This window comes from Ferruginibacter paludis, assembly GCF_030409685.1.
GTDB classification, from domain to species: domain Bacteria; phylum Bacteroidota; class Bacteroidia; order Chitinophagales; family Chitinophagaceae; genus Ferruginibacter; species Ferruginibacter paludis.
The window spans coordinates 172,400-230,070 of the sequence record NZ_JAUFQJ010000007.1 but is presented as its reverse complement, the minus strand read 5'-3'; the positions used below and the strand labels follow the sequence as shown (position 1 = coordinate 230,070).

The window sequence follows — 57,671 nt, the reverse complement described above, 5'->3', positions numbered from 1 at the left end:
ATCAACTTAAAGACTGTACTTTTTTAACCGTGCATTATCGGCCACACGTTTACCTGTAAAGCAATGGACTCATCTCCACAATTACTTTGTTTATTGCCTGTTTAGCGAAACCCTGGCGAATTGACCGGTACCAAAAAACGCCTTCAAAGCTTGCTGTAACCGAAAACTGTTAACAAATGCCCATTTTTGGTAAGATAATTGTAAAAGAAAGCAGTGTATACCATTCACCTCCCCAAAATTATTAAAATGAAAAGTAAAGTATGTTTGCTATTGCTGACTGTGGTTGCCTTTGCGGCGTGTAAAAAAAACTCCGATATTATGGCTCCGGTCGTGACTAAAATTGATACCCTTTCTAACAGCATTACAACCGACATGACACTGGATGCAAATACCAGTTATGTGATCAACGGCCAGTTATATGTTACCAATAACGCTACGCTTACCATACCCGCCGGCGTTACGGTATCCTTTGTTAAAATGGATGAAAAAGAAAAAAAGGGCGTGCTGGTAATTACCCAGGGTGCTAAATTGATTGCCAACGGCACTGCTGATAAACCGATTGTTTTTACATCTGCAGCTGGGACAAAAGCCCCGGGCGATTGGGGAGCTGTTATTTTATTGGGTAAAGCACCAACCAATACCGTTACAGGCAATGTGGAAGGACTGCCCCTATCTGACAATACCCGTTACGGCGGTACAACAGCAGATGACAATTCAGGTTCACTTAAATATGTACGCCTTGAATATTGCGGGGGCATTAACCCCGATGAAGAAGGAGAATGGCAGGTGGATAAAGCCAGCGGACTTTGCATGGCGAGTGTTGGTAGTGGTACCACTGTAGATAATGTGATGACCGTGCACTCCAATGATGATGCTTTTCAGTTTGTTGGCGGAACAGTTAACGCCACGCATTTAATCGGCTTTAACAATGGAGATGATGATTTTGATTTTGATCTTGGTTACCAGGGAAAATTACAATTCCTGATCTCTTACCGCAGCGGGCTTTCCTCTTCACATTCGCAAAGAGCAAATGGCTTTGAAAGTTATAATGATGAATTTCCCACCACCAATGCGCCCCTCACACGCCCGGTGGTAGCTAACATGACCATTATCGGCCCTGCGGGTACCGAGACTGCAAAAACATCATTAAACCAGGGCGTGTATATTCGCAAGGGCACACGCTTCGTGGTAGAAAATTCTATCATAGCGGAATATCCGCAGGGTGGACTGATGGTTTGCAACAGAACAAGGCCTGTGCTGTTAACAGGTATAGAATCATTTTTTAAATATAACCTCGTGAACAGCGACACCGCCAGCCGCACTTTTAGCTGGGATAAGGATTTTGCTGTAGTGGGCGATCCCGAACTCCAGCAGTTTGCTTTAAACAGTGTTAATAACAATGTTTTAATTACCAACTCGGCCGATCTTAAATTAAAAACCATGTATGGGGGAGTACCGGATTTAACTCCGGACGCCGGGTCACCCGCGTTAACCGGAGCTAATTTTAACGATGCAGATTTTAGCAGCTTTTTTACCAAGGTAGCTTACCGCGGTGCTATTGGGGCCGATAACTGGGCAGCTGCAAATAACTGGGCTGTGTGGAAATAACTGTAAAATAATTTAATAATTATTTACGGGCGAGGATGTAAAAGATGTTGGGTAGCTGCAGGTTTAAACGCAATACTGAACATTTTTCGCACCCCGCTTTTAGTTTTTCATAATGCTTAGATTTAGAGAACAGGATGTTATTTCACCTTATCTCTTTTTACTTTTAATTCCCGCCAGGTAGTTAGAATGATACCTTCGTCCTGCAATGCTTTTTTAAATACCGGGTCCATCATTGCAAGCATGTCTCCACGCCTTACCGCACCACTGCCTGAGATATGCGGAAACATGTCTGTGGTTGCCGTGGAGTGCATGATCATCATGGTTACGCCGGGTTGCAACGATTTAATAGCTTCGATATATTTGGCAGTTTTAAATGCCTGTAATTTTTTGTCGTCGCCTGAAATAGCTTCGGGGATTTTCCAATCATAACTCACATTGTGGAGATCATCCAATACCGGCAGGCCTGCAGCCCAGGTCATCTTACCCAATGCCCGCAATTGCTCTATTTGTTCAGCTGGTGCATTCATTTCTGCCTGTATTAAAACATCAGCACCACCAGGCAACATTACCGGGATATGATTTTCGATTCCCAGCCCAATATATCGTTTTAAAAATTCAGGCGAAGCAAACAAGGTACCCATGTGCGAATCCAGGTGGGTTGGTTCAAAACCCATTATCCTGGCCCTTTCCAGCTGGGCCCTTATTTCCTTATCCACTTCATCGGCTGAAGCATGCGCTACCACGTCTGCTACGTTGCTCCACATGGCACCTTCTGTATCTACCAGGCCCGGCACATTTGTTTTGCCGGCTAATGGTCCCCAGCGGTAGTCGCCCCATTCCGAGGTAAGGGTTAAATGAAGGCCGGCATCCATACCGGGATGGGCTTTCATGTAATGAATAAAACCGGGCACCCAAGGGCAGGGCATCATTACGCTTACAGATGTGGCCACACCTTTTGTGATGGAGTTAATAGCGCCTTCATTGGAGTCGTAGCTCATTCCGGCATCATCCACATGCAGAATCAGAACTCTTGCACCTTTTGGATAGCCGAGTTTTTCGGCATACGTGCTATCAACTTTTTGAGCGGCTGCAAACTGCCACATGCTGGCAGCAAAAAACAGGGCGATAGTGTTATTAAAAGTCATAAGATAAATGTAAGACTAAAAATTACTTAAAAGCGGTCAGGATAAAAAAGAGTTTCCGCAGCTAGTCAACGAATTATCCTCCTGATTTTGTAGTTTGCCGGATGGCTTTTTAAAAGATGTAGCAACGCTTAATTTGGTAAAAGCACTTTCTGCTAACCAGGATTGTATTGAAGGCTATTGTATAAGCGGTTACCTGTTGCAGTAAACTTTATCTATTTTTAACAAATAAATACATCGAATGGCACTTCGTTTTATAACAATGATAACAGGTGAACCCTGTTTGGTGGATGTACATAGCTATTAAACAACACCTGCCTGTATATTGACCTGAATGTCCAATTTTTTACACAACTATAACCATTACTATCATGCGATTCAACCTCATCAAATCAATAACGTTATTGCTATTTTCTTTTTCAGCAACGGCAACAATCGCTGCCCAGTCTATACCCGACTCTGTCGTAAAAAAAATTGACAGCCTGTTTACAAAATGGAACACGACCGGCAGCCCCGGATGTACTATTGGCATTGTACGCAATGATTCGCTGATCTATGCCAAAGGCTACGGCCAGGCCAATCTTGAATATGACATTGCCAACACACCGGAAACCATTTTTCACATGGCTTCCATCTCCAAACAATTTACTGCCACCGCCATTCTTTTACTGGCAAAGCAGGGCAAGCTTTCACTGGAAGATGATGTGCGAAAATACCTTCCCTGGTTTCCGGATATGAAAAAAAAGATCACCATCCGCAACCTGTTAAATCATACCAGCGGCATTCGGGATCAATGGCAACTGCTCGCCATTTCCGGCACCCGGCTGGATGATGTAATTACACAGGAACACATCGTTAAAATTCTTGGTAAACAACAAGCGCTGAACTTTAATCCGGGAGATCAATACAGTTATTCAAACAGCGGGTTTACTATGCTGGCTGAAATCGTGAAGTCGGTAAGCGGTAAGTCGCTCCGCAGGTTTACTGACTCTGCCATTTTTAAACCGTTGCAGATGAACAGCACGCATTTTCATGATGATTATACAGAGATTGAAAAAAACCGCTCCTATTCATATGAGCGTAAGGACAGCGCTCATTTTACCAACAGCATTTTAACTTATTCCAATTCGGGGGCTACCAGTTTATTTACCAATATTACTGACATGAGCAAGTGGGTTATGCATTTTGATGACGCTTCATCCGCCAACCAGGATTTAATCAGGCTCCTGACACAAAAGGGTAAACTGAACAACGGAAAAGAAATATCCTATGCCTGTGGAATTGTGGCTGATACTTATAAAGGCTGGAAACAATACTCGCATGGGGGCGCCGATGCAGGATACCGGACCTACCTGTCTGTTTTGCCCGATCTTAAAATGGGTTTTATTGTGTTTAGCAATTTAGGTGATTTTGATGCCGGCGGAAAAGCTTATGCTATCGCCGATCTTTTTGTAAAAGATACGACGCAGAAAAAAGAGGTTGAAAAAAAGACACCACGGGACAGTGCGGCATCCATCTTAAAAAACGAGCCAAAATGGAAAAAATTTGCCGGCTTTTATATTGGCGACGATGGGCTCCCTTTTAGTTTTGACATTAAAAACCACCAATTATTTTATCACATTTTTAATGAAAGTAATTTTTTGATCAATGACCGGAAGGACTCTTTTTCCATTCCTTCGGCTCCGGAAATAAAATTTGTATTTTCTGTAAAAGCAAAAGATACCATTTGCGATATTACTACCACCGACCAGGCTTATCACCTGAAAAAATACGTAAAAGACACGGTACAAACGGACGCCATTTTACGACCTTATACCGGCAGTTATTTTTGTGCTGAACTGGATTGCAAATATGGAATCATTTTAAAAGATCATCGCCTTGTTTTGACGAATGCCAAATACAACGATGCCATGCTTGCATTCGTAAACAGGGATCATTTGACGAACGATAACTGGTGGATCAATCATTTGAAAATAATAAGAAACACCGGTGGTATCATAACCGGGTTTGAGGTCAACTCTGGCAGAATTATGCATTTAAAATTTGCAAAAATTGAATAGCTGAATACTGTGTATGTTGAATTGTGTATTTTTTTACACAAAGATTTATTAAGTACAAACGATCAACATAAGAAACGCTGCAATCGCAACCTCATTTTTACTGGCATGATTTATTCATGCTTAAATAAAATTTTAGCAAATGAATAATTTCTTTAGGACATTGATAGCCGGTTACGGCGCAAAAAAATTAGGCGGTGGCTGCTTTAGCACTATTTTAATTTTTATAGTTATTTACTGGGCGCTGGGCACCTGCAACCGCAGGGCAACCCCGGCGAGGGCTTCAACAGGCAGCCATGCGCCGGCACCCGAGGCGAAGCACATTGCTTATGCACGGTACTGATATCTTCCAACGGCAAATTTGCCCGGAAAAATAAAAGTAGACCAAAGTACCTCACGAAGCAGCGTTGCGGAGTTTAGTTGTGTGCTACTATATCCCGGTTGACCCGACAGACATTAAGGATAACACATCAACTGTTATCCTGCCATAATAGAAAACAGGCTGATTGTCCAGCCTGTTTTTTTATGTGCAGATTTATTTAGTTAACCTGGTTATATCCTCATTACAACGGTTAGCCTTTACGCACCCAGGGCATTTTTTGCAAACAACAAACAATTTTTTGTTTCCTTTACTGCATCAGAGCCTGCTGGTATTTCATATTCCAGTTCGATTGTAGCGGGAATGTCATACTTTTTTGCTTTCAGTAAATTCAGAATTTCTTTCAGCGGCGTATCGCCCTGGCCCCATGGCTTGTTGTTACCACCGTTTATTTTTGTTTGCCTGTCTTTAATGTGCATCGTTGTAATGCGGTCGTGTTTTGCCTCAATCAATGCCAGTAAAGTTTCCTTTGTGTTGTTGCCGCCGGCGGCGATATAATGGCCGCAATCCAGGTTCATGGAATTATAGGGAGACTGGCTTAACGCAGTATCCCATGCCGTATCTGTAGCTTGTGTATGCGCGTGATAGCCGATATACACTTTGTGTTTTTCTCCCAGTTCGCCCAGGCGTTTTGACTGTGCCGGATCCGTTGGTAATTCAACCGTTACAGATGTGGCGCCCAATGTTTTGGCAGCCTTCAACGCATATTCAATCTCAGCATCTGTGTTGTTTGCGCCGAGTGCATTGGGCTTAAACGCATAAATTGATACACCGGCTTTATTGTATATTTTCCTGATTTCTGCAAATTTATCCATCGAAACAGCCGCCCTCCAGTCTGCCACTTGTTTTGCATAGGCAGACATCTGAGCTTTCTGTTCATCTGTCAATTTGGGTGGTTGCCCTGCAACCCGGGGTGGCATTTGCACCTGGTTAACCGGTTTGCCCGCGTACTCTTCCACCGCATCACCCATCAGCTCAATAGCGCTGATTCCACTGTTTGTAATGTATTGTAAAATTTGTTCCGCAGAGCCGGGCATACTGCGGAAGGAATAAGTGATGACACCGATCTGAACACCAAAAAATTTTGAGCCTGGATCATTTGAAACCAGGTAAGGCCTGGAAAAAACAGCAGGGCCGCCGAGCAGGAGCCCTATGGATGCAATTGAACCTTTGAGAAGAAACTGGCGCCGTGATTGATTGCGGGCCTGGTTATTGTTTAACAGCATATGGCAATGTTTTAAATATGAATGTAGTAATTAAATGTACGCTTTCAGAACTATAATGAAAACACTTTATGCGATAATTTTGGCATTATCTTAAGGCGCTGATGGAGTTATATAATCAGGGCATATGGATTTTATTTACTAAATTTAAAGATCGGTTTACATTTTAAACCTATTTTTCACCTCAAAAATTTTACACTATGATACAGCCTCAAAAATTTATCTACGACCCGGGCGGAGCTGATGAAAGTGGTAATGTTGCGCCTGACAGCAGCGACAATCAAAAAACAGCTGATGTACAACATCCTGAAAAAAAAGAGGAAGGCAAGGAGCACAAAACGGTGATACAAAAAATTAAGGATGCCCTGCAGGATTGGTCAGATAAGGATGAACAGGACCAGGAGTTTGATGATACAAGGGTATAAAGCGAAAGCTTTGTATATGGGCAGGTTTAAGTATTTACCTCCGCCCGGCCTGGTGTTAATGGCTTTTCAGTAAAGCTCCATCCGACTTAAAATAAGTAAAAAGTAAAACCCCGTACTTCATTTGGTACGGGGTTTATTTTTAATTTTCTTTTTTAATTAACGGCTGCGAATGTTCGGTTTTAAGTTTGGTAGTTTTTTTATTACCATTGGCATATTCCCGTTTTACTTTCACACCGTGCGCCCTTTTATGTTTTGGATGCAACACATTGTGAACTTTATCTCCCGCTGTAGTAACGGGTTCTACTTTGGTTGTTGTTTGGGCGTAAGAAGCGGTAATGCCTGACACAAGCATCACAGCAAGAGACATAAATAGCTTTTTCATTTTTATATAATTTTTGTAAAAGCATAGTGATAATTTAATGCCAATTTTTAAATTTTTGGTTGCCGGTTTCTCGGCGCTTTATGAAGCGGATCAATTACGGTTTGAACAGTTACAGCAGACGACTGAGGAATTTTATAGTTATCAATATTTTTCCCGTTGCGAGGAAATAATGGTACAAATTCAGTATTTACATGACAGATAAGAGCTGCTATAGATAAGCAGGAATGACAATAGTCGCTTATTGCGAACAAAAATCATCGTAAACGCTTCCCAAACAAATCTACCCTGCAATTAATAAAGCCTTTGGCATAATACATCAGCAGCACAGCCAATTCCCTGCGGGTGATAAATCTTTGTTCATTATAATTGGTAAGATGAAGCTTATCCTTCCAGGTAACTTCATTTATATTTTTATGATTAGCCAAATAAAAGATTGAGCCGGGATATGCCGCATGTTGACCGATCATTTTTTTTGCCTGTTGAATCGTTAGCCAATCGTTGCTTAAACGCTGATTATCTTTTACGCTTTTACCTGAAGAGCCATTTAAATTATTTTCAAGTTCGGCATTCTTGATAGTGCTGTCCGGGTAAAAAAAAGTTTTATTCTCCCAGTCTATACTTTTCCCCACGCCACGAATTAAACCCAATGCACCAGCCTGCTGTATTGGATTCCAGGAAGCTTCGTTGGGATCAACATCACAAAACGGTAACAGGTAACATTTCATTTTCAGCAGCTCATTCTGCACGGCTCTTACGTCGATTTTTCCAGGTTGGATTTTCTTTGCAATACATTGTGCCGCCAGTACGCCAGCTGCCTGGCCCGTTAATAAAACAACCGGCTGTAAACGCGTAGTGCCGTTGGCAATATTGCTTACCGAAATTCCTTTTTCACATATAATTAATCCTTCCATTTTTGAGGGTATTAAAGCCCCCAGTGGAATAGTAAAGGAAGGCACTTTTGGAAATTGGATAGCTGGTACTTTGCCCGGATATTGCCCGTGGTGATGGTCAACCGGGTAATCTCCTACAGCGATGCCCGTCTTATATAAGTCATACTGGTAAGGCTTCTTAATGTGATTGATGTTCAGTCTTACTACGCCCTTTACTCTCCTGCCTTCCCTGTTATACGGCAACCATGCCATGCCGTTGTTAACTTCATCATCTGCAAGGCCGATATTTTTGAACCCTAACTGGTGTTGCAAAAAATAAATAAATCCAAGCGTCTGATTTGTAGCAGTTGAATAAGCAATTTCCCTTTCAACAGGTTTTCGCTCCACCACATTTAAATAAGCATCATTTCCATGAACGGGCCAGTTTAGCATGAATTTGGAATGTAGTGTATCTGTTACCGTGAGTTTTCCATAGTTTAATACCTTACGGGTATCCAGTTGATAGGGTTTATCAGTACAGGGCGCATCACTGGTGCTGCAATAATATTTTGATGCGTCATAACCAGCGGGTTGTTTAATTGTTTTATCTGCGCCTTTACCGTAATCCTTTAAAATAGCCGACCAGGTTAAATCCTGAATGATATTATTTTTTTCGATGGCTTCTTTTTCACCGCTGTAGCCGGGCGCTTCCATTCCCAAATCATAGCCGGCTCCAGCCGATGCAAATACATCACCGAGGTCAGTACCATCCACTACAATGCTGGCATGTACCATTAAGTGCTCCCCTTTTTGATTAATAAATGCAGCACCCGTTATCTTATTTCCTTTCATCAATGCCTTATCAAAATACCAGTTATATACAACCGTTAGCTTTTTTTCAACGCCTGCCCAGGCTTTAAAAATACTATCGCCCACGTGCGGCTCAAAACAAGTGTTGCTTACCCAGCCACTGGCCAAGTTTGTTGTTCCGTAATGTTTATACAATGCCTCCCGCAACTGTTGCCACATGCCGCTTTTAAGCCCGTCGTTACCATCGGTACAACTGACGGCTGCGGCGGTTAACATACCTCCGAGCATGGTTGTTTGCTCTACAATCAGCGTTGTTGCACCGCTGCGTGCGCTCTGTATGCCTGCTGCCGTTCCGCCGGTGCTTCCGCCAACAACCAGCACCTGTGTATTCATAACAGTTACCTGTGCACACAGCTGAAGTACAAAAAATAAAAATAAAGTGCAAAAAATAAGACTTCGTTTCATCCTGCAAATATAGAATGGAGAAACAGTTGCCACCGAAAATAAAATAAGCTGGTGCCGCTATTAAAAGGGAGGATAACGAGTCCGCTGGTATTCGAAACCAATGGCCGAATCGCCGGAATTGTTGATATTTTTATCAAACCGGAAATAGATATCAAAGCCGTGTTTCACTTTATTAAAATAGATCCGGTTGCCGTACAATTTGTGCAGCATATAATCCGTGCAGGTATCCTTCTTATTACCCGGCTTTTCAAAAATAATTGTAAAGCTGTTTTGATGAATAAATCCCAGTGGTTCTTCCAGTGCTTTATTTATTAAGATCACGTTCTCCACCATATCCTTTCGTTGTATGGCAATTTCTCTTACAAATATTTTAGGAGGATATACCCCATTTATAAAAGGCCTGATATCCCAGGTTACCAGTTTTATTTTATTCCCTGAAAGAAAGGAAATGCTTTCACCATCATCATCAATCTTGCCAAAATGAAACGTGCTGAAATCGTATGCGTTTAATAAAGTATCCGCAAAACGGTTAATGGCATAGTAGCGCTGGTATTTATCCGGTATGGTAGAAATGTAGAGGGCATTTTTATGTGTCCATGAAATCAACAGGTACTCCACTTCAATCCTTATTTTATTGATTGTATCCGATTTTTCTACATTGGTTTTTAACACATTTTCATTCAGATAGTTTTTATCCTTATACACTTCCCGCAGGTACAAATGATAGGTTGAATCCAGTTCCTGTACCTGCATACCGGCGGTATTTCCCTTACTGAAAATATTGGTACTAAAATATTTCCCCCTGTTGCACGCATAACTGCAAATGATGAGTGTTAACAGGTATATACATGCTTTCTTTTTCATCGCAATCCTATATTGGTATAATTATGAAAATAATTTCCTGACACAGAAAAGTAAGCCGGGTAAGGCACGAGGTGGTAGGAATTAAAAATGGAAAAGTGAATCAGGTGCTGTATATCCCAATCTGTGTAATTGTACCGGTTGATGCTTACGCCAAATCCTTTTCCGGGGTTGGCAATGTGCAACGACCAGAGACTCTTATTGTAATATTTTTCTTCGGGATTATTGTAACTCACAAAAGCCAGGTCCATTTTATTGGATACCTCAAAAGCGTTTTTTGTATACCCAGTAAATTTTTGAAAAGACAATTCCACCAGGTTAACATCCTGTTTCGTGTCGCCCTGGTAACTGATTACTGAACCACCGGTATAAAACCTGTCCCTGCTGTCGCCCAGGTAAGCTTCATCGAAAGGTGTGCCACCATCGTTGTAATAAGATACCTGCATCCTGTTTACATGTAAGTTCATAAAGCCTACCCGTTGGCTCATTCTTAATTTATCAGTAGATAAAATAAAATTAGTACCTAACGAAAACGAGTAATTGTAAGGATTTTGAAGTGCCGAAACAGTTGAATTGGAAAAATAATACAGCGGGATATTTCTTTTGATTACGTGGGGCAAACTGTCCTTATTAAAATAATTATTTAAACCGGTGGTAAGCGTAAAAGCATTGATAAAATCAATCGTAAAAGTTGGTTTTTTATTACCGGCTCTTCGCCTGCTGCCAAAGCCGCCATTGTACAGTTGTACTTCTTCATTAAAAGAAAAATACAATGACCTCGCCAGCAAGTTGGAGCCAAACCCAAAATCAGCACACAACCGGAACACCGTTGGCTGCGTTTTGCTGAAGCTCAACTCCACCAAACCTTTAAGCGACAGTCCATATTGAAAGCTTAGTTCATTGTTGGAATAAATACGCCGGGATTGGGCCACTGCTGACTGGCACAAACAGACGCACAAGGCGCAGAGTAAAGAAATATAGGAGCATTTCTTTTTCATCCGGACTGGTTAAGGTTTTAATAGAAGGTAATAGCAACTGATAATTTTATCTGGCATGCTTTGCGAAACAAAATCCAGTTCGTCAAACATATTTCAAATACCTGCTATTACTTTTTATCCATACTCCCCCTATCCTTTCCTGGTAACAGCAAGAATTACTTCCCGTAAAAATTTATTTTCATCCAGCGTATGTAAACCCAATCTTACCACCACAAGGTGCTTTGATGGAATGATATAAATATCCTGGCCACCGTATCCATCTGCAAAGTACATATCCGCAGGTACATCGGGATACCATCTTCGCGACAGCACTTTTGCTTCATAGCCATTTAACCAAAACTGGTACCCGTAGTGTTTTCGTGCATCCGCAATTGAAGGTTGTACTGTTTCTTTTACCCAGTTTACCGGCAGAATCTGTTCACCATTCCAAACGCCGTTATTGTAATACAATAAACCAAAACGGGCAAAATCTCTTGCCGTCGCGTAGCTGTATGAAGAGCCGATATAAGTACCCGAAGCATCCGGCTCAAGCAACATGCTGTACATATTTATTTTATGAAACAAAGCCTGGTAGGGAAAAGATGGATATAATTTTTCACCCACCGTATGACGTATAATCCGGCTGAGGATATTGGTATTGCCGCTGGAATAATTAAACGCTGTTCCCGGCGAATCTTTCAACGGCAATGCCGCCGTGAACGCAGCCATATCGCCCTTATTAAATAACATGTTGGTTACTTCACTTGGGTTGGCGTAATCTTCCTTAAACTTCAAGCCGGTAGTTTGTTGCAGCAATTGCCTGATAGTGATTTGTTCTTTGGAAGTGTGCTTCCATTCTGGTACCGGTGCCGTATCTTCAACAGCTAATCTGCCTTCTTTAACCAAAACACCAATTAAAGCGCCAATAAGACTTTTAGACATTGACCATCCCAGTTGCACCGTATTTTTATTAAAGCCCGGTGCATATTGTTCGCCCACTATGGCCCCTTTATACAGCACCACAATACTCCTTGTTTCAGATGCATTTTTTTTGTAGGTGGAATGCATGGCATTGTCGATCGCCTGTTGCAGGAGGGCTTTATTGACATCTGCAGAAATAGTATCGGGTATGCGATCTCCCTGCGGCCATGGCAAGCTGTCCTGGTTTACTGCAACGGGCGGTGGCAATAAAAAAGATTGAGACCGAACCTGCTCTTCTGTAAAATCATTGATGAGGGTGCAGCCAAGTCCCTTTCTGTAAATGGCTTTGCGCTTTGCAAATCCCCATACCGAGCCGGTAACAGATGAATCTGTTTTGTTGACGATAAAGGAGCCGAGTGACAAAGGAAATTCAGCAAGATCATCTTTGATCACTTCTCCGGCATCGCGGTGTTGCAGGTAAACAGCAGAGCAAAGATTTTTAGCGCCATAGCCGCTGATAGCAGGAAATGCAAGCCAGGCAAACCACGTAACCGCAGTTGCAATCAATAGCAGTAAAACAGCTACCGCACGTTTGATAAATTTACCTGGCCGCATAAATGCATTTAATATTATGATGAATGCAAGAAACCGGATACTAGATACTGGATGTTGGATACTGGACGCTGGATACTGGACATTCAGAAAAAAATGATGGGGTGGTGATAGCATGATCCTCACCATTCACCACTCACTATTCAATATTCACTATTCACCACTCACCACTCACTATTTCTTACTAATCCTGAACAACAAGCCTCCATCCGTTACTGCGTACAGCTTGCCGTCCATTTGTGCTACGTCACGAAAGCGTTCCTTTTTATCCAGCAACAACATCTCTTCGCCCACCACTTTATTGTTTTCAATTACCAGCCGGTCGATGTGCATACTGCTGAGGCAGGCGATGAACAGATTGTTCTTCCATTCAGGAATGGCATCCCCTGTATAAAAAACAATACCACTTGGTGAGGCAACCGGATCCCAATAATATACTGGCTGCTCCATGCCTTCTTTTTGCTGAATACCATCACCAATTTTTGGTCCATCGTATTCTATCCCATAGGTAATTACAGGCCACCCATAATTTTTTCCTGGTTTAATCAAATTCACTTCATCGCCACCACGCGGACCAAACTCTACTTCCCACAAATCGCCTGTTACAGGGTTAATGTCCAGCCCCTGCGGATTGCGGTGACCATAAGAATAAATTTCCGGCTTTACATTTGGTTGATTCAAAAATGGATTGCCGGGTGCAGGTTTGCCCTCTTTGGTTATTTTAAATATTTTACCTAAACCGGAGCTCAGTAATTGTGCCTGCGCCCTGCCTGGCAAAATAGATCTTTCACCAGCACTTACAAATAAATTACCATCCTTATCAAATACCAGCCTGGAGCCAAAATGATATTCACTTTTCAGCGCTGGTGTCGCCTGGAAAATAACGGTTGGATTGTGCACAGAAGAATCGGCTTCACTCAGCTCGCCTTTCGCTACTGCCGTTAAATTAGCCGTATCAACCTTTTCAGAAAAAGACCAGTAAATTATTTTGTTCTTTGCAAAATCCGGATCCAGCGCCACATCCAGCAGGCCGCCCTGTCCGCCGTCGTCTACGGGTGGAAGCCCGGTAATCTTTTTTTGCAATGCACCATCGGCAGAACGGATCGTTATAAAACCAGATTTTTCGGTGATCATCAACCTGCCATCCGGCAAAGGTATAATCGCCCAGGGCCGGCCTAAATTTTCTGCAATTTTTTCTACTGTATAAGGCGTTGTGGTGGTAACGGCTTTGATTCTTGTCTGACCGGCAAAAGCTGGTTTGTAATCCGTGTTGGCCTTTGTATTGTCTGCTCCGGTTGCTGCCTGCTTATCCGGCGTTTTAGTATTACAGCTAAAAACAGCTGCCACTCCTGCTATCATTAAAATTTTCGGTAGCGATGTGCATTGCATAAAATAAAATTTAGTTGTTGTAAAAATAAACAAGTTAATGCTTTGTTTTTGCACACTCAATCACTCTTTTCAAGTAAGAATATTGCTTCAACTGGTTTATTAAACACTTTAGCAATTTTTAAAGCTAAAACAGTAGATGGTACATATTTGTTCGCCTCCATTGCATTAATAGTCTGCCTGCTGACTGATACTTTATTTGCCAATTCTTCCTGCGTCAGATTTTTAATGGCCCGTTCCACTCTTATATTATTTTTCATCAGTTGCGGCTTGCGAATTTTTATACATGAGATAGTTAAACCGAACAATAAAAATGATTAGCACAGTAAACATGTTATACACCATTACATCTAAAAAAGGCGTTCCATACACAAGGACAAAGGCAATTAACAACAAAAGGTAACTCACACAAACAGCCCATAGCAAGGACGACAAACGCAGCTCCGCAATAAACTCATCTTCATTTTTCTCTTTTGAAAAGCTTACCAGCATAGCGCCGATAATAAAAATTGAACCAATAACGGTATTGGTAATATTGGTGTATCTGAAACTAAAATACAGATAATGCGATTCAGTGCCTTCATTGGCTATTGAAAACACGTTACACCAAAGCCACGCAGCTGCAAATTCGTGATAGGCTAATACGAGGCCAAAAATAGTAGCTGGAATCAATATCACCCAGCCGATTTTTTTATACCGGTTCGACAATAATAATTTGGTTGACATAACTTCAAAATTTCTACTAATGTAATACATCTTTTACTTAATGTCAAGTATTTTTTACATTTTGTATAAAATACCCGACATCAGGGGATACCTTAGATAATATTACAGGTCTTTAAAAGCTACCATTTTCAGCAGTCAATGGCAATTACCCGGAAACCACATTTAATTTTATCTTTGCCTCCCGTCAAAAAACAAAAACACCTTAACCAAAATGATCAGAAGAAAATTTTTAACCTCCGCAGCAGCATTAACGGCCGGTACAGCCGTAGCTGCCATGCCAATGAGTATAGCAGCCGATAAAAAGCAATTGGTGCACCATGTATTTTTCTGGCTAAAAAACCCGGATTCCGTTGAAGACCGGGATAAACTGGTGGAAGGTGTAAAAACACTTTCCAAAATTGAAACCATCCGCAAAATACATGTAGGCGTGCTGGCCAGTACCGAAAAAAGAGACGTAGTTGATACCAGCTGGCAGGTATCCGAACTGATGTTTTTTGACGATCCCGCAGGGCAGAAAACTTACCAGGATCATCCCATACACCAGGCTTTTATAAAAAATTACAGTCACCTGTGGGCTAAAGTGGTGGTGTATGATGTGGCTGAAGTGTAAGGATAATTTATACCCGTTCATTTCCAGTTCACGGCTTCCATTGCAGCAATTAAAAGCTTGTTTATCTTTGCCCTCATTATGCCTGTTACTATTTTAGCAATTGAATCTTCCTGCGATGAAACCGCGGCTTCGGTATGTGTGGATGGCCGCATCTTATCCAACTATATCGCTACCCAAAAAGTACACGAAAAATATGGCGGTGTAGTGCCGGAACTCGCCAGCAGGGCGCATTTACAAAACATTGTTCCGGTGGTTGACCTTGCTTTGAAAGAAAGCGGTTGTTCCATGCAATCCCTGGACGCCATTGCGTTTACGCAGGCTCCCGGGCTGATCGGTTCTTTACTTGTAGGGGCCCAATTCGCCAAATCGATGGCGCTGGCGCTGGATAAACCGCTGATTGCCGTACATCATATGCAGGCGCATGTGCTGGCCAATTTAATACCTGACGATAAACCGGATTTTCCTTTTTTATGTCTTACCGTAAGTGGCGGCCATACACAAATTGTGCTGTGCACTTCGCCCACGACAATGAAAGTAATTGGCGAAACCATTGATGATGCAGCCGGTGAAGCATTTGATAAAACAGCCAAATTGTTAGGACTGCCATACCCCGGCGGACCGTTGATTGACAAGTACGCAGCCAATGGAAATCCCAACCGTTTTGCATTTCCCGAACCACAAATTGCCGGATTGAATTTCAGTTTTAGTGGATTAAAAACCTCTATTTTATATTTTTTACAAAACGCCGGCAGCAGCAATGTTTTTAAGGAAGCATTCACTGCTACCGCGGAAGAGAAGCAACGCTTTATTGATGAGAACCTGGCAGACATCTGCGCTTCGGTTCAGCACCGCATCATCAGTATTTTGATCAATAAGGTAAAGAAGGCGGCAAAGGAAACCGGCATCAAAGATATTTGTATTGCCGGCGGCGTGAGTGCCAACAGCGGCTTGCGGAAAGCATTGAAAGAAACGGGTGACAAAATGGGTTGGCGAACATTTATCCCGGCTTTTGAATACTGCACAGACAATGCGGCCATGATCGCCATTACTGCCTACTACAAGTTTTTGCAAAACGATTTCGTTTCATTGAACATCAGTCCTTCACCGAGGGCTGCATTTGATATGTAACAAAACTTCTTTTTATTTTACTGTCACGCACCACCATCAAATTTGTATCAACCCTTCTAACCTGTGGCTAATAACTTTTTTCAGTTTAAACAATTCATCGTTTACCAGCAGCATTGTGCCATGAAGGTGAGTACCGACTCCTGTATTTTTGGAGCGGTCACCGCTTCTTTTTTTGGTGATGTTCCCGAAAAGGCTGACACAGGTAAATGCTATCTCGATATTGGTACGGGCACCGGTGTACTCAGCATGATGCTGGCGCAGCAAACAACGGCCGCCATTGACGCAGTAGAAATTGACAACGCAGCTTTTGAGCAAGCCACCCAAAATTTTTCCGCTTCGCCTTTTTGGAAACAATTGACAGCCCACCATACTGATGTGCTCAAATTTGAACCGGGTAAAAAATACAATGGTATCCTGTGCAACCCGCCTTTTTTCGAGGGTGATTTGCAATCGGACAATGCTATGAAGAATGCGGCTAAGCACAGTACTACTTTTACCCTGCAGCAATTGCTAACTACTGCGGACCGCCTTTTAACTGTTGATGGCATCCTTGCTGTGTTGTTGCCCTATCACCGGGTAGATGCATTTATACAATCGGCCAATGACCTGCAATTTTTTTTACAGGAACAGATACTGGTGCGCCATACAACTACACATCCTTATTTCAGGGGTATTTTATTTTTATCCCGTCAGCAATCTACTGCGCACACAAAAGAATTGGTTATCAAGAATGAAGGGAATGTGTATACGGATGCATTTATTGATTTATTGAAGGATTACTATTTGTAACATTGATTGCGGTATAACGCTACCCGAACGGCGGCTTTCAGCCCCTCGGCGGTTGGATAAAGTTTTTCCAAAATAATGCCGCAGTCTATGTCAACCGCCGTCAGGGTTTATAACCGCTGACGGGGTTGTTTGCAGCGTATAATTAATGGAGAGTCTATATTGCCCACTCCGCCGCAATCCGAACAGTTGTCTACTGGAGGATTCGCCTCTGCCGCCGGCGGGGCTGCGTAACTGCGACGCTGCTGCTTTCGTCTCTTGCAAAAAAATATTGCTGCGCATTTTTTTGAATCCCGCCCCGGGCGGGACAGAAGCGAAAGAGGCATCTTATCCAGTTACTGTGTTCAACTTGAAGGATTGTTCGAAGCGTCTTAAATTTTCGCAATTCTTTTAAGCCCGCAAATTTCATGTGCCCGCTCCACGCATCCTGTACTCTTCAAACGGCCTCGAATAAAAAGTGCTAGAAATTTTCAGCATAGACCGTTAAGAAATCAACGTTGTTTGAGCCAGCACAGACTGGGAAGTATTAAACTTTTCCGGCGAGTTCGTTGATTTTAGGGCTATGCTGAAAATTTCAGCCTTTTTATTCGCAGCCTTGATTTTTTTGTTTCTTTTTGTATCAAGACAAAAAGAAAGCAAACCCTTCGGCAAAAGAATTGTGTAGGGAGATGTTACGATAACAGAATACTAATACAAATCGAACAAGCGTTGCCAAAAGATTAAAACGCACAAGAGGGCGATGCAACAATGCCCCACGTAGCTCCTTAGCCCGGACCAACATTTTTATTTACTGATACTGATATAACGCACTTCATCAATCCCGATACCAGTACCCCTTCCACCGTTGCCGGCCTCGGTTAAAAAATAGCGAAAGGCAAACCGGCCATTTATTGGTTGGGTAAGGCCCGTGATTTTAGTTTCAAATTTTGTCCACCCGGTCGGAAAGGCTTGTGCGATTGTTTCCGCCGTACTTTGCGGACCACCATCAATTGGATAGGTGCCGGGCGAATTGTGCCACTCGTATTGGTTGGGGTTGATGTCAATGACCGGGTCGGTTACCTGGGTGAAGCTGCCGGTGCTTTCTCCATTGCCCACCAGTTCGGCACTGTCGTTTTGGGTGTTGACCCACACCTGGAGCCGGTTGGCAAAATCCGAACTGTCGAGCGGATTGTCATCTACATAACCAGGCACTTTGTGCGATCGGGTGTAAAAAATAATCTGGTCGCCATTTTGCATCAGCACCGACGGCGATACCAGCCACTGGCTGATGATACCCTTCGGCGCACTGGTGGATAAAAAATCAACGCCGATAAAACCGGCATTGCTGCCCTTGTTGCTGTAGGCAGAAAACAACGCAGGAATGGTGCCGCCATCCCGCCAAACCGATGGACCCAGCGGAACGCTTTTATTGATGATATGCCAACCTCTTGCAATGGCCGCATCTACCGTATCAAAAGATTCTGTAAAAGAAGAATGATCCACTATGGGTGGCGGCGTTGCCAGGTAACGGTCGTCTTTACAGGAAGACAATGCCAGCGTTCCGGCTATGCTGGCAACTATTATTTTATGCAACAGATATAATTTCATAAATGTTTGTTATGGTTAAAGCGGCCATTTACAACGGCATGAAAATAACAATTTTTGCGCTAGCGGTATATAAAAAATAGCGCCTTACACCTGGAAGACACCTGTTTTAAATTCAGCAATATGGTTGTTTTGATTCGCAGCAGCAATGCCCTCCGCAATCACCAGCCGGGTATCGGCCGGGTCTATGATAGCATCAATCCATAGCCTTGCCGCGGCATAATAGGGCGTTGTTTGTTGTTGGTAGCGTTGCATGATTTCATCCAGCAAATCTGCTTCGTCTTTTGGTAAAATGGTTTTGCCTTTTGCCTTCAGCGATGCTACCTGAATCTGCAGCAGGGTTTTACCCGCCTGCTCCCCACCCATCACGGCAATTTTAGCGCTGGGCCAGGCATAAATAAAGCGGGGATCGTAGGCCTTGCCACACATGGCATAATTGCCGGCGCCATAACTGTTGCCGATGATAATGGTAATTTTTGGCACCACCGAATTGGCTACCGCATTCACCATTTTAGCACCGTCTTTTATAATACCCGATTGCTCGCTGCGACTGCCTACCATAAAGCCCGTGACATCCTGCAAAAACACGAGGGGTATTTTTTTCTGGTTGCAGTTCATGATAAAGCGGGCGGCTTTATCGGCGCTGTCGTTGTAAATAACACCACCCAGTTGCATCTCGCCCTTTTTATTTTTTACAATCAGCCGCTGGTTGGCCACAATGCCCACGGCCCAGCCTTCAATGCGGGCATAGCCACACACAATCGTTTTGCCATAGTCTTCTTTAAACTGATCGAAGCTGCCGGCATCGGTGAGGCTGTTGATGAGCTGCACCATGTCATAAGGTTTGGTATTGCCTTCGCTCAGCACACCGTAAACGTTGGACGCCTGTGCCGGTGCATGCGGTGCAATCCTGTCGAACCCTGCATCGGCGGGCCTTGCCAGCTTGCCCATGATTTTTTTGATGTGATCCAGGCATTCGTGTTCTGTTTCAAATTTATAATCGGCTATGCCGCTGATTTCGGTGTGCGTTACGGCGCCGCCCAATGTTTCAGCGTCTACCGTTTCGCCAATGGCCGCCTTTACCAGGTACGGACCGGCCAGGTAAATAGAACCGTTGCCTTCCACCATCAATGTTTCATCGCTCATGATGGGCAGGTAGGCGCCACCAGCAACACAGGCACCCAACACGGCTGCAATCTGCGTAATACCCATAGCACTCATCTGGGCGTTGTTGCGGAACACGCGGCCGAAATGTTCCTTGTCAGGAAAAATATCGTCCTGCAGCGGAAGGTACACGCCGGCACTATCTACCAGGTAAATAATGGGCAGCCTGTTTTCCATGGCCATCTCCTGCATGCGCAGATTTTTTTTACCCGTGATGGGAAACCAGGCACCGGCTTTAACCGTTTGATCGTTCGCAACGATAACGCATTGCCGTCCGCTGACATAGCCCAGCCCGCTGACGGTTCCGCCGGCCGGGCAACCACCATGTTCGGCATACATTTCGTAGCCGGCAAAAGCGCCCATTTCAATAAAAGGTTTGCCTGCATCGCAGAGGTATTGAATGCGTTCCCTGGCGGTTAATTTATTTCTTTCGTGCTGTTTTTTAATGGCGGCTTTTCCGCCCCCATCATAAATGGTTTCCAGCTTTTGGCGTACCTGGCTATACGCCAGTTTCATGGCATCTTCGTTCATGTTAAATGCTAAATCCATAATCAAATTATTTAGCCCGGCGGCAATGAAACACTAAGTTATTGAAATGTTTGCTTGTTTGGTAATGGGGTTGTCCGGGCTAAAACAGCTATGGGCAGCATCGTTGTGTCACTCACTTTTACGGCATGCCGTTGGGGGACTTTTATTGATGCCGAGTGCAGAAGTTAAGGCCTGTCGAGCCATGTTTAAAACTAATAAGAAAATTAGTATATATTGCGTTGCTGCATTATCAAAACCTTAACCTGTTCATCATGAAAGCAATCATTTTACCCTTTGTTGTACTATTTGTTTTTTTAAGTCATGGCTTAAAAAGTTCAGCCCAGGCAATCAACACACAGGATTCTCTTGCACTACTTAAGCTATATGATAGCACCAACGGCAACAGCTGGACCAACCATACCAATTGGAAAACAACGGCACCGGTAAGCACCTGGTTTGGCATTGGCGTTACCGGTAACAGGGTGATCAGTATTACCATGATGGGCAATCATCTTACCGGCGGTATTCCTGTTGAAATCGGAAACCTAAGCGCTTTGACTACCCTCATATTAATAGACAATGAGCTTATGGGTGGCCTGCCTGCAACGATCGGCAATCTTTCTGCCCTGATACATTTGCAAATAATTGCCAGGTATTTAAGCGGCCCCTTACCCACCGAGTTGGGCAAACTCACCAACCTTACATTTCTGGACCTTTTCAGCAACCAGTTTTCAGGAAAAGTACCGGTATCACTGACAACGTTGCCGAACATACAAACTATTGATTTGAGTTACAACAGTTTTACTTTCGATGGCATGGAGGAAATGGTGCTGGCGTATAAAAACCCAGGCCTTTTTGTATACACTCCGCAGAATATTATTCCCATCTATAATTCAGGCACAAAACTATCTGTACCCATTGGCGGCACACTTGCCAGGGATACTGTACGGTGGTATAAGTCTGGCAGCGGTTTAGTGGCTACTGTTGTTGGTGATGATAGTTTTACGCCATCCAGTGCAGGTGTGTACCATGCAGAAGCAACAAACAGCATAGCAACCGAACTGACACTGGTGAGTGACAGCATTGCTGTTGGCGCCATTCTTTGCGACACTACTACCACCGTTGTTACAAATATTACCGATACCATCAAAAAGGATATTACCGTTGGCCTGGCTAAGTTGTTCACCATTGCACCAACAGGCGTTACACATCCATTAACCGGCAGTACGTCTTGCCAGGTAACAGTGGATACCGCTGTAACAGTATTCAATCAACAACCTTACGTTGAGCGACATTTTGATATTACGCCGGCCGTAAATGCCGCAACCGCAGAAGCAACTGTCACCTTATATTTTGCCCAAAGCGAATTTGATGACTACAATACTTATGTAATGTCCCACCACCTGATTCTTCCCCTGTTGCCCGTTAACGGCGTTGACAATGGAAACGTCCGCATTACGCAGTTTCACGGTGAGTACACCGGATCTTCCAGCCCCGGCAATTATTTAAGCAATAATACCGTGGTGATTACCCCGCTGGTTGTTTGGGATGCCATCAATCAATGGTGGGCCATCACTTTCCCGGTAAAGGGTTTCAGCGGTTTCTACGTCAATACGGCTAACGTTGTATTGCCGGTACAACTCACCCATTTTGCTGCTGTGCCTGCAGGCAAAAAAGTAATGCTTCAATGGACAACTTCGGGCGAAAAAAACATCCGGGAGTTTGTTGTACAACACAGTGTAAACACAACGTTTAGTGCAATCGGAAACCTGCAACCGCAAACAGCTGCCAGCAACAGCTACCAGTTTACAGACGAGCAACCTGCGACCGGCAATAATTATTACCGGTTAAAAATAATTGACGATAACGGCGCTGTTACCTATAGCGAAACCATCAACATCATATTTAAAGAAACGACCAGTGCCATTAAAATTTATCCCAACCCCGTCGCTTCCGTACTGACAGTTCAGGTAACATCAGCGAAGGCACAAAACATTGAACTGGTTATTAATGATGTTTCAGGTAAGGCGGTGTATAAGAAAACCACATCCGTCAACGCCGGCGACAATCAAAAATCATTCAACGTAGCAACACTTTCCACCGGTACCTATTTTTTAATTACCACGGTAAACGGCAAGCAACAAAAGGTGCAGTTTATAAAAGAATAACGCACCGGTGAACATCCGGGTGTAATGAAAAAACAGGCTGATTGATTGGCCTGTTTTTGTATGCGTGGATTTATACAACGATTCGTATTTGCGTACCTTACGCACTTTTGTCAACCATCTGCGATTTTTTTATTGTTCCGGATGTTTGATTGCTTAGGATTGTTGTTGTCCGGGCTGAAACAGCGTTGGGCGGCATCGTTGTGTCACTCACTTGTCCAGTATACCGTTGAGGGGCTTTTATCGATGCGGAGGTCGAGTGTTTCTTAGTATAAAGAAAAAATTTCCTGGTTGCCCACACTATACGAGAATTTTACATTAATTGTTGATTTGAATTTTGATAGTCGGAATATGACGTTTATTATTATATATTTACCTTTTGGCTAAAATTTTACACCACTCCTAAACGTCACCCATTACCAAATGAGAATTACAAATAAACAAAAGATAGAACTCAAGAACATTCTAACAGAATCGGGTTTAGATGAAGAACAATTTGAATTCGTTGGAGAAGATGAGAAATTCCAAATAAAGTTTAGAACTGACTTTTTTACATTCTCAATAGAAATGTATGAGCCTGAAAAATATTTAAATACGATAACCTATGTAAACAATAAAAAGCCCCATTCCTTAAGACAAAATTGGAAGGATACAATTTCTCAATTTCAACATTGGGCAAAGGGGATTTCTGAGGATGTAAAACATTTACCAAAAGCTATCACGAAGAAGGAACTTAAATTTCCACCTGAAATATTTAAATATTCAAAAGCATTTGTAGAGATTTATGAACAAGCATCAACAGCTGAGGCAAATGGACTCAATGAAATCTGTGGACTTGGCTACAGAAAAGCCTTTGAGTTTTTAATTAAAGATTTTCTTTTAAAAAAACATCCTAAGACAGAACATTCAAAAATTAAGGAAATGCAAATAAGTCCTTGCATTAATCAGTATGTGACAAGTGATGAAATTAAACTCTTAGCTATAAGAGTCCTATGGCTAGGTAATGACCAAGCACATTATTTAAAAAAATGGAAAGGGAAAAAGCTAAGTGATCTCAAATCACTAATTGACCTAACAATCAAATGGATATTAATTAGAGATGAGTTAAGTAAAGTAGAAAAGGACATGCCAAAAGGAAAATAAACTCTTTAAACAAACGTCAACCCGATAGCGTTAATATTTTATGAATAATTTAAATCATATTGAAAATCAAATTGACAACTCAATTATTTCCAGTGAACTAACGAATTTAACTTCAGGTATCACGGAAGTTGGTATCGACGGCCTACTCGAAAATGGTATTTTAAAAGACTTGCCAATAGTTTCGAGCATTATCAGCGCTACTAAAATTGGCATTGCTATTAAAGAACGAATTTTTCTTAAAAAAGTTTTATCTTTTTTATACCAAGTAAAGGACATTCCGATTAATGAACGCCAGAAATTTATTGAAAAAATAACGGGTGACGATAAATACAAAACAAAGGTTGGCGAAAGTTTACTATTAATTTTGGATAAATTAAATGATTATACAAAAGCTGAGCTTATTGGAAAATTATTTGCAGCTAGTATTAAGGGAGAGATCGATTACAATACATTCCTAAAGCTTTCAAACATCATTGATAGATGTTATGTTCCCGACTTGCATAATCTTGTTTTAATTTATAAAGGAAGCCAAAGCCAAGTTGATGATGTTGAAACAGATATCTTATACAACTTAGGAGTTTTAATCAACAAAGGAGTAAATGGCCAAACATTCATGTACAGAGACGATGAGAAAATTCCCAACAAGAGAAATCAGTTAGAAATAAATAAATATGGTAAGTTAATAGTCAAAATATTGTTCACTAAAGATTTTTAAAATTTACTCTTCCTATTTACTATAATTGTATGCAATTCCTCGACGGAAATAATTACACTTCCTAGACGTTAGGAGTTCAAGAATTAAATTTTGAAGAATTTCAATTTTTACGACACTTGCCTTTGCTTTATAAACAAAAACATTTGCTATAGTTAAATATGAAAGACTATCTTCATTTCTATTCAACCCTTATATTGCAATCAAAACAGCGAAACCGAAAACTGTATATCGAAAGAGTAGGTAGAAATAAAAATCATGAAATATTTTTTAGTATTGTTTTTATTGAGTTTTCAAAGTTCAATAATATATAGTCAAATAATTGCAACCACTACCGACGGCAAGAAGGTTATTCTTGAGGCAAACAAAACATGGAAATATGCAGACAGCAGTAAGACTGATATAATTTGTCAATTACCTTCAGACTATGTTGAACCAAAAAGTACAAAGGAAATGTACAGAATGCTAAAGCCAAACGGTTCCAGCATTGACGATTTGAAGCAGTATGTTTCGGTAGACAATGAATGCAAATTAGATGATGTAAAAATCATAAGTTTTTCCGAACAGCCAGGAAATGGCATTTACAATCTTTGTGTCAAAGGTATGAAGATGAAATATAGGAGAACCGGCTCTGTGTTTACGAAGTACAATGAGAATTTGATAACGGGTGAAAAATAATTTTGCATATCCATGCTAAATGGTTATATTATCATATGAGGGGCTATAAAACACCTTCCTTAGTAGTAATGCAGAGTAAAATCAATTTTAATTTCATCAACCCTTTAAAACAAAAAACCTAATGAAAAGCTTTATTAAAGTTACAAAAACAACCGACACCGGCGGCGGAGAAATTTGGATATCAAAATATCAAATCGTCTACTTAGAAGCAGACGAAAGACACTCTCAAACTTACATTTACTATTCTGATAAAGAACTTAAAGTTACCGAAAGTATACCTGCAATTTTAAATCAAATAGGTGAATAGTAAGCTTCCTCATTACAATTCATTTTCTATACCGGGATTTTCTCAGCCACACCACTAATAAGAGTTAATTTACGTAAAACACCGAGGTTGAATACGCTACCTTACTAAATCGTTTACCCAAGTATTGATGCGATCTAAAAGACGTGTTTGCCAGCCTATATTTTAACACGGCCGCCAAAGTAGCGGCTCTGAAGTAAATTCTTCTATCCTCATGCGCAGAATTGTTTTGAATGCGTTGAATAATTCCATTATTTTGAATGGCAAAAAAATAGTTACCATATGGAAGTACAACAAGCCTATAATAGTTGGGCAGACCAATACGACACCAATCAAAACAAAACAAGAGACCTTGAAGCCATCTCCCTGCGTACTGCTTTAGCCGATATCCAAGTGGATAACTGCCTGGAAATTGGATGTGGAACAGGAAAGAATACTGCCTTTCTTTTAACCAAAGCAAAACAGGTTACAGCAGTTGACTTTTCGGAGGAAATGCTGGCAAAGGCAAGGCAAAAAATAAATGCGGACAATGTTCAGTTTATCCAGGCAGACATTACCAACGAGTGGACTTTTATCACCAAACAATACGATCTCGTAACCTTTAGCTTAGTGCTGGAGCACATTGAAAACCTGGAAGAAATTTTTAAAAAAGTATCGGCTGTACTACAGCCAAATGGCCTGGTGTATGTAGGCGAGCTTCATCCATTTAAACAATATACCGGCACCAAAGCAAGGTTCGACACAGCAGCCGGTCAGCAAATCCTCACCTGTTTTAATCACCACGTTTCAGACTTCACAACAGCCGCAAAACAACATGGTTTTGAAATAATGGATATCGCCGAATATTTTGACGACGGTGACAAAACAACCATTCCAAGAATTCTGACACTGTTATTTAGAAAAAAATAAGGACAGTTCCGCCTGTTAAAAACTTCCACCGCCAATAATTTGCAGGTGAGCAGGCAAGTAAATGAATGCCGTAGAAATAAATAATAATCTCCAAACCTAAGAGTAGCGATCCGATGCCGAAGCCACAGTAGCACCAAAGCCAAATAGTAGCATCCACCCGAAAAGGGGATGTAATCCTTTTCAGGCGGCTTTTTGGGTTACTTTTTTTCCGCCAAAAAGTAACAGAAAGCGGTAGCATTTTAGCAGAGCAGGCAGCTTTATTAAATTACTGGCGGGGAGCACAAAGCGTTCCTACGGAACGCTACGATTATTGATGAATACATTTCTACCCACCTGTTGTTCCTATGGAACATGCAATGCCGTGCCAATCAAATTATCCTTATAGGGTATCGGGTGAAAAGCTACTTTTATTGTCAGCACAAATTTCTTAGCAATAGTATACCGTTGCATATGCATGCCTGCAAACGCAACAATAATTGCCGGATGTTTTCTATCCGCATTATTCGGATAACAAATGAATGCATGGTTAAAAACATTGCACTACCCGAAACCAGGTAAAAAGTATTAGCTTGGTCGGATAAATACCATTGCCGGAAAATTTTAGAAAAGGTTCAATTAAAAAATAATGCGTAAATATAGTTACCTGGTCGCAATCCTGCTTTTACCTGCGATCGTTTCCGGTCAGCAGTCCATTAAAAAATTTGTCCGGGAAACTCAATCGGCCATCACTTCCATCGAACCCGATTCCACGAATTATGAGGATCTTGAAACCATCGGGACTGCGATAGGAAATGCGACAATTGTACTGCTGGGCGAGCAGGATCACGGTGATGCCCCAACCTATCTTGCAAAAACAAGGCTGATAAAATACCTGCATGAAAAGAAAGGGTTTACTGTATTGGCTTTTGAAAGTGATTTTTTTGGATTGAATGAAGGATGGGATAACCTGCCCAAACAGGAAAAACTAATTGACACGTTTTTGCATAAAAACATCACCACAGTCTGGACGGATTGTATTACCTGCCAGGGTTTATTTTACAACTTTATACCGGAGACCTATCGCAACGGCAAGCCGCTGATCGTTACAGGTTTTGACAGTGAAATATTTTTTTCCTACTCCTCTACATTTTTATATCCAAAACTGGACAGTGTGTTAAAGCGGGTAAAAGCTCCCATAAGCCAGTTGCCAAATTATGCAGCTGAAATATATCCGTTGATAAAAAATTGGTACGCTAATTTGAAGGACTCCGCAAAGTTTAACAACACCAATAATTACTTATCGGACATCAAAAAACAACTGTCGGTTTTACTGGGCAACGCCAACTTTTGGACCATTGTAGCAGACAACCTTCTTAATAACAATCTCAAATTCAAATATGCTTTGAATGATCCATTAAAAGCAAGCCAGATCAGGGATTCCCTGATGGCAGTCAATCTGAAATGGCTCACGGAAACAAAATTTGCAGGTCAAAAAATTATTGTGTGGGCCGCTAACACTCATATTCGCAAATTCTCCGGAAATTTCCCGATACCATTTTTAAATACAGTACAATCAATGGGGTCAATTTTTACCTCTGACGCTGTGTTAGAAAAAAAATCTTTTGTTATCGGCTTCACTTCCTATGAAGGATATGCCGGCCGGCTTGGTTCGCAGAAATATACGTTAAACAAACTCAGGAGTAATTCCTTTGAAAACTGGATTGATAAATCATCCAACTATGCTTTTGTAAATTTCCGGAATTACACTGGAAAAGATGAGCTTTTTTACATGTCTGGCATCAATCACAACAATTATGAAGGACTTTGGAACAAAATATACGATGGTGTTTTCTTTATAAGAAAAATGTACTCGTGTACACCTTAGAAGGTAATACCAAATGCGGACGGCTTTTACTACTTTTTTCCGCAAAAAAAGTAACAGTAAGCGGTAGCAATGTAGCAGAGCAAACAGATTTATTTAATAGCCAGCGGCAGGAGCATAAAAAGTGTTAGCCCCGCAAATAAATATTACTGTTCAAACCCAAGAGTAGCGGTCCTATGCCGAAGCCACAGTAGTACCAAAGCCAAATAGTAGCACCCACCCGAAAAGGGGATGTAATCCTTTTCGGGCGGCTTTTTTGGTTACTTTTTTTCCGCAAAAAAAGTAACAGAAAGCTGCAGCAATTTATCAGAGCAGACAGATTTATTTAATTCCTAAAAGCAGGAGCGAAATTATTTTTTCGAAACCACAACCATCGCAGCCCCTCTCACCAACGGCACAGCCATTTCAACCAGATCGCCTTTTCTTGTAGTCTTAATGTTAATCGCATCAATACGTCCAGGCAAATAAACTTTATAAATAAAATTATCTTTCGCAAATACAGCATCCTTCAACACAACCGTAACAACATCACCCTCCCCATACACAACCGGTACTGTGTAGCCAGACTTGGTTTTAAAAATATTCACTTTTGCTTTATCATTGTTCACGCGAACAATACCCGGTTGAAGCACCCATTGCTTTTCTTTTAACTGGTTCATCAGCGGACCATAATCGAGGTACAACTGATCCACCATGCTATCAGGTTGCAGCGCATGGTCATTGCCGGGGAAAGGGCACATGGGAAACACGCCGAGGTATAAATATTTCTGAAAAAAATTATCCCCGCCTACGGCTTCAATCGCTTCTTTGCCGGGCGTCCAGCCCAAGGCGGGCTTGTTAAGGGTTAGAAAAGCCGTGAGGTTCAACGGGCTGGTGGCATTGGTAAATTCATCCAGTATGCCATCGGCATGTTTTAATAAATCAATGCGTTTGTAATGATTGTTTACTAAAACAGATTTACCTGATCCATGCATCAGGGGACCTAATTTTTCCATCAGCCCCTTCCATGAATTCACCAGCGAGCGGGCAGGTTGATTGTCAAACCAGGTGATGCCATCGTCCGCATGTTGATTAAAGAAACGCAGCCAGTCCAGCCGGTCTATGCAGATACCAAACGAGTTGGGAATTTCTTTGATGTGCCGTTGCGCCTGGTTGAGTAAAAACTGCTGGTAGGCAGGATCGCCGCAATCCATTGCTACGGCATCCTTCCAGCTGTAGTAAGGGCCGCCATGCACCGTTTTGGAATCCAGCGCATCCGTAATGGGCACTTTATCCGCAACGGTCAGCATTGCCTTAGGGAAATTAGTATACAAATAATTGCTTGCATCTTTCCACAAGGCATTGGTGTCTGTACGGGTTGATGACTGCGGATATTTAAACCAGCTACCAAACTCGGTGACGTTAAAATAACTCAGCACATAAAAACCTTTTTGCTTCATGCGTTTTGCATAATCATCCATTTGCTCTACCGAAATGGAGCCACCACCCAACCTCGTCCATGGTTCCGTTCTTTTCAACGGCGGCAAAAACATACCCATATAAGGAAAATCAAAACTCGCCTGCCAGTTTACCGTGAAAGCCATCCGCTTCATTTTCACCGCATCAAAATCATCAAAGAAATTAGAGTAAGCAGCCGTTCCACCCAGCGCCGCAGCAGCCGGATTTTTTGGATTAACATAACCGGGATAGCGGGCTACAAACCAGCTTAAGGTACTGCGCCAGTCAGCTTCGTGCGCCACCAGGTCTGATGAAAAATGTATTTTTTTCTCCCCACTCACTTTATTGAAAAGCCGTTCAAATACAATGCTACCATCAGCCCCGGTTTTCATCAGCAGGTTAACAACATCATCCTCCGGTGATAAAAAAACTGACAGGCCAATATCCTGTTGCTGTTCAAATACCGATGCAAATGGAATGGCAAACAGGTTTCCCTGGAAAGGAATAAAACCAACCTTTGGATCTGTATACTCAAAAGGTGGCGCCCCATAATACAAGGTTTGTTTTGAAAACGGCACCGGCATCAACGGATCCAGCCAACCTTTTTCAGCAGTTGTATTTTTATAAGGAGACAAAGCAGCCAGCAACTGAGGTTGGCAATTAGCCGAGTCAAACTGCGGCGTTCCCCAGCTTGTCCAGAAGCGGCTTTCTTTACCGGCAGGATAATGTACCACCGTTTTTATAGGAGCAGAAAAGGGTGAATCGCCACCGGCAATTTCCATCTCCCAGCGAATGCTGTTGGCCTTTGAACTAAAAGTTTCGACTAACGTACAGAATTGCCGCAAAGAGTCTGAATACAAAGTATGTTCAAACCGGATGGATTTTTTATCCGCTGAAGGAATGGCTTTATCGTTTGTGCTGGTAAAACTTTCAATAGCGGTATAAGCAACAACAGGCTTATGCAAGCCCGTTCTGTTGAAGGTCACTCCTGTCACCTTCCCCTGCTTACTCAATTCTATTGTAAGCTGTTTAGATTTCAAAATAAACGGGGCATCCTGTGCCAATAGATTCAACGCCGGTAACAAAAAAATCACAGCAAGTTGAATCACTAATAACCTGGTCAGTAATGGTAGCATCAGCGTTTATTTTGGAATGTCGGTTGTTGGAATATGATGAAATGCCTGGTCAATAAAATGATATGCCAGCAAACGTGTATCCGTTGGAAAGTCGTGTTCAGACGAAGGATAACTGGCCTGCAAATGGTCATCTGCCTGCAGCAAATGATACACCGGCCTTACATTGGCAATGCCTTGTTGAACGCCTTGCACATCAAAATTGCCATCCTTCAAAGGTGCGTTGGTAAACACAGAACGGGGCGCTATCGCAGCAATCACTTCATCAAAATCAAACGGCATTTTTGCCGGATCAAGATGATACTTATTCTTCAGCAAAGGCATGTAGCGATCCTGTGCCCACGGCCCCAATCGGCCGCCATAGATTTGCTCTGCCTCTTTGCCGATGTTGTAATTATCAAACAGCGTCCACCCACAACTTGACACCACCACTTTTAATCGGGTATCAAAAGCTGCTGCAAACAGGGCGCTATGTCCGCCCAACGAATGCCCGATGATGCCAATACGTTCCGGGTCAACATCCTTTCTCGTCAACAACAAATCAACACAACGCATTGCATCAAAAATACTTTTCATGGTGCCGGATTGATAACGGCTATTCTTGAAATCGTACTTTTTCAAATCGCCAAAGCTGGGGTAGTCAGGCGCTATTACCACGTATCCCCTTTGCGCCAGTTCTTTTGCATAAGCCAGTTTCAGGTTGTGCCCTTGCCCGTCCACACTGCCTTTCCCCAGCGAATCCGTTTCATGCAAAGCCAGCATGGCCGGTAGTTTCGCCTGATTGTCTTTACGCACAGGAATGTACAGGTACGCAGGCAGGCGTTCATTTGCTGCTACCAAAAAATCAATGGTATAGCGGATGTAACCGGGTTGGGGCAGACTATCCCTTATCTGCAAATCAAATGCAGGCAAGGAGTCAAAGGAAGGCAATGCTCCCATCGCGGCCTGCAGGCTATCGAGTACCTGCAATCTTTTTTTGTTCCAATCCAGCGCATTGCTGACTGGTTGTTCGTTGCCGGAATTGTCTTTATAATAACGCAGGTGGTTGTTACCGGTATGTTTTTTACATGCCGTAAAAAACAGCGCCATAAAAATCAGCGTTCCTAATTTTTTTAACATGTACTCCGGCAATTAAAAGTGAACCTGGCTAGTGTATCGAAACTGAAAATTATTTTGTCGTGGTCGCCACCCTCAATGCTTCTATCGTAGTATAATATTTTGCCAGCATATTAGGCACTTCCCAGCCAGGCATTTTCCCTTTTTGCAAATAGTCTAAATACCGTTTGGTTACTTCTGCAAAGCAGGCTTCATGGTTCAGTTCTAATTGCGCAGGAATCACCAACTCCCAGCCATTGCTGATTTTTTTAACGGTAAGCCCTGCATATTTTTTTGCCAGCTGGGCGATGGCTGTAGTCAAGGATTTTTCATACGCCGCAGAATTATTTACCGGCTCAATATACAACACCGGCTTGTATTGCTGATCCGCTCCCTGCCTGATCACGAGGCTGGCTTTTGTTCCTTTCATAACCGAGTAATGCGTATCGCCGCCGCCTACAGGTGCTTCAAAATTCCAGGTCACAGACATCCTTGCATGTACCGCTTTGATGGTATAGTCAAAACTGCCGTTGGCATACACATTCAGCGCACCGTCTTTTACATATTGCTGCAGGTAGTCCGGAAACTGATCCAACTGTGTGGATTGCTGAAACTGTGCCGGTGTAATTACTGTCGCCCATCTTTTTGCCTTATTTACCTGGATGTCTTTTTTATAGTTCAGTGTTACGCCGGGGAAACACTCCCACTGCACCAGGTCAACCAAATGCGTTGTTACATCCACAATGCCTTCGCCTTCCTGCGCCACATCAAAATACCAGGCCGGGCGAATCAATGGTTTACCCGACACGGTTTTAAAAAAATGATGCACACTTTCCTTGATCACTGCCGGTTCCGCGGCCGTTCCTTTCTGCAATGTGCCAAACACAGCCGGCAGCATCGACAATTCCCGCTGCAAGACATTGGTGGCCTGCGACCGCTCTGTCATGATATCGTATAACAACACGCCTTTCTTTTTTGCCTCAGTAAAGGTTTGTTCCAGCAGGTTGAAACCCGCTTTATTGATCGCCATTGGTTTATCCGCCAGCACATTGAAACCCGCCTTCACAGCCTCGCTGATATAGGTTGTCTTTAGTTTGTTATTGCCCGCCAGCACCACCACATTGCCCTTCTTTTCGCTAAGCATTTTTGCCAGGTAATCATCACCGGTGTACACGGTTTCTTTCCACGACGTTGGGTTTTCCGCACGGGTGTTGTAACCATTTACCAGCCCCAGGTGAGCATCCAACTCTTTGCCTTTTGGCGCATACACAAACACTTCCGGGTTGATGGTTGCATACATCGATTTCTGCACCAGCGCCGCATGAAAGTGCCCAGGGTTTAAGGTGATCAATTGTACTTTTTTATTTGTTTGTGCGGTCATCGTGTTACAGAAAAATGTACTTGCGGCGATAAATGAAATCGATTTTTTCATTATTTTTTTAAACATCCACATATCAGTATTATTAAATATTTTTTTGGTTACCAGCATTTATTTTTCATGGCGGCGACATTGGCGTCGCACTCTTGTACAGTTGTTTTTTATGGCAGCTATGGCTCTCGAATTTGAATATCCGTTCTTCATCATTAGTCATATTTAAGATGTAGCTTAGGATCTCGGTTTCTATCCCTTTTTTCTGAACCGCTCGTTCATTCAATTCGTCGCTTTCGCCTCCACAGCCGGCGGGCTGCGTAACTGGAACGCCGCTGCTTTTGCTTCTTTCGAAAAATATGCTTCGCATTTTTCGAATTCCGGCAAGCCGGAACCGAACCAAAAGAGGCGTCTTATCCAGTTACTGTTTTCAACTCGAAGAATAACTTGTTAAACTCTTCGCTTTTGGCAAGATTGTCATTTTACTTTAGCTGTAACAAATCTAACTGTAGAATTACAAAAGCCGAAACCACCATGCACAAAAGTTCCACAAAGCTATGCGGCAGCAACGGGCCGTTTTCGTTGCTGCCTTGACTTTTTTTGTTACTTTTTTTGTGTCAAGACAAAAAAAGTAAAGAAAGAAGCAACAATTAATTAAAAGAACTTGCGAACATAATACAAAATACAGGAACTACAACTTACCACTACTCAACCCATCCAAATACAATACCGCATTATTATGCCTTCTCAAAACCGTCGAAGGATATAGCTCTAAAATGTCCTGGTGCAGTGTATTAAAAACAGCCACCGCCTTGGTAGGCCCCGGCACCATACAATAAATAAATGGAGCAGCCATCAATGCCGGAATCGTTAACGTGATGGCGTGTGTTGGCACCAAGCCGATGGTAGCGAAGCAGCCATCATTCACTTGTTGTTGCCGGCACGCCTGGTCCAGTTCCACGATCTTTACTAACTGTGCGTCGTTAAAATCCGCTACCGGCGGGTCATTGAAAGCAAGGTGCCCGTTCTCCCCTATTCCCATGCAGACAATATCAACCGGGTATTGTTGTAACAACGCTGCATATCTTTTACATTTGGCAGAAGGAGTAGCATCATTGCCATTTAAATAATGCACCGCTGCAAAAGGCAGTTTATTAAAAAGTTTTTCTTTCAAAAAATTACCAAAGCCTTGCGGCGCATCCGGGTGCAGGCCAATGTATTCATCCATGTGAAAGGCTCGCACCCTGCTCCAGTCCAGGATACTGTTGGTAAGCGCCGCCAAAAATTCATTCTGGGATGGCGCTGCTGCAAAGATGATATTTACAACGTCCCGGCTTGTCAGCAATTCATTGATCCTTGCAATTACGGCACCGGCTGCCGCTTCGCCCATTGCTGTGCGGCTGGCATAAATTTTTGTCTGTAGTTTGTCTGTTGTAAATTTCCTGGTCATTTGGTTGCTGCGCTGTTACGGTTCTTTTTTATAAACAATTTTTCCTTTTACCATGGTCATTTGTACATTGATGTTGCCATCAAAAAACACAATATCCGCTAATTTACCTGCTGCCAGTGAACCGGTCAGATGATCTGCTTTGATAATGCGGGCCGGTGTCAGCGTCATCATTTTCACCGCATCCAGCAAAGACACTTCCGCCATGTTGACCATATTGCGGACCAACCTGTCTGTGGTGGCTACACTGCCTGCAAAGGAGCTGCGGTCTGGCAGTTTGGCGACCCCGTCTTCAATAATTACTTTTAACCCTGTATCAATATTTCCCAATACACTGTCTCCTTCCGGCATGCCGGCACCCCTCATCGCATCGGTGATCAATGCTGTTCTGTTGGCACCTTTTATTTTGTATACCAGTTTTAATAAGGGTGCCGGCAGATGAACACCATCTGCAATAATTTCCACATCCATGGCATCGATTAAATATCCTGCTTCTACCACACCGGCATATCGGTGAGCATTGCGCCTGACAACACCGCTCATGGCCGAATAAAAATGCGTAGCCAATGTATAGCCGTTTTCAAATGCTTCCAATGCTTCCTCATAAATCGCATCGGTATGCGCCATGGCGACTAATATTCCTTTCCCCGTCAGGTATCTGCCAAATTCAATGGCACCGGGCAGTTCTGGCGCTGCGCTCCACCGTTTTATAAATCTGGTGGCCGCCAAGACTTCTTTATATTCTGCAGGATCAGGATTGCGGATGTATTTCGGATCCTGTGCGCCGCATTGTTTCACATTCAGGTACGGCCCTTCTAAATGGAGTCCTAAAAACCAGGCACCGTCGACGTTATTTTTTTCGGCCGTTTCATATACTTCGAGCGTATGAAACAATTCGTCCTTTGAACTTGTGAGCGTGGTGGGCAACATGGAAGTAGTACCATAGCGGGCATGCGTGGCCGCGATTTCCAAAAAAGCTTTTTCATGTCCGTCCATAAAATCATGCCCACCGCCACCGTGTACATGAATGTCAATAAAACCGGGTGAGACATAATTGCCGCCTGCATCAATTTCGACCGCATCTTTCGCTTCTATATTCTTTTCACTAACAGCAGTGATCATTCCATTGCTGACCAGGATGCTGCCTCCTTCAATGATTTTATCAGGCGTGATGATTTTGCCGTTTACTATTTTGAAGGTTCCTGTGTTCATTTTTTTCAATTCTAAATTAGGTTACTTTTAATATAAGCTCTTCCATCCGTTGTTGCCAGTTGCTATAAAAGTACAAGTGAGTGACACAACGATGTTGCTATGAAAAACAAATGTCTGTCAACAAATATTTTTAAACGTTTTCATCATCGCCTGCAACTTTGTACATTATTTCATAAATCTAAAGTGCGTCCCTGATCAACCGCCGACGGGGCCGATAGCCGCCGTCGGGGTTACGGCCACTACGCCCATCTCCTCAACCGATACCCATGCATTGCATAAAAGATCAGGTACGCATAACAAGGTAACAACACCAGGTAAGCAGCCCGCACATTGAAGGCATCTGCGAAATAGCCGTAAATCAATGGCAGAAAGGCATTGCCACACAAACCCATGATCATGACCGATGCGCCCAGCTTTGTAAATTTACCCAATTCATTTAATGCCAGCGGCCAAATGCCTGCCCATACCATGGAATTGGCGAAACCCAATGCTACGACAAACCACAACGATATATCTGAGTCATGCCCGAGCAGTTTTACGTGTCCGTGGCTGAAATAAATCAGCAAAGAAAATAACAATCCGAGCACGGTACAAATTCTTAATACGTTCAACTGACTGATGAATTTGGGTATTAAAATGATGCCGAGTATGTAGCCGGAAATGGTGGCGAATAATGTGTAGGAAGGGAACACTTTTGCTTCCAGCAATTTGATGCCCATGGATCCGGCATAATTAATAATGGTATCGACGGCAATCACCTGGGTACCCACATGCAGAAAAATGGCGATGGCTCCGAGTATGAGGTGTGGGAACCCGAAAATGCTTTTTTTGCCGGAGTTGATGCTGGCGAGTTCTTCCGTTTCATGCTCGGTATCTATTTCGGGCAAGGGCGAAAACCTTACTAAAAAACCAAGGGCCAGCAACACTGTTCCGACGACTGTGTAGGGTACAATTACTCTGCGGATCAATGCATCCAGTGCCAGATTTTTCTCCTCAATACCCATCGTACTGAGCTGTTTGAAAAGCTCGGTATCATTGGGCCGGAAGATAACGGCGGCAAATAACAACGGGGCCAAAATACCGGCGCCTTTATTACAAATGCCCATGATGCTGATGCGTTGTGCAGCACTTTCGCTCGGGCCCAAAATGGTAATGTATGGGTTGGCGGCCGTTTGAAGAATGGCGAGCCCGGCGCCGATGGAGAACAGTCCGGCTAAAAATATGCCGTACGTTCGGCTGAATGCTGCCAGCACAAAAACAAAGGCACCGAATGACATTATCCAAAAGCCGATCATCATGCCTTTTTTAAAACCAGTTTTCTTTAACAGGTAAGAAGAAGGCACTGAAATAAGGAGATAAGAAATATAGAATGCAAACGCCACCAGGTAAGACTGAAAGTGCGTGAGTTCGCAACCGATTTTGAAGTATGGTATCAATATGGAATTTACCCAGGTAACAAAACCGAAAATAAAAAAAAGCATGGCGATAAAAGTCATTGACATAACAATGTCTTTTTTACTGAGTGAGTTTACACTTACGGTAGCGTTCAATTTTTACAATTATTTTTAGAAGATGTCACGTTATCTATTTCTGTTAAAAACAAAGTTGTACAACTGATCAATTTTTGAATCCCTCTTCTCAACCGCCGTCAGGGTTTTTAACCGCTGACGGGGTTGGGTGGATACTACCCCGACGGCGGCTAAGTGAAATCTCCTTCAATTTTACGTCAATAAAATTCATTTATTTATTTCAACTTTCACCCCTGTATTTTTCAATACCTGCCGTATTGCTTTAAATATCCTATCTTCGACATCATCAGCGAACGGACCGGGTAAACCATAATATACCATACTCTCATCTGCTTCATACCCGCCTTCTTTCAATACTCTTTTGGAAGGAATATAACAAGTTACTTCATTGCAATAACCGGCGACAAATAAATTTTCACTGGCAAATATTTTTTTTGATTTTAAAGAATAGTCTACTACTACTTCCCCGCTCAAAGCCAGGATAGTAAGGTCATTTCCAAAACGCACTGCCTGTACGGGATAGTGAAATTTGCTTACGTCCCAACCTTTGTTATAGGCTTCCAGCATGAGTTTGGCCCTGCGCTGAAAATATTTGTTATCGCCGGTGATGTCTTTTTGGTACATCGCCAGATCAAAAGGTTGAAAGTTCAAATCTGTATTTACATAGCTGGTACGGACAGGTGTAGTCACTGATTTCATTGTTCCCGTCATGGCTGTTTGCACCGCATCTGCCAATTCTTTTCCATACTTGGTTGCCAGTGCTATCGTGCCTCTTGGTTCGGGGTTCTGATCACCGCCACAACCCATTAAAAACAACGCCACCGCACCGGGGTTATTTTTTTCAATTTCAATTTGTGCAAAGCCGGCATAATCGCCATTAAAAAGATGGTTGTCATCAACCAAAGTAGTATTGTGACAGGCATACCCAAATAACACGGCTAATATTTTCCCGCCAGGTGTGGCTACTTTTAATACCGGTACATCATGATCGGTAGAACCATTGTTATTGTGGTCTCTTAAATTTCTTCGGTTGATAGCGAAGCCTGCTGTGCTATGACCGCTGTACAGCTTTGCAGGTACAAGGTTGCTCATAGCATCCTCCACTACTTTTATAATGTTGTTTGTTAGTGTATGGCTGTATGCGGCAACCGTGCCCTGGTCAGTCAAATTAAAATCATGAATCACGTCAAGGCAGGGCCATACCACCGGGCCCGAGTGTGTGTGCGATGCGTTCATGATGAGTTGAGACCTGTTGATGCCATACTTCGCTGACAATGCTTTGTACACGGCTTCTACCACTTCGTGTGAAAGGCCCAGCAGATCAGTGGTTACAAATATTACCCGGCTGTTATTGTTCTCTTCAATCACCAATGCCTTGGCCCATATTTCGTGAATGCTTTCGGTGGCAGGGGCTTCTCTTCCGGCGTAGCCGTTTAACCACATGGGCGTTGTAGGCGTTATGGAAATGCGGGCTGCGCCGGCTTTTATGTCACCTGCGTGAGCAAGATTGCTTGCAATGAAAACAGACAAAATAAATAAGATTAAAAGTCTACGCATTAATGATATATTTTAAAAGAAGAAAATTAATATTCAGATTTAAAAAAAATAGGGAACTATAAAGTTATACCGTTCAATACCGCAAACTCTTTCTACGGCCTCGAAAAAATAGCGTTAAGAAAATTTATAAGGGCGGCGTTAAAAAATGAAATAATGTTACCAAAGTCCGGCTTTGCTATTTGCTTGTAAGTCGCACATCAGTTCATTCATGCACAACTGATCGAGCTTAATTTCATTTTAGCCGGGCTTATAAATTTTTAGCCTATTTTTTCGCAGCCTTGATCTTTTTTGTTACTTTTTTGTATCAAGACAAAAAAGTAAGCAGAGACTATCCTATTTCAGAAAACACATTACAACCAGTACTTTATTCAATTTTTCTTTTCAATTTGAAAGATTCGCCTCTGCAGCCGGCGGGCCGCGTAACTGCAACGCCGCTGCTTTTTCCCCTTTGAAAAAATATGCTGCGCATTTTTTCAATTCCGACTGCGTCGGAACCGGAGAAAAAGAGGCGTCTTATGCAGTTACTGATTTCAACTCGAAAAAAGTATCGCAGACTCTAATCTTTAACCTGGACAATTACAGACGACCACAATCTCATTCTAAAAATTCAATCAACAACACTACAGCAATTCAACCATTTAACCATTTAACAATTTAACCATCTAACAATCCTATCATTTCTTCCCAACTGGAATCTTTACTAAATCAGTTCTTGATTTTCCGTTTTCAGCAATTCTTGCCAATGTGTATACAGTACCGTCTTTGGCTACTGCAATGGAATTGACGTATAACGGGCGGTCACCGTTTTTATAGAGGACTGCGCCGTGATCTTTTATTTTTCCCGTGGGAATATCGTAGGTCACGAGGTGCAGATCTTCCAGGCCTTTGGCCTCGCCCATGGCCGTGCTTGATTTACCGGTTACTCTTTTGCCGTCTTTGTAAACCGGTGCGCCGGTCAAATAATAGAGCGTGTGTTTATCCTTACTTATTTCAAACCCAAGGTAGCCATAACTAAATTGATCGAACATGCCGCTGCGTTTGGAGATATCAGACGTGAGCCTGTCCAGCACTTCAATTCTTTCGGCTTTGGGATCGAATTTAAACAGGTAACCTGAGTTACCATGTACCCCATAAAAACACTTATCTGTTGGGCTGTACACTGTTTGCCGCCAATTGTAGCCCATGTGGCCGGGGGAACTTGGATCGTATAAACCAAAATAATCCTTCTTCATATTTTCTTCCAACGGTTCAAGGCTTGTCGCACCTGAACGACAACGATAGATCGTGCCTTCGGAAGTTGTAAAATATGCTGAACCATCTTCCGGATCAACTGCTATGGACCGGCATACGGTACGGAATTTATTGCCTACCCCATTTTCACCATCGCCTGCCATGGAACCGAAATCCTGCATTTCTTTTTTTGCCAGGTCGTACCGGAAAAAATAACCGGTGGGCCAGGTGAGTCCGTAAATGATTTTTCTTTTGGTGTCCATGTTCATGGCCAGGATACCTTCTTTATGTGGCGCTATTGCTAAGTCATCATACTTACCTGTTTTTAAATCGTATGCCAGTAAATGCCCGCCGGGATATTCTCTATACCCCGCCGGTGGAATGCCCATTTTTTCCATGCCATCTACCATACTGTAATAACCAATGTGTGTGGCAAAAAACAATTTGCCATCTGACTCTACAAATTTTACATGGCTCTTACCCTGCACAATTGTCTTTAGTCCTTTTTCGCCGCAGGCTTCGGTGAGGTCGCCGCAGAGTGTTGTTTTGTTCGTGGCAGGATCGTATGCATACATTTTTCCACCAATGTCGATTGACTGGGAACTTAACACATAATAGATTTTATTATCACTGGCAGCATACATGCCGTTGTAGGTATCGTGTGCCAGCTCAAAGCCCGAATTGTACGTGGTGGCTACCAACGTTACCGGCTTTGCTTGTTGGGCTTGTGTTATTCCAACAACAGACATACAAAAAAGTAAAGTATATAATTTCATGTTGATTGATTGGTTGATTCTTTTTTAACAAAGACTTGTATTTAAGATGTTCCAAAATGGTATGACGTACAAGTGAGTGACACAACGATGCTTAATTGAAATACTAATGCTTGTTCAGAAAATATGATTCGGCTAAAGCCGATTTTATTTGTGTTTATCTTTCTATCCCCGCTCTGAAGAGCGGGGCAATTCAGAGCGAGACAATTCATCAGGCATCCATTCACTATTGACCACTCACCGTTCACTACTTTGCCGCCTTCTTTATCGCCTCTGCATTGCTGTATACTTTTTCGATACCGCTTGCTATATCATCCATATCTTCTTTTGATCCTAAGAGCATTGACTGAAACAACCATACCGATTCTTCATTACAAAGCTTATCGTTGTTTGGACAATCATTGTGCTGCATGTAGGCTTTTATATCAAGCGCCTTTGGCGAATACATTTTTTTATAGTTCTTGGATTCAAATGCATTCTGCAGGTAAGGCATTTTATTGAGCGGTGTATAACCGGAAGAAACCGGCACCCCTTCAGCTGTTAGCGCCTTGATAAATGCTTCTCTTGACAAACCTTTAAACGCGTCTTTGTTATACCGGAAGGGAAATAAATGAAAGGCAGCTTTGGTAACATTGGGCGTTAACTTATAAGGCGTAATGCCCGGCATATCTTTTATTTTATTGCGCAGGTACGCCGCATTTTCATTGCGCAGGATGGTCTGTTCTTCCAGCCGCTTCAATTGCGAAAGGCCAATGGCAGCCTGGTATTCGGTAAGCCGCAATTTATTTCCTGCTATCAATGTACCGGCATCTACCGAGCCAACTACCGAACCATAGGGATTGCCGTAATTATGGTAAGAGTAACACTTGTCCATGAATTGATCGTTGTTACTGGTGATGGCTCCGCCCTCGCCGATGGCCAGGTTTTTTGAGTTCTGAAAACTAAAGCAACCGGCGTCACCAAATGATCCGACACGTTTGTTGTTCACCTCAGCCATGTGCGCCTGGCAGGCATCTTCCACTACCAACAACTTGTGCTTTTTTGCAATGGCCATGATCTTTTCAATATCTACCGGCAAGCCTAAAATATGCACCGGCACAATGGCTCTTGTGCGGGACGTGATTTTGGCTTCAATTTTTGTAACATCTATCTGAAAGGTTTCCCTGTCGGTGTCCACAAATATTGGCATGGCGCCCGTTGCCAATACCGGTGCCACGGTGCCGATAAATGTGTACGCCGGCACCAGCACTTCATCGCCGCCGCCAATGCCGAGTTGCATTAACGCAGTGGTGAGGGCGTTGGTTCCGTTTACTACAGCAAGGCATCTTTTTGTGCCCACTACACCGGCCCATTTTTCTTCAAACTCTTTTACCAGTCCGGCCCTTGACCAAATGCCGCTCCGGATATCATCTACCACAATTTTTTCATCAGCTTCAATATTCCAGATCGGCCAGTCCGGCCATTTTTTTGTTCTTACCGGCAAGCCGCCTAACGTTGCAGCTACGCTGGCGTTGCCGGTCAGGATGGCTGGCGCTCCGGTTAAGTCCGGCGGTGTTGCTTTGGCCAATTGAATCAGTTGGGGAGAAAGCAGGAAGCCAGCTGTGATTACGCCTGTCGTTTTGATAAACGATCTGCGGGTTGACTCACTTGCTGCCCCTGTGATTTTATTTTCCATACAATTGTTTTAATTAGGTTATCAATGAATGATCTTCTTTTTTGACAAGGCTTTTTTCATTACAGCATCCAGCGTTACTGCAATACCTCCCCTTCTTTTGCTTTCATCTGCGGCTTCCATAAAGGCATATATTTCCAATGTTTCTTCCACACCTACCGGTGATACGCCGGTGTTGAAGAATTTGATAATCTCTTTTAATAATGGTTCATAGCCTGCATAAGGCCCAAGATGCACCACGGCTTTTTCACCAAATGCAGTGCCGCCGTATTCGTTTGGGCCTTTCCTGTTACCGCGGAAAGTGCCGATGCGGTTGTCTTTCCAAACGCCTGTTACAACATCCGTATCTGCTGTGTGTACCCTGCTAACCTGTTTGCAACCGGTGCCCATTACCGTCAGCAGTATTTCTATTCCATGAATGCCATACCAGAAAAAATCCGGGTGCGTACTTTCTAACGGGCAGGGACTAAAGGTATCTGCGCCCAATATTTTGCCGGCGCTGGTGCCGTTGGCGGTTTCCTGAACATTCGTCGCATACCTTAATGAGGATGCTGAAAACACCGGTACCTGATACTTTTTTGCAGCATCATAAATCGCGATGGCATCAATGAGTGTGCCTGCTACCGGTTTATCAATCCACAATGTTTTGCCTGCCTTCATTACTTCCAATGCCTGCTCCAGGTGCGGACGACCATCATTGGTTTCGAGCATTACCACATCTACTTTTGTCAGCAATTCTTTTATGGAGCCAACTATTTCTACGCCGAGTTTTTTTACCTGTTCTGTGTAGGCTGGTATTCTTTCGTAACTGCTTTTGATGGTTTTACTTCCGTTGGGGTAAGCGGCTACTACTTTGTATCCGTCGTAGGCTGCATCGGGGTTGGGCCTGTTGAGGGCTTCTACGAAAGCGGTGCTGTGGGAGGTATCTAAGCCGATGATGCCGATTCTTTTACCATTTGCCTTAGTTTTCAAATTCATTGCGGGCAATGAATTTACTATGCCCAGGCCTAGGCTGGTTAGCGCTGTTGTGCGGATGAATTTTCTTCGGTTAATATTTTGCATAAGCTTATTGCGTTTTTTGCTGGCTTTTTAAAACTTGTTGGTTTCGCCTCCTCAGCCGGCGGGCTGCGTAACTGGAAGACCGATTTGTGATTCAAACGATTTTCGAGCAGGCCGCTATTTGAATAGCTTTGAATTGCACTAGCTGTTTTCATTCAAACCATTCCCGTTCAACTAAAATTAAAAAAGAAGACAGAACAAGAATTATGTTTTGTTGTCTCATCTGTATACTTTTTCTACACGTATAGAGATTATAGTTTACTTTTTCAAAGCATCTTCTGTTACGAATAACTATTAATGTTCGAAGCAACACTTATAACTTATAACTCATAACTTATAACTTCACTTTAGTCGTTCCCCCCGTTGTCATCGAAATATCTACCGGTTTGTTTGTTTTATAGGATCCTCCTGTAAAATCCGGCACTTTGATGGAATTGGAATTGTTTGCTACCGACCATACACTCAGGGGTGATACCGAACTCCACAAGGCTGCGTCGTACACATTTTGTTCCAACGGTAAGCCATTCCGCAGGCAGTCGATGGTGCGCCAGTCCATGATAAAATCCATGCCACCATGGCCGCCTACCTGTTTGGCTAACTCGCCGATTTTTTTGATGATGGGTGGCTGGTATTTTTCTTCCAATGCCTTGTATTCTTCCGGGCTCAGCCATTCGTGGCCGGTTGCATAACGGGCTGGTTCGGGGTATTTTTGCCCAATGCCTTTGGTACCACTGATCAATTGGTTGCGGCTGTAAGGCCTGGGTGAACCTACGTCAAACTGCAACATGATCGTTTTGCCTTTTTTGGTGCGAATGGTGGAGGTATTCATGGTGCCATTGTAATTTTTTCCTACAAATGGTTTGTAAAACTCATCCTTTTTTGCATATTCTTTTGCCAGGTCACCCAAAATAAAATCGCTGGTAGAGACCGATACCAAAAAATCCATCTGGTCGCCACGGTTGATGTTTAATACCTGGCACAATGGTCCCAGTCCGTGTGTTGGGTAAAGATTGCCTTTTCTTTTATACGCCTCAATCAACTCCCACATCTGGTAAAAATGTTCTTTGCTAAACATCAGTTCCTGCAGGTTGTGGATATAGCCGCCTTCGCAATGCACGATCTCTCCAAAGAAGCCCTGCTGCGCCATGTTTAACGTAAGCAGTTCAGAAAAATCATAACAGCAATTCTCTACCATCATGCAATGCTTACGGGTGCGCTCGGATGTTTCTACCAGCTGCCAGCATTCTTCCAGCGTCTTTGCTGCAGGCACTTCCACGCAAACATGCTTATCATGGTTCATAGAAAAAACGGCGATGGGCGTATGGTATTCCCAGGGCGTTAGAATATACACCAGGTCAAGATCATTTCTTTCGCAGAGCTTTTTCCAGGAATCAACTTTGCCATCATACAAGTCGGGTGTATGCCCTGATGTCTCAACAAATTTTTTACCAAGCGCAGTTCTTTCCGCACGCAGATCGCACAGGGCTTTTATTTCTACACCTTCAATTTTTACCAGTCTTTCCAATGCACCGTAACCGCGGTTACCGATGCCCACCACGCCGATTCTTACTACGTCCAGCTTTGGCGCAGCATATCCACACATGTTGAACTTTTGTACCTGTGTGCTGTTGGCCTGTTCTTTAATACGATCCAGGTCTTCGGTAGTGGTTGCATAAGCCTGCATCATGCCAGACACCAACAGTCCCACACCCGATAAGCCCGTATGCTTTATAAAATCTCTTCGTTTGTTCATACAATTTATTTCAACTTGTTATTTTTCAAAAACACAATCTGCTAAAAATGCGGGCTCATACCCATTGTTAACCGCCCATTGAACAGCCGTAATTATCTTTTCCCGGTAGTCGGGCTGAAAATTAAAATAGTCAGGGTAATAGTATTGTTCATGCACTAAAAAATCAAGGTAAGGTGGCATGTTATTATTGGTCTTATAACTATCGAGCAACGGAACAATCGTATCAATTTTTTCCCGGTCAATTACAATACTGGTCCGTACAAATACCATGTCTGTTTCATCGTCCTTCCAAACAAATCTTTTCTCCACCCGTTCTCTTTTCTCCCCTTGTAGGTAATAGGAAACACCCGGTATTTCATCATACAATCCAAAATAGCCCAGCAAACCATTGTAGCCCAACTCCTTTACTGCACGTACACCCTCTTTGGTAGCTTCGCCCCAATGTATGGTGGTGAACGGCCCCATAGAAGCCTTGCCGGCAAAGCGTTTTATCTGGTCGTCTACCAATGTACAATCTTCCTTCACTTTATCATAACCGGCATTGATATAAGGTTGGTCAGGAAATTCGCCCAAGGCATGAAAGCTTAATCTCAACCAATTTGCATTGGCTTCCCATTCTGGTTTATAACGGTCGCTTAATTGCGACAAATCAAACCCTTCCGTTTGGTAAAATAAATTCAGGTGAATTTTCGTGCCGTAGGTTTCATGCACATTCTTAAGAAAAGCCAAATAGGAATTATCAAAAAGCGATGCCGGGTTTTCTTTGTGCAGGTCCCTTAAAAACCAGATATTGTCATCAATAGACAGCCGGTATTTATTGGCAAAATCGGGCAACCAGTATACCGTAATACTTTTATTTTCACCTGTAGTATTGTCAACAACCTCGATGCTGTTTTTATAATTGTTAAAACTCAGTCTCGCAATAAAGATATCCTCAATGGCTGTTGCTACTTCCCCGTTAACGCTGATGCTGCTGCCTTTGGGCGCCTTGACAGAAACAATCGTCTCCAATGAACCATTGATCACTTCACCATCTTTCGCATGTAGCATGTCCCCATCAATGGGACTTATAAAACTGATGCCTGTTGTTTCCATTGTATTGCTTTTTAAGACCGGTTATTACTAGGTTTTTCGTTTGTTAATTTTAACTTCTTTGTTTACAAGCAGTCGCCTTTCATGGCTCCATCGTTGTGTCACTCACTTGTACTTTTATAGCTATGTGGAACGCCCAAATCGAATACACTTCAAAAATCGATAGCAGGCTAGTCGCACGGCTTACATTTACCTCATCCTCCTTCTCCTTCCCCTGAGGGGAGGGAGCGGTCCTTTAAATCTTCCAAACATTTGTTCTTCCTGTTCTTCATTTGCCCCTTATTCAACAAGCTTATTCCATACCAACATAACAAGTATCAGTGGTGCTCATCATTCTTACTTAACGAACTCAGCATATGCCAAGCCCCACTCAACACGCCCAAACTCACCACTCACTACTGACTATTCACCATTCTGTTCGCCGCGGTCTGACCTTCGGTGCCGACCGCTGGATTAAAACTCCGGCTTAAACAACTCTTCAAACGATTTGCTTACTTCATCATCTTTTAACTGAATGCGATGATCCAAAACTTTTAAAAACAATTTGCGCCACAAGCCCTGCTCTACATCAAAGCGGGCCAGCATGGTGTTTAAACGGTAAGGCTGGTATTCATCCAGCCAGGCTTTTTCGTATGCCGATTTTAGTTCGCCACATTCGTCCATCATATCCACCAGTAAACCATGACAACTGTAAGTGATATCATAAATCACAAAATCATCTTTCTTGTCCGGCATGGTAGATTCTTTCCAGCGGTCGCAAATTCTTTTGGCCCAGATAAAACGGGAAGCCGTGTAGTTGATCAGGCGTGCACTTACCAACAGCGAGTTGATAAAGCTGCGTTGCTTTTGCGGCGCCTTGTCTAATAAATTAATCAGTATCCCTTGTGCTTCTTCACTCAATTTCCTTGAAGCAATAAAATCTTCAAGGTGCGCTTTGGTATTTTCAAGGTAATAGGGTTGAAATGGATTCGACCAGCTTTCTACAATGGTGCCTCTTGGCAGGCCGCCGGTATTTTTACCCAAACATTTTCCAAGGTATTCGCCGCTCGCTGCAATGTTGCTAATGGCTTTTTGCATGTCGTCCGCAATAGATGCATATTCAACCGAACTGTAGTCTGCAGTAAAACTATTTTTATCCGGCACTTGGCCCTGCCAGGCACCAATGCAGCCATAAGCCATGAACAACCAGGAAGGCCGCACAAATGGCTCAACCGGATCCGTCCATACAGAAGTTATAAAGCCCAGCGTATTGTTCGCCATACCCGCTTCCAGGCAGAGCCTGATATTATCATATGTGTAATTGGTGTTGGGATACACATGGCCCCAACCGGAGACTGCAGGCTGAATAAAAAACGGTCGCTTTTCCTTTAGTACCGGCCGCAGGTAATGATTGATAGCGGCTGTGTCTGGCGTATATTCCCAAATTACGGGTATCACTTCTTTCGGAAACTTGGCCAGGATATCGGGATAAAAATTATTCATGTCCGTCCAGGCCAATACGGTTTTGCCGTATTGTTTTAACTCATCGTTTATGAAATTCAGCTGTTGTATAAAAAGCCCTTCCGGATCTATTTTTTGCTGACCGGCACGTTCTGAAATTTGTTTGGTTTCCCATGTTTCATCAAAGCCCACATGTATAAACGGACTTTCAAACAACTTTGTGTATTGTTTGATCCAATCCTTCATTAAAACATTTACCTGCTGGTTAGCCGGATCAATTTCATGACCATATTTTCCAATCGCCAATGATGCATATTTTTCATTGCGGATCAGTTCATGCAAGTGGCCATACATGGCAACAAATGGAATCACATCCATATGTCTTTCCTTTCCGTAAGCGATGACATTTTTTATTTCGTCTTTGGTATAATTGGCGTCGTAATTCAACGTTGGGTAACCTTCCATTTTTATCGACACCTCGTTGTAAAAATAATATTGGTTGGCCTTGTACCGGGCTAAAAAGTCAATTTGAGATTTGATCTCTGCAACCGTTAATAAACCGCCATGCGCAAAGTCCATCATTACCCCACGAAATGGCAGCACGGGATTGTCTTTGATGGTTACCGCTGGCAGCACTGCACTCTTCCCCTGCCCTTGTATCAATTGCCTGATTGTTTGAATGGCGTAATACAAACCTGCACTGGTATTGGCTTCAATTTTTATTGATTTGGAAGTAACGGATAAACTATAAGCTTCCCGTTGATTGGCGTGATTGGTATCGGCTACAAGAGGCAATTCTAAGCCTTTGTTTTTAATGCTGTAACTAACCTTTGCCAAAGAAGGCAAGCTTACGATCCTAACCTTTTTGCCCACACTCTCCTCTATCACCTGCTTTAATTCCATCATTGCAAATGAGATATCTTTCGAGGCGCCGGCTGGTAAATAAATACTACAATCCTGCAATGACAAGGCTTTGGCCGACAGATCATATTTCACTTCCATTGGTTGAGGAAGCAGCACCGGTTTTTCCTGCGCCTTTACCCCGCCAATTAAAAAAAGAAACAGCAGCCAAAAGAGGTGGACGTTTTTCATATTTATTTTCCGGTGAAAAATTAAGTGCCCCATAAATGTAACAATGCGTACCAAGAAATAAAATTATATTTCAGTCATCGCGGCTCGTCAAATGACTTCTCCAAAAATAAAAATTACAAAGCAACTATAAGTTTGAAAATGCAATGAAAACTTATACTTTTTTAACAACAAACAATTTTTCAAACACCACAGCTTTTCAAATGATACCCTGCGTCATCCGTTATCAGCGAAATATCTCACAAAAGCAAATGGCCAATTTTTTACAATTGACCACTTACTTTAACCATACTAAACGACGATGCTGCTATTTTAAATAAATTGCTGTTAGTCTTTATCCCACCAAAGCCTTGTGGCGGTATTATCCGGCCCACCCAGCATCTGGACTGCTTTTGTAACTGCATCTCCATTGGTTAACGACTCGATATCAAGGAATGGAATTCTTTTGATAAATGTGCCTTGTGGCAGATCGCTGTTTTCGCTGTGTACAACAGGATACAATGCAGGTAAATTTGTTCTGCGTACTTCTGCCCATCCCTCCATACCATCAGGAAACAATGCCAGCCATTTTTGCTGTGCCAGTTGTTTGCGCTGCATGGTTGTATTGTCAGACCACTTAACAGGATAGTCATTCACAGCAGGCGAATTCTGGCCATCCTGTGGAGCAATTGGTGTTGCTGTATTGGCAACGTAAGCATCAATGGCAGCGGCATCCGTAACACCCCATTGTGCCATTGATTTGCGGATACCGGTTTCATACAATTCCTGCGCACTTCCTCCACCCATGTTCCAGCCGTTCAAAGCACCTTCTGCTTTTAAGAAATAAGCTTCTGCACAATGCATGATATCCTGTGGCACACCATAATTTGTTTTCCAGTCGCCGTTTACCCAGTTACACCAGCGTGTACCTAAATTGGAATTGAATAACCGGGAGTTGATATCTATGATTTTTTCAGAAGTAAATAAACCATTTCTTACCCCTTCGTATGTACTGGTGGCAACAGAGGGCTGAAAAAATATCGGCAGGCGTGGATCGCTGTAGCCTTTCAATATAGATTCCATGGTAGCACTCATACGGATATCATCCCAACCTGCGGTAACCGCCAGACCGTTGTACTCATTGTAGTAGCTGGTATTTTTTGGCATGTAAGCATCATCTGCCAGGTCTGTCATTACCCCGCCCGCAACAGCTGCCTCCGCTTCTGTTTTAGCCAGTGTTGGATTTACACCAGATATTCTTAATGCAAGTCTTAAACGCAATGTATTGGCAAATTTTATCCAGTTGTTTACAGGTGATGCGGTTTTGCCATACACCAGATCGTATGCACCAAAGGGCTTTTCACCGGTATGGCTTTTTAAGGCAGTGGCTGCTTCATCCAGCTTTTTGAAAAAGTCAAAATAGATAGAATCCTGCGGTGTGTATTGTACCGAACGTTGTGCATTGCCTGCATCAAAATAAGGGATGGGACCAAAATGATCTGTCAGCCTGTGAAAGCACCATACCCACCAGATTTTTGCAATGGCTGTTTCTGCAGAGGCTGCATCTGAACCTTCCATGATTGTTTTTAACTGGGGTACCGCCTGTGTGTACACCGGGTTCCAGATTGCAGGATCCCATGCCTGTACAATTACGTACCTGTCTGTAGGAAATGATTGTGCAGCCTGTGAATAAAACTGTGAGTAGACGCCGGCAATGGTTCCTTCCCCTACTTCAAAGTTATCCGGGCTAAGCGTTGGCGCCATCAGCGCATAGGAAAACATAAACGGGTATTCGGTTTTCGAAACACTGCTCAGTTTTGTTTTGTCGGTGTTTTCGTCGTCGAATTTTTTTGTACAACTGCTGAAGCAGATGATACCCGACGCCAACAATAAAAAGGAAATTTTCATTGTATACTTTGTTTTAAATAATTTATTCATAAAATAATTTTTTTAGCCTTAAAATGTAAGTTTCAGATTCAATCCAATACTACGGGTGGAAGGAAGGTTGTAGTATTCAATACCCTGGTAGTTGCTGTTACCAAAAGAAACTTCCGGATCAAAATCCATTTTACGTTTCCCGATTCCCGGTATATCCAGGATGGAACTTCCGCGGTAGAGGAAGAACAAATTTCTTGCTACCAGCGATAATTTTATGGCTTTAAAAGCAGCTGGAAGATTTTTGAATTCATAGCCAAGTGACAACTCTCTTACCCTTACGGTGGTGGCATCAAAAGTAAAAAATTCAGCCCAGTTGTAATCGCCCTGCGCAACAGTCTGCCACAACTTCTCGGCATTGATAGGTGTTGCATTTTTTGTACCATCAGCTAATACACCTGGTAATAAAAGTGAACCTGCATCCCTGTATTTAGAAGTGATGGCTGCTGTTCCAGCATAAGCAGTCTGACCAGCAGAACCCGAAGCAATTTCGCCGCCGAATTTGCCATCAATCAATACACTTAATGACAGGTTTTTATAAGTAAATGTGTTGCCTAAAGCCAATGAGAAATCAGGATTGAAATTGCCTATCTTTTCAATGGCAGTTCCTTTAACGGGTGCACCAGTTGCATCCACAACAAACTGGCCATTTGACCTGAGCCATTTGTAGCCATACAAATCGCCGTATGAACCACCCACGGTTACAACGGGAATAGCCGTACGAACATTGGCGGAGGTACCCAGCGGAAGGATGGAACTGCCGGGGAATAATTCGATTATTTTATTGGTGTTCTTTGCAAAGTTCAAAGACACATCCCAGTTAAGTCCACTGCCAACGATTGGCTTTGCCGTTAACATCAGTTCTACACCCTTATTTTCTACATTACCAGCATTGATGTATGCAAATGAATAACCGGATGGTGATGGTGTATTAACCTTGAACAACTGGTTTTTTGAATTGGTTTTATAATAACTTAAATCAATACCCAGCCTGTTTTTAAAGAAGCGCCATTCTGTTCCCAACTCCAATGAGGTAGTTAACTCTGGTTTTAGATCACTGATCAGTTTCGTGTTACTGCTACCGATATAGCCACCGAAGCCGCCGGCTATGTAAGAGTAAGTTTGAGAGAGCATATACGGATCTGCATCGTTACCCACTTTGGCAACAGATCCTCTCAGTTTTGCATAGCTGATCCAGTCAGGCATTTTGGTCATGTCTGATAAAACCCAAGATAAGCCAACTGAAGGATAAAAATAAGAGTATGGACTAGGCAATGTACTCGCCCAATCGTTTCTTGCGGCTACATCCAGGTACAGATAATCGTTGTAAGAAATCTGTGCGGTTCCATACACAGACTGCAGGTCTCTTTTATAGGTTACCGCCTCTGTCTTTAATGCGGAGCTTGCATAGCTAAGATCATACTTGTTCGGGAAAGCCAACCCATCAGCCATGATATTCCTGTGTCTTAATCCTCTTGTTAAAACAGAAGCACCTATGTTATAATTTACTTTAAATGCACCGCTGATTTTATTGTTACCTGTTAACAAAACATCCGCATTTCTTTCAGAAACATAATCTGTTCCTTCTGCATAGTAACCGCCGGGTTTACGAGCATAGTTAACCGTGTTGTTGGCGTATTTCTGCGTGATGTAATCATTGTAACTATCGTTGCTTAAACGGCCCTGCAAATTCAACCAATCAGTCAATTTGTATTTCAGTGAAATGAGCCCGGTTAACCTGCTGCGTCCTTCATCGCGATGGGTATTGTTGATGGTCCAGTAAGGATTCATGTAAACCGGATCTTTTGAAGTCCAGTAAGTAGGTGTTTCAATACCGGTTACATCCACATCCTGGTAGTGTTTAATATCTTGCAGGTTTACTGATCTTGGAATTCGGTAAATATTTGCCGCAACCATACCATCACCACCAATACCCGGTTTATCATAAATATTTTGCAGCGTATAAGTAACTTTTGCATCGGCACTTAACCTGCTGGTAATATTGTACCCAACCCTTGCATTGAATGCATGACGCATTAAATGGTTATACTGAACGATACCGCTGGAAGCCGTGTTAGTATAAGAAAGATAGGATTGTATTTTATCTGTAGCTGCACTCATGCTTACACCATTGTTGGTGGAAACACCCGTACGGAAAAAGTCTTTAAAGTTGTCCGGATAAGCCGTCAGCTGGGTTGAATTACCTGTCCAGTCTGTCACCGTTTGTCCACTTATTTTTGGACCCCAGCTGTTACCGGTATTGGTAGAAAAATCACCTCCTGCACCCTGACCGTAGGTATTTTGAAAATCGGGCAGCAACATGGCTTTGTCCATGGTTACACCGGAATTAATATTGACTGCAATTTTGCCTGCTTTTCCTTTTTTTGTGGTGATGATGATAACACCGTTTGCTGCACGGCTGCCATACAATACAGAACCTGCCGCGCCTTTTAAAACAGAGATGGATTCAATATCATCAGGGTTGATATTGGACACCCCATCACTACCACTATGACCGCCGCCATTGCTGCCCGCATCGTCCGTTACCTGTTTAACAGGAGTTGAGTTATCGATGGCAACACCATCCACAACAAACAAGGCGTTGTTGGAGCTGGCGATGGAACGGTTACCACGAAGCAATACCCTTGTAGCACTTCCGGGGCCGCCTGCTGATGAAGTAATAGAAAGACCGGCTACTTTACCGGAAAGCGTATTGGTAAAATTGGCATCCCGCATTTCATTGATCTGATCACCGCCAATTTTTTGTGCGGAATAAGTAAGCGATTTTACAGAACGCTGAATACCCAATGCAGTAACAATCACTTCGCCCATTGCTTTCTGATCACTCTCCATTGCCACGTTCAAAGTACCGGTGTTGGCATCTACCACCCTTTCTACTGACTGAAATCCTACAGAGGTAAATAGCAGTGTAGCTTTGGCAGATTTAACAGTGATGCTGAAAGCACCGCTGGCATCTGTAATTGTTGAAGTGGATTCTCCTTTCACTTTCACGGTAGCACCTTCTACCCCTTTACCTGTTGCCTGATCGGTTACTGTGCCACTGATAGTGAATGCATTAAAATCAGGAAGCAGAGAGCCATTTTCCGGCCTGTTTTCTAAAGTACCGGGGTTACAGACAGCCTTTAAATGAAATGAGGAAGCCAACAGGAATACGAATAAAAATTTCCCGTAAGCATGCATTGAAACAAACATTTCTTTACTCCTGTTTGTTTTACCTGCTCCTTCATCAAAGCGTGATTTAAAAATGGATTTTAAGTACATACAATGTAGTGTTTAGGTTTATAAAGCAGTTTGTTAGTTCTATTTTTTATTTACAGAATCAAGACCAAATAATATACTATCCGTCTCCGCCAGGATAACTGACACGGCTGATTGATTCGTAAAAAATCAATACAAATTAGATTATACAAAAAAGGAAAAATACCAACTAAATAATCCGGGCTGCCAAGAGAACTGGATTGCAATGCCGGGTTAAAATTTATACTTTATCCCGTTTGTAATTGTTCTTCTGCAGATAAACAATTACAAAGCAATTTAAATTCTAAAGCGCCGCAGGCAAGTGTTTCGTCTGTTTCGTCAAAAAGAATTTTTCTTAAGCAATATCATTTTGATGAAATAAAATTATGTTATTAATCAGGCTAAAAAATTCAATATTCGATTCAATATATATACTTTTTTAACAAATTTTATTCCCATTAAAGTTGTTATGTTACAACAAACAATCAATCTGTATTTATGCAATTATCAAAAGCATCTTTATAATTACAACATCGCTTCTGCGCTTTTGATAATTGCCATTATTATTGTCTTTAAAAAAAATAATTGCAACCTGTATTTTTTACGAGGACAATCAGGCACTTTATAGTTTCAGGCTTTGACGTACATCCAGCAATTATCTGAAAATATCAACACGGTATTTCAATATTGAAAAACTTTTCCATTGGCCATTACTTCCTGCGTAGCTTCATCAAATGTCGCCCTGGCCCCGGTTCTTACCGCTGCATTCGTCATGATGTTTGCGATGGAATGATAGTAGCCTGCTTCAACAGGTGCATTGGGTTGCTTTCTGCTGCGGATGCATTCCATCCAGTTGCGCACGTGGGCCGAGGTGTATTCATCCCCACCCGCATTGGCACTGGCATCGATCTTTACTGTCCGGTCTACCAGGTCCATGTCGGACAATATGTTCGCCTGCATATTCATTTCTTTTGCAAACTGTTCTGTCAAACCACCGTTGCCCGAAATTTTATTGGTATTCAGATTCAGCTCTCCGCCGTTTGAATAATAAATTTCCTGGGGTATTTCTTCACCATTGCTCATGCGGCTCATGAACACCACCTGGAAGCCTTTGCCTGCATCATCCTGCGGACCGTAATCAAAAACAGCTGTTGTGGTATCCCAGTTTCTTCTGCCATCTTTCCATTGATAAATACCACCGTTGGCCACCACACTTCTGGGATGATTGTAGCCGGTATACCAGTGCACAGTATCTATCTGGTGGCTCATCCACTGGCCAGGCTGACCAGAAGAATATGGCCAGAACAAGCGGTACTCCAGGTACTTTCTCGGATCAAAATTTTCGTAGGGCCTGTTGAGCAAAAAAAGCTTCCAGTCCAGGTCTTCTTCTTTACACTTAGCTACCAGCGCAGGTCTCCGCCACCTTCCGGGTTGATTCACGTTCCATGTAAGTTCTACCATCTTTATATCACCGAACTTGCCCGACTTGATAAAGTTTTCAGCTGCTCTATAATTTACCCCGCTCCTGCGTTGCGATCCTATCTGTACAATTTTGCCGGACGCCTTTACCGTTTTCAATGCCAATCTTGCATCTGCCATGGTTTCAGCAAAAGGCTTTTCGCAATACACATCACAGTTGGCATTGATGGCTTCAACCGTGTGCAATGCATGCTGAAAATCCGCGGTGCTTATAAACACACCATCCAGGTTTTTAACCCTGTACAATTCATCATTGTTTCTGCAGGCAATGATATCATGCCCCAGCTTTTCTTTTAAAAATTGTTGTCCCTCCTCTCTTCTTAATTTCCAGATGTCCGACACGGCTACAATGTCAAAATTCAATTCTTTATAATGCTGCAGGTAACTGGGAAAATGGGCTGTTCTGAAACGATCGGAAAAACCCACTACGCCCAGTCTTACCCGGTCATTGGCACCCATAATTCTTGCATAACTTTTGGCACTTACACCGTTAGAAGCAAGTACAGTACCCGCTGCAGCAATCGCCGTGTGCTTTATAAAATTTCTTCTTGAGTATGGCATAGGTTTATTTTTGAGAGATGAAACATTACAATTTACCCGATGAACCGGTATCCACTACCTGAATTTGGGCAGACATTTTTTCCGGGACCAGGCCTGTTGTTTTTATCCGGATGTTTTTAAAGTACACTTTTGTTCCAGGCTTTTCAACATCACCTGCTGCATGCACCTGCAGACCGATAAAACCCGTTCTATCCACCGGATCTTTCAGGTAAGCAGCCGGCACATGATTGATCCAGGTCTTCATTTCGTTGCCAATGCATTCAATTTTAACATGATTGTATTTACCAACACTAAAAGCTTCTTTTGCAGGCACATTTAATGTAAGCGGATACAACCATTCCCTTCTTTCTTCATCATAAATTCCTCCGGTCCACTTCCTGTTGCTGGGGTCAATTTCCATCTGTCGTCCATACACTTTCCCCGCATGCTGACTGCCTCCAAAGTGGCTGCGGGTTTGAATTCCAGAGTTACTGAGTTCACTTTTAATCATTACATCCAGTTCCAGGACAAAGTCACCATATTCTTTTTCGGTTACCAAAAAAGTGTTGACCGAATCAACTACGGAAGTTCCCACAATGGCGCCATTTTCCAGCACAAACAGACCACCACCGCCCAACTTTTTCCAGCCATGTAAAGAATTATTTCTTATCAAATCAGTCCACCCTTTTTTGCTTTGGGACTGCACCGGAATTACCAAAAATTGCAAGAAAAAAAGTAAGGGCAGGACAGCTATTTTATCAAGCCATCTCTTTTTTATATCCAAACAACAGCAGCCCATTTTTCAATTTTTCATAAAAATAGGCAGATAGCCTGCATCATTTTTTCTATAATCGGTTAATAAAGTGTACTTTTTTAACATGCAATACCAACCGGTCTTTTTTGAATAAAAAGTAAATAAAACAAGTCAGTTGGTGTTTAAGGAAGATGTTCTTATACAAAAATGCGGTTGTTGCGCCTGTTGGTAGGAGATTGTTTGCTACGCGGCTGATAAGACATTTGTCAGCGAAAAATTATTAAAAATCGTACAGCGGTTTCAACCATGTGCAAGCTGAAACTTTTTATTCAAATGGAAGCAGATCAGGCTCAATAAATTCTTTTCTTGCGATGTCTGCATTGTAAATATCCTGGCTGTAATGACAAGCCATCAATTCTTTAAA

44 protein-coding genes (1 of these 44 cut by a window edge) are annotated in these 57,671 nt (G+C 42.7%); 14 read left to right on the top strand and 30 right to left on the bottom strand.

The window, feature by feature from the left end:
* Positions 1 to 246 precede the first annotated feature (246 nt).
* Positions 247 to 1,608 (top strand): beta-helix domain-containing protein, encoded by a 1,362-nt coding sequence (locus QWZ08_RS14440; protein WP_290338157.1) that lies wholly within the window; start codon positions 247 to 249, stop codon positions 1,606 to 1,608.
* A gap of 137 nt (positions 1,609 to 1,745) precedes the next feature.
* On the opposite strand, the gene QWZ08_RS14435 is transcribed toward QWZ08_RS14440, so the two are convergent.
* The gene (locus QWZ08_RS14435; RefSeq protein WP_290338156.1) at positions 1,746 to 2,753 is read right to left on the bottom strand and encodes a polysaccharide deacetylase family protein; all 1,008 of its coding nucleotides are present in this window, start codon (positions 2,751 to 2,753) and stop codon (positions 1,746 to 1,748) included.
* Positions 2,754 to 3,121: 368 nt separating this feature from the next.
* On the opposite strand from QWZ08_RS14435, the gene QWZ08_RS14430 reads away from it, so the two are divergent.
* Positions 3,122 to 4,810: a serine hydrolase domain-containing protein gene (locus tag QWZ08_RS14430; protein ID WP_290338155.1), complete on the top strand. Its 1,689-nt coding sequence runs from the start codon at positions 3,122 to 3,124 to the stop codon at positions 4,808 to 4,810.
* A 139-nt stretch (positions 4,811 to 4,949) separates the two neighbouring features.
* The gene (locus QWZ08_RS14425) at positions 4,950 to 5,150 is read left to right on the top strand and encodes a hypothetical protein (protein ID WP_290338154.1); all 201 of its coding nucleotides are present in this window, start codon (positions 4,950 to 4,952) and stop codon (positions 5,148 to 5,150) included.
* Between the two features lie 236 nt (positions 5,151 to 5,386).
* Here the strand turns inward: QWZ08_RS14425 and QWZ08_RS14420 are convergent, their stop codons facing one another.
* Positions 5,387 to 6,412, bottom strand: coding sequence for a sugar phosphate isomerase/epimerase family protein (locus QWZ08_RS14420; RefSeq protein WP_290338153.1), 1,026 nt, complete (start codon positions 6,410 to 6,412; stop codon positions 5,387 to 5,389).
* Positions 6,413 to 6,609: 197 nt separating this feature from the next.
* Here QWZ08_RS14420 and QWZ08_RS14415 point away from each other — a divergent pair, with 197 nt between their 5' ends.
* Positions 6,610 to 6,834: a hypothetical protein gene (locus QWZ08_RS14415; protein ID WP_290338152.1), complete on the top strand. Its 225-nt coding sequence runs from the start codon at positions 6,610 to 6,612 to the stop codon at positions 6,832 to 6,834.
* A 139-nt stretch (positions 6,835 to 6,973) separates the two neighbouring features.
* Here QWZ08_RS14415 and QWZ08_RS14410 read toward each other — a convergent pair whose 3' ends face one another.
* From QWZ08_RS14410 to QWZ08_RS14375, 8 genes are all read right to left on the bottom strand, one after another.
* Positions 6,974 to 7,216, bottom strand: a complete 243-nt coding sequence (locus QWZ08_RS14410; protein ID WP_290338151.1) for a hypothetical protein — start codon at positions 7,214 to 7,216, stop codon at positions 6,974 to 6,976.
* Between the two features lie 254 nt (positions 7,217 to 7,470).
* Positions 7,471 to 9,360: an FAD-dependent oxidoreductase gene (locus tag QWZ08_RS14405; RefSeq protein WP_290338150.1), complete on the bottom strand. Its 1,890-nt coding sequence runs from the start codon at positions 9,358 to 9,360 to the stop codon at positions 7,471 to 7,473.
* 60 nt (positions 9,361 to 9,420) lie between these two features.
* On the bottom strand, positions 9,421 to 10,224 hold the full coding sequence (locus tag QWZ08_RS14400) for a hypothetical protein (RefSeq protein WP_290338149.1): 804 nt from the start codon (positions 10,222 to 10,224) through the stop codon (positions 9,421 to 9,423).
* Positions 10,221 to 11,219 (bottom strand): polymorphic toxin type 23 domain-containing protein, encoded by a 999-nt coding sequence (locus tag QWZ08_RS14395; RefSeq protein WP_290338148.1) that lies wholly within the window; start codon positions 11,217 to 11,219, stop codon positions 10,221 to 10,223. The genes QWZ08_RS14400 and QWZ08_RS14395 overlap by 4 nt, the downstream gene beginning before the upstream one ends.
* Positions 11,220 to 11,348: 129 nt before the next feature.
* Positions 11,349 to 12,734, bottom strand: coding sequence for a serine hydrolase domain-containing protein (locus QWZ08_RS14390; RefSeq protein ID WP_290338147.1), 1,386 nt, complete (start codon positions 12,732 to 12,734; stop codon positions 11,349 to 11,351).
* Between the two features lie 171 nt (positions 12,735 to 12,905).
* Entirely contained in the window at positions 12,906 to 14,120 is a 1,215-nt protein-coding gene (locus QWZ08_RS14385) for a PQQ-dependent sugar dehydrogenase (RefSeq protein WP_290338146.1), read from the bottom strand.
* Between the two features lie 56 nt (positions 14,121 to 14,176).
* Positions 14,177 to 14,377: a helix-turn-helix transcriptional regulator gene (locus QWZ08_RS14380; protein WP_290338144.1), complete on the bottom strand. Its 201-nt coding sequence runs from the start codon at positions 14,375 to 14,377 to the stop codon at positions 14,177 to 14,179.
* Positions 14,367 to 14,843 (bottom strand): hypothetical protein, encoded by a 477-nt coding sequence (locus tag QWZ08_RS14375; RefSeq protein ID WP_290338143.1) that lies wholly within the window; start codon positions 14,841 to 14,843, stop codon positions 14,367 to 14,369. The genes QWZ08_RS14380 and QWZ08_RS14375 overlap by 11 nt, the downstream gene beginning before the upstream one ends.
* A gap of 211 nt (positions 14,844 to 15,054) precedes the next feature.
* Here QWZ08_RS14375 and QWZ08_RS14370 point away from each other — a divergent pair, with 211 nt between their 5' ends.
* From QWZ08_RS14370 to QWZ08_RS14360, 3 genes are all read left to right on the top strand, one after another.
* Positions 15,055 to 15,453, top strand: coding sequence for a Dabb family protein (locus tag QWZ08_RS14370; RefSeq protein WP_290338142.1), 399 nt, complete (start codon positions 15,055 to 15,057; stop codon positions 15,451 to 15,453).
* Positions 15,454 to 15,531: 78 nt separating this feature from the next.
* Entirely contained in the window at positions 15,532 to 16,581 is a 1,050-nt protein-coding gene (tsaD, locus tag QWZ08_RS14365; RefSeq protein WP_290338141.1) for a tRNA (adenosine(37)-N6)-threonylcarbamoyltransferase complex transferase subunit TsaD, read from the top strand.
* 63 nt (positions 16,582 to 16,644) lie between these two features.
* The gene (locus QWZ08_RS14360) at positions 16,645 to 17,370 is read left to right on the top strand and encodes a tRNA1(Val) (adenine(37)-N6)-methyltransferase (protein ID WP_290338140.1); all 726 of its coding nucleotides are present in this window, start codon (positions 16,645 to 16,647) and stop codon (positions 17,368 to 17,370) included.
* Positions 17,371 to 18,150: 780 nt separating this feature from the next.
* On the opposite strand, the gene QWZ08_RS14355 is transcribed toward QWZ08_RS14360, so the two are convergent.
* Positions 18,151 to 18,954: a choice-of-anchor J domain-containing protein gene (locus QWZ08_RS14355; RefSeq protein WP_290338139.1), complete on the bottom strand. Its 804-nt coding sequence runs from the start codon at positions 18,952 to 18,954 to the stop codon at positions 18,151 to 18,153.
* A gap of 84 nt (positions 18,955 to 19,038) precedes the next feature.
* Positions 19,039 to 20,664 carry an acyl-CoA carboxylase subunit beta gene (locus tag QWZ08_RS14350; RefSeq protein WP_290338138.1) on the bottom strand — a complete coding sequence of 542 codons (1,626 nt, stop codon included), beginning with the start codon at positions 20,662 to 20,664 and terminating at the stop codon, positions 19,039 to 19,041.
* A 251-nt stretch (positions 20,665 to 20,915) separates the two neighbouring features.
* Here QWZ08_RS14350 and QWZ08_RS14345 point away from each other — a divergent pair, with 251 nt between their 5' ends.
* From QWZ08_RS14345 to QWZ08_RS14315, 7 genes are all read left to right on the top strand, one after another.
* On the top strand, positions 20,916 to 22,811 hold the full coding sequence (locus tag QWZ08_RS14345; RefSeq protein WP_290338136.1) for a T9SS type A sorting domain-containing protein: 1,896 nt from the start codon (positions 20,916 to 20,918) through the stop codon (positions 22,809 to 22,811).
* A gap of 420 nt (positions 22,812 to 23,231) precedes the next feature.
* Positions 23,232 to 23,951, top strand: coding sequence for a DUF4145 domain-containing protein (locus QWZ08_RS14340; RefSeq protein WP_290338135.1), 720 nt, complete (start codon positions 23,232 to 23,234; stop codon positions 23,949 to 23,951).
* A 40-nt stretch (positions 23,952 to 23,991) separates the two neighbouring features.
* On the top strand, positions 23,992 to 24,666 hold the full coding sequence (locus QWZ08_RS14335) for a hypothetical protein (protein WP_290338134.1): 675 nt from the start codon (positions 23,992 to 23,994) through the stop codon (positions 24,664 to 24,666).
* Positions 24,667 to 24,921: 255 nt separating this feature from the next.
* Complete coding sequence (locus tag QWZ08_RS14330) at positions 24,922 to 25,341, top strand: hypothetical protein (protein WP_290338133.1); 420 nt, start codon at positions 24,922 to 24,924, stop codon at positions 25,339 to 25,341.
* Between the two features lie 121 nt (positions 25,342 to 25,462).
* Positions 25,463 to 25,648, top strand: a complete 186-nt coding sequence (locus tag QWZ08_RS14325) for a hypothetical protein (protein ID WP_290338132.1) — start codon at positions 25,463 to 25,465, stop codon at positions 25,646 to 25,648.
* Positions 25,649 to 25,927: 279 nt separating this feature from the next.
* A complete protein-coding gene (locus QWZ08_RS14320; RefSeq protein ID WP_290338131.1) occupies positions 25,928 to 26,554 on the top strand; it encodes a class I SAM-dependent methyltransferase in 627 nt (208 codons plus the stop codon).
* 625 nt (positions 26,555 to 27,179) lie between these two features.
* The gene (locus QWZ08_RS14315; protein WP_290338130.1) at positions 27,180 to 28,418 is read left to right on the top strand and encodes an erythromycin esterase family protein; all 1,239 of its coding nucleotides are present in this window, start codon (positions 27,180 to 27,182) and stop codon (positions 28,416 to 28,418) included.
* Positions 28,419 to 28,765: 347 nt separating this feature from the next.
* Here the strand turns inward: QWZ08_RS14315 and QWZ08_RS14310 are convergent, their stop codons facing one another.
* The 18 genes from QWZ08_RS14310 to QWZ08_RS14225 all read right to left on the bottom strand — a co-directional run.
* Positions 28,766 to 30,988 carry a hypothetical protein gene (locus QWZ08_RS14310; protein WP_290338129.1) on the bottom strand — a complete coding sequence of 741 codons (2,223 nt, stop codon included), beginning with the start codon at positions 30,986 to 30,988 and terminating at the stop codon, positions 28,766 to 28,768.
* Positions 30,989 to 30,994: 6 nt separating this feature from the next.
* On the bottom strand, positions 30,995 to 32,104 hold the full coding sequence (locus QWZ08_RS14305; RefSeq protein WP_290338128.1) for an alpha/beta fold hydrolase: 1,110 nt from the start codon (positions 32,102 to 32,104) through the stop codon (positions 30,995 to 30,997).
* Between the two features lie 49 nt (positions 32,105 to 32,153).
* Positions 32,154 to 33,512: a putative oxidoreductase C-terminal domain-containing protein gene (locus tag QWZ08_RS14300; RefSeq protein WP_290338127.1), complete on the bottom strand. Its 1,359-nt coding sequence runs from the start codon at positions 33,510 to 33,512 to the stop codon at positions 32,154 to 32,156.
* A 628-nt stretch (positions 33,513 to 34,140) separates the two neighbouring features.
* Entirely contained in the window at positions 34,141 to 34,899 is a 759-nt protein-coding gene (locus tag QWZ08_RS14295) for a glucosamine-6-phosphate deaminase (RefSeq protein ID WP_290338126.1), read from the bottom strand.
* Between the two features lie 15 nt (positions 34,900 to 34,914).
* Positions 34,915 to 36,108, bottom strand: coding sequence for an N-acetylglucosamine-6-phosphate deacetylase (nagA, locus tag QWZ08_RS14290; RefSeq protein WP_290338125.1), 1,194 nt, complete (start codon positions 36,106 to 36,108; stop codon positions 34,915 to 34,917).
* Positions 36,109 to 36,347: 239 nt separating this feature from the next.
* A complete protein-coding gene (locus tag QWZ08_RS14285; protein ID WP_290338124.1) occupies positions 36,348 to 37,610 on the bottom strand; it encodes a sugar MFS transporter in 1,263 nt (420 codons plus the stop codon).
* Positions 37,611 to 37,844: 234 nt separating this feature from the next.
* Entirely contained in the window at positions 37,845 to 39,194 is a 1,350-nt protein-coding gene (locus QWZ08_RS14280) for a neutral/alkaline non-lysosomal ceramidase N-terminal domain-containing protein (protein ID WP_290338123.1), read from the bottom strand.
* 674 nt (positions 39,195 to 39,868) lie between these two features.
* Positions 39,869 to 41,200, bottom strand: a complete 1,332-nt coding sequence (locus QWZ08_RS14275; RefSeq protein ID WP_290338122.1) for a hypothetical protein — start codon at positions 41,198 to 41,200, stop codon at positions 39,869 to 39,871.
* 244 nt (positions 41,201 to 41,444) lie between these two features.
* Positions 41,445 to 42,872, bottom strand: a complete 1,428-nt coding sequence (locus QWZ08_RS14270; protein WP_290338121.1) for a DegT/DnrJ/EryC1/StrS family aminotransferase — start codon at positions 42,870 to 42,872, stop codon at positions 41,445 to 41,447.
* Between the two features lie 21 nt (positions 42,873 to 42,893).
* Entirely contained in the window at positions 42,894 to 43,847 is a 954-nt protein-coding gene (locus QWZ08_RS14265) for a Gfo/Idh/MocA family protein (protein ID WP_290338120.1), read from the bottom strand.
* Positions 43,848 to 44,262: 415 nt separating this feature from the next.
* The gene (locus QWZ08_RS14260; RefSeq protein ID WP_290338119.1) at positions 44,263 to 45,681 is read right to left on the bottom strand and encodes a Gfo/Idh/MocA family protein; all 1,419 of its coding nucleotides are present in this window, start codon (positions 45,679 to 45,681) and stop codon (positions 44,263 to 44,265) included.
* An 18-nt stretch (positions 45,682 to 45,699) separates the two neighbouring features.
* Positions 45,700 to 46,776: a hypothetical protein gene (locus QWZ08_RS14255; RefSeq protein WP_290338118.1), complete on the bottom strand. Its 1,077-nt coding sequence runs from the start codon at positions 46,774 to 46,776 to the stop codon at positions 45,700 to 45,702.
* 450 nt (positions 46,777 to 47,226) lie between these two features.
* Positions 47,227 to 49,305, bottom strand: coding sequence for a family 20 glycosylhydrolase (locus QWZ08_RS14250; RefSeq protein WP_290338117.1), 2,079 nt, complete (start codon positions 49,303 to 49,305; stop codon positions 47,227 to 47,229).
* A gap of 324 nt (positions 49,306 to 49,629) precedes the next feature.
* Positions 49,630 to 51,219, bottom strand: coding sequence for a SusD/RagB family nutrient-binding outer membrane lipoprotein (locus QWZ08_RS14245; protein ID WP_290338116.1), 1,590 nt, complete (start codon positions 51,217 to 51,219; stop codon positions 49,630 to 49,632).
* A gap of 18 nt (positions 51,220 to 51,237) precedes the next feature.
* Positions 51,238 to 54,498 (bottom strand): SusC/RagA family TonB-linked outer membrane protein, encoded by a 3,261-nt coding sequence (locus QWZ08_RS14240; protein WP_290338115.1) that lies wholly within the window; start codon positions 54,496 to 54,498, stop codon positions 51,238 to 51,240.
* Positions 54,499 to 55,155: 657 nt separating this feature from the next.
* Positions 55,156 to 56,514, bottom strand: a complete 1,359-nt coding sequence (locus QWZ08_RS14235) for a Gfo/Idh/MocA family protein (RefSeq protein ID WP_290338114.1) — start codon at positions 56,512 to 56,514, stop codon at positions 55,156 to 55,158.
* Positions 56,515 to 56,539: 25 nt separating this feature from the next.
* Positions 56,540 to 57,166 (bottom strand): 3-keto-disaccharide hydrolase, encoded by a 627-nt coding sequence (locus tag QWZ08_RS14230; RefSeq protein WP_290338113.1) that lies wholly within the window; start codon positions 57,164 to 57,166, stop codon positions 56,540 to 56,542.
* 406 nt (positions 57,167 to 57,572) lie between these two features.
* A protein-coding gene (locus QWZ08_RS14225) for a hypothetical protein (RefSeq protein WP_290338112.1) crosses the window boundary here: on the bottom strand, positions 57,573 to 57,671 show its final stretch. It continues 315 nt past the right edge of the window; 99 of the gene's 414 nt are visible here — the last part of the coding sequence; its start codon lies off the right edge, out of view; the stop codon is at positions 57,573 to 57,575.

Excerpts from the sequence above, each read along its gene's own strand:
- QWZ08_RS14260 (WP_290338119.1), bottom strand. The coding sequence starts at position 45,681 with ATGAACAAACGAAGAGATTTTATAAAGCATACGGGCTTATCGGGTGTG.
- QWZ08_RS14350 (WP_290338138.1), bottom strand. The coding sequence starts at position 20,664 with ATGGATTTAGCATTTAACATGAACGAAGATGCCATGAAACTGGCGTAT.
- QWZ08_RS14245 (WP_290338116.1), bottom strand. The coding sequence starts at position 51,219 with ATGAATAAATTATTTAAAACAAAGTATACAATGAAAATTTCCTTTTTA.
- QWZ08_RS14375 (WP_290338143.1), bottom strand. The coding sequence starts at position 14,843 with ATGTCAACCAAATTATTATTGTCGAACCGGTATAAAAAAATCGGCTGG.
- QWZ08_RS14270 (WP_290338121.1), bottom strand. The coding sequence starts at position 42,872 with ATGGAAAATAAAATCACAGGGGCAGCAAGTGAGTCAACCCGCAGATCG.
- QWZ08_RS14320 (WP_290338131.1), top strand. The coding sequence starts at position 25,928 with ATGGAAGTACAACAAGCCTATAATAGTTGGGCAGACCAATACGACACC.
- QWZ08_RS14235 (WP_290338114.1), bottom strand. The coding sequence starts at position 56,514 with ATGCCATACTCAAGAAGAAATTTTATAAAGCACACGGCGATTGCTGCA.
- QWZ08_RS14305 (WP_290338128.1), bottom strand. The coding sequence starts at position 32,104 with ATGTTAAAAAAATTAGGAACGCTGATTTTTATGGCGCTGTTTTTTACG.
- QWZ08_RS14295 (WP_290338126.1), bottom strand. The coding sequence starts at position 34,899 with ATGACCAGGAAATTTACAACAGACAAACTACAGACAAAAATTTATGCC.
- QWZ08_RS14340 (WP_290338135.1), top strand. The coding sequence starts at position 23,232 with ATGAGAATTACAAATAAACAAAAGATAGAACTCAAGAACATTCTAACA.
- QWZ08_RS14300 (WP_290338127.1), bottom strand. The coding sequence starts at position 33,512 with ATGAAAAAATCGATTTCATTTATCGCCGCAAGTACATTTTTCTGTAAC.
- QWZ08_RS14420 (WP_290338153.1), bottom strand. The coding sequence starts at position 6,412 with ATGCTGTTAAACAATAACCAGGCCCGCAATCAATCACGGCGCCAGTTT.
- QWZ08_RS14410 (WP_290338151.1), bottom strand. The coding sequence starts at position 7,216 with ATGAAAAAGCTATTTATGTCTCTTGCTGTGATGCTTGTGTCAGGCATT.
- QWZ08_RS14240 (WP_290338115.1), bottom strand. The coding sequence starts at position 54,498 with ATGTACTTAAAATCCATTTTTAAATCACGCTTTGATGAAGGAGCAGGT.
- QWZ08_RS14255 (WP_290338118.1), bottom strand. The coding sequence starts at position 46,776 with ATGGAAACAACAGGCATCAGTTTTATAAGTCCCATTGATGGGGACATG.
- QWZ08_RS14395 (WP_290338148.1), bottom strand. The coding sequence starts at position 11,219 with ATGAAAAAGAAATGCTCCTATATTTCTTTACTCTGCGCCTTGTGCGTC.
- QWZ08_RS14285 (WP_290338124.1), bottom strand. The coding sequence starts at position 37,610 with ATGTCAATGACTTTTATCGCCATGCTTTTTTTTATTTTCGGTTTTGTT.
- QWZ08_RS14355 (WP_290338139.1), bottom strand. The coding sequence starts at position 18,954 with ATGAAATTATATCTGTTGCATAAAATAATAGTTGCCAGCATAGCCGGA.
- QWZ08_RS14440 (WP_290338157.1), top strand. The coding sequence starts at position 247 with ATGAAAAGTAAAGTATGTTTGCTATTGCTGACTGTGGTTGCCTTTGCG.
- QWZ08_RS14250 (WP_290338117.1), bottom strand. The coding sequence starts at position 49,305 with ATGAAAAACGTCCACCTCTTTTGGCTGCTGTTTCTTTTTTTAATTGGC.
- QWZ08_RS14335 (WP_290338134.1), top strand. The coding sequence starts at position 23,992 with ATGAATAATTTAAATCATATTGAAAATCAAATTGACAACTCAATTATT.
- QWZ08_RS14275 (WP_290338122.1), bottom strand. The coding sequence starts at position 41,200 with ATGAAATTATATACTTTACTTTTTTGTATGTCTGTTGTTGGAATAACA.
- QWZ08_RS14370 (WP_290338142.1), top strand. The coding sequence starts at position 15,055 with ATGATCAGAAGAAAATTTTTAACCTCCGCAGCAGCATTAACGGCCGGT.
- nagA (WP_290338125.1), bottom strand. The coding sequence starts at position 36,108 with ATGAACACAGGAACCTTCAAAATAGTAAACGGCAAAATCATCACGCCT.
- QWZ08_RS14330 (WP_290338133.1), top strand. The coding sequence starts at position 24,922 with ATGAAATATTTTTTAGTATTGTTTTTATTGAGTTTTCAAAGTTCAATA.
- QWZ08_RS14310 (WP_290338129.1), bottom strand. The coding sequence starts at position 30,988 with ATGCTACCATTACTGACCAGGTTATTAGTGATTCAACTTGCTGTGATT.
- QWZ08_RS14415 (WP_290338152.1), top strand. The coding sequence starts at position 6,610 with ATGATACAGCCTCAAAAATTTATCTACGACCCGGGCGGAGCTGATGAA.
- QWZ08_RS14385 (WP_290338146.1), bottom strand. The coding sequence starts at position 14,120 with ATGCAATGCACATCGCTACCGAAAATTTTAATGATAGCAGGAGTGGCA.
- QWZ08_RS14405 (WP_290338150.1), bottom strand. The coding sequence starts at position 9,360 with ATGAAACGAAGTCTTATTTTTTGCACTTTATTTTTATTTTTTGTACTT.
- QWZ08_RS14380 (WP_290338144.1), bottom strand. The coding sequence starts at position 14,377 with ATGAAAAATAATATAAGAGTGGAACGGGCCATTAAAAATCTGACGCAG.
- QWZ08_RS14345 (WP_290338136.1), top strand. The coding sequence starts at position 20,916 with ATGAAAGCAATCATTTTACCCTTTGTTGTACTATTTGTTTTTTTAAGT.
- QWZ08_RS14430 (WP_290338155.1), top strand. The coding sequence starts at position 3,122 with ATGCGATTCAACCTCATCAAATCAATAACGTTATTGCTATTTTCTTTT.
- QWZ08_RS14265 (WP_290338120.1), bottom strand. The coding sequence starts at position 43,847 with ATGAATTTGAAAACTAAGGCAAATGGTAAAAGAATCGGCATCATCGGC.
- QWZ08_RS14400 (WP_290338149.1), bottom strand. The coding sequence starts at position 10,224 with ATGAAAAAGAAAGCATGTATATACCTGTTAACACTCATCATTTGCAGT.
- QWZ08_RS14325 (WP_290338132.1), top strand. The coding sequence starts at position 25,463 with ATGAAAAGCTTTATTAAAGTTACAAAAACAACCGACACCGGCGGCGGA.
- tsaD (WP_290338141.1), top strand. The coding sequence starts at position 15,532 with ATGCCTGTTACTATTTTAGCAATTGAATCTTCCTGCGATGAAACCGCG.
- QWZ08_RS14315 (WP_290338130.1), top strand. The coding sequence starts at position 27,180 with ATGCGTAAATATAGTTACCTGGTCGCAATCCTGCTTTTACCTGCGATC.
- QWZ08_RS14390 (WP_290338147.1), bottom strand. The coding sequence starts at position 12,734 with ATGCGGCCAGGTAAATTTATCAAACGTGCGGTAGCTGTTTTACTGCTA.
- QWZ08_RS14425 (WP_290338154.1), top strand. The coding sequence starts at position 4,950 with ATGAATAATTTCTTTAGGACATTGATAGCCGGTTACGGCGCAAAAAAA.
- QWZ08_RS14435 (WP_290338156.1), bottom strand. The coding sequence starts at position 2,753 with ATGACTTTTAATAACACTATCGCCCTGTTTTTTGCTGCCAGCATGTGG.
- QWZ08_RS14280 (WP_290338123.1), bottom strand. The coding sequence starts at position 39,194 with ATGCGTAGACTTTTAATCTTATTTATTTTGTCTGTTTTCATTGCAAGC.